The sequence below is a fragment of the Arthrobacter sp. zg.Y820 genome (genome assembly GCF_030125555.1).
Lineage (GTDB): Bacteria > Actinomycetota > Actinomycetes > Actinomycetales > Micrococcaceae > Arthrobacter_B.
Window position 1 is genome coordinate 1 of the sequence record NZ_JASKLX010000015.1, and the last position, 43,043, is coordinate 43,043.

Below are 43,043 nucleotides of genomic sequence, written 5' to 3' on the forward strand. Positions count from 1 at the left end.
ACAATCCGGCTACCCCAAAAGACAACCCCCCCGCGCCGCCCCAACAGATCGGGGGGGCCCCCGCCGTCGTGCATTGATGTTGAGTTAGAACGGGTACTGCCGGGCTTCGCGCTGCAGCGTGACCGTGTGGTCGGTGGTGAATTCGGCAATCGCCCAGTCACCGTTGAAGCGGCCCAGGCCCGAATTCTTCTCGCCGCCGAAGGGCACGTGTGCTTCATCCTGGACCGGGATGTCGTTGACGTGCGTCATGCCGGCCTTGATGCTGCGGGCGAAGAGCACGCCGCGGTCCAGATCGGAGGTGAAGACCGAGCTGGAGAGCCCCAGATCGCTGGCGTTGGCCAGCGACAGTGCATCCTCGGCGTCGGCCGCGCGGGTAATGCCGGCGATCGGACCGAAGATCTCTTCCTGGAAGAGCTCCATGTCCTTGGTGACGTCGGCGAAGACGTACGGCGAAAGAACCTGGCCGTTGACTTCACCCTCGACGAGCAGGCGCGCGCCCTGCTCCCGGGCCAGCTCGATCTTCTTCTGCAGGCCTTCGAGCTGCTTGGCATTGATGATCGGGCCCACCGCATTCTGCGGATCGCGGGGATCGCCGGACTTCAGCGTCGTGGCGTGGGCCGCAAACTTCTCCACGAATTCATCGTAGACGGCGTCTTCGACGATGATCCGGTTCACCGCCATGCAGATCTGTCCCTGATGCAGGAACTTGCCCATGATGGCTGCCTTGACGGCCTGATCCACATCCGCATCGGCGAGGACCACGAACGGACTGTTGCCGCCGAGCTCCAGGGCCACATGCTTCAGCGTGGGGCCGCTGGCGGCCAGCGCGCCTAGGTTCTTGCCCACCGGGGTGGAGCCGGTGAAGGAGATGAAGCCGGGAACCGGATGCTCCACAAAGGCGTCACCGATTTCAGATCCGGCGCCCACGACAACGCTCAGGACACCGGCGGGAAGGCCTGCCTCCTCGAAGATCCGGGCAATCATCAGGCCGCCGGTGACGGGGGTGTCGGAAGCGGGCTTGAGGACGACGGCGTTGCCCAGTGCCAGCGCCGGGGCCACGGAGCGCTGGGAAAGGTGCAGCGGGAAGTTCCAGGGGCTGATGACACCCACGACGCCGAGCGGTCCGCGGTAGACGCGGGACTCCTTGCCCGGAGTGTCGGAGTCCAGGATTTTACCGGACACGCGGTGCGGGAACGTGGCCGATTCCTTGGTGATGGCACGGGCCGAATCGACTTCGATGTTGGCCTTGACCACGGTGCTGCCGGATTCGGCGGCGAGCCAGGCGAGGATCTCCTCGCGGCGCTCATCGAAAATCTCGGCGGCACGTTCAAGGACCGCACGGCGGGCCGAGGGCGTCCGGGCCGCCCACTCCTGCTGAGCTGCGGCTGCGGCGGTGTACGCCTCGTCCAGGTCCTCGCGGGAGGCCTGGCGGATGCTCATCAGCTCGGAGCCGTCAAACGGGCTGGTATCGGTCAGAACCTTCTCGGAACTGCCGTCCCGCCACTGGCCGGCAATGTACTGCTGCGCCGGGATCCAGTCCGTAAGATCCGGGTGCGTCGTTTCAGCCTGCGTTGTCATGTGCTTCTCCTTGATGAAATCTAGGCGTTTGTCCCGGGTTCAACCGGTCTCCGTGCTGATTCATTCCCCGCGGCCCTTCGCGGTCAACCCAAACCCTCTGGACGGCGGAGAAAGAGGAGACCTACGATACAAGACACGGCGGCTCCGCTTCCGGCAGCACCATGTCCTGGCCGATGTACCCAAGGGATGGCATCCAATGTCGACGCTCAAGTACTCCGCAGACGAATCCGGAACGTACGTACCCCCGCGCGTGGTGCCGCTGTCCAAGGGCCGGATTGTCGTCAACTGGATCACCTCGACGGACCACAAGACGATCGGCTACATGTATCTGACCGCGTCGTTCGTGTTCTTCTGCGTGGGCGGAGTCATGGCGCTGATCATCCGCGCCGAACTCTTCGAACCGGGGATGCAGATCCTGCAGACGAAGGAGCAGTACAACCAGCTGTTCACCATGCACGGCACGATCATGCTCCTGATGTTTGCAACGCCGCTGTTCGCCGGATTCGCGAACGTCATCATGCCGCTGCAGATCGGCGCTCCGGATGTCGCGTTCGCGAGGCTGAATGCCCTGGCTTTCTGGTTTTTCCTCTTCGGCAGCACCATTGCGGTTGCCGGCTTCATCACTCCGCAGGGCGCGGCGTCGTTCGGGTGGACGGCCTACGCGCCGTTGTCCAATACAACGTTCTCGCCGGGGGTGGGAGGCGACCTCTGGGTTTTCGGCCTGGCCCTGTCCGGTTTTGGAACGATTCTTGGCGCGGTCAACTTTGTCACCACGATCATTTGCCTGCGGGCCCCGGGAATGACGATGTGGCGGATGCCCATCTTCACCTGGAACACCCTGGTCACTGCCATCCTGATCCTGATGGCCTTCCCGCCCCTGGCCGCGGCGCTGTTCGCCCTTGGAGCGGACCGGCGCTTCGGCGCGGACATCTTCAACCCGGAGCGCGGCGGATCCATCCTCTGGCAGCACCTGTTCTGGTTCTTCGGCCATCCGGAGGTCTACATCATCGCGCTGCCGTTCTTCGGCATCATTTCCGAGGTGCTGCCGGTCTTCAGCCGGAAACCGATCTTCGGGTACAAGGGGCTGGTGTTTGCCACCCTGGCCATTGCGGCTCTCTCCGTGACCGTGTGGGCCCACCACATGTACGTCACCGGCGCCGTCATGCAGTCCTTCTTCGCCCTCATGACCATGCTGATTGCTGTTCCAACCGGGGTGAAGTTCTTCAATTGGATCGGCACCATGTGGCGGGGATCCATTACCTTTGAGACCCCCATGCTCTGGGCCATCGGGTTCCTCATCACGTTCCTTTTCGGCGGACTGACCGGCATCATCCTGGCCTCGCCGCCGCTGGACTACCAGGTCTCCGACACCTACTTCGTGGTGGCCCACTTCCACTACGTGGTCTTCGGAACCGTGGTCTTCGCCATGTTCGCCGGCTTCTATTTCTGGTGGCCGAAGTTCACGGGCAAGATGCTCAACGAGCGGCTGGGCAAGATCCACTTCTGGATGCTGTTCCTCGGCTTCCACGGAACCTTCATGATCCAGCACTGGCTGGGTGTCTCCGGCATGCCGCGGCGGTACGCCGATTATCTGGTGGAGGACAACTTCACGGGCATGAACCAGCTGTCCACCATCGCCTCGATGCTCCTGGGCGTCTCCCTGGTTCCGTTCTTCTGGAACGTGTACATCACCTGGCGGCGCGGCCGCCGAGTTGAAGTGGACGATCCCTGGGGCTTCGGCTGCTCGCTGGAATGGGCCACGTCCTGCCCGCCGCCGCGCCACAACTTCACCTCGCTGCCGCGCATCCGGTCCGAGCGCCCGGCGCTGGACCTGCATCACCCGGAACTGCAGCCGCGGGCCAACAAAGAGACGAGCAACCCGGTTGTGAAGATGTTCGGTGCTGCCGACATGGGCAGCGAAAAGCCCAACGATCCGGATCCCCGCGATTAGAAGCCGGAAGCCGGCAGGTTACTGAAAGACCGGCGCCGCCGGGAGCGAGGCTCCCGGCGGCGCCGGTCTTAGTGTCGAACCGGAGTTACCGGCCGCTGAGGCAGACCAGGTACCGGGCCCATTCCAGGGTGTAGCGCAGCCAGCCCCGGACATCCCACCAGTTCTTCGGCGGCACCGGGGCGGTGCACACCGGAGCCGGCGGCGTGGTTGGCGCCTCCACCGTGACCGGCAGGGTCACTGTGGTGCCCGAGGAATCGGCCGTGAGGACCAGCCGGCCCGAAGCCGCAGCCGATGCCGGGACGGTGACGTTGACCGACGCGGTTCCGGCGGTCACGGCAGAGGTGCCCAGGGGCGTCGCCGTTCCGGCCGCATCCACCCAGCTGACGGCCAGCCCGGTGTTCACCGGGCTTCCCAGTGAGGTCAGATCCAGACCGGACACGGTGAATGATACGGCCGCACCCGGAGCTGCGGCGGCCGGAGCGCCCTGCACCACAACGCCCTGGCGGGCGAAGTCAGGTGAGAGCGGGCTGTTGGCCTCGATGTAACTGATCCACGCGTCACGGTCGACGAGCCCGGAGTCACGGGTGTCGGTGCCTTCGTTGAAGACCGTGAAATTGTCGCCGCCCTGAGCCAGGAAGCTGAACGTGCCCACCCGGTAGGCCCGGGTCGGATCCAGGGCTTCACCGTTGACGGTTACCGTGGAGATCCGGGACCCCGCAGCCTGCGCCGGGTCGAACGTGTAGGTGATGTTGTCCGACAAACCCAATGCCAGGAACGGCCGCGAACTGCCCGCGGGCTGCCACTGCTGTTCGAGCATGGTTTTCAGCTGGGCCCCGGTGAGCGTGGTGGTCCAGAGGTTGTTGACGAACGGCAGCACCGCGTTGGCCTCGGCGTAGGTGATCACGCCGTCGTCGCCGTAGTACAGTTCGGCCCGCAGCCCGCCGGGATTGGTGACGCCGATTTCGGCACCGCCCCGGTCGGCCGTGGACAGGGTGCTGAGCAGGGAATCGGCTACGAGGTTGCCCAGCGTGGATTCGGCGCTGCGGTCATCGCGGGTGGTGCCGGTAAACGCCGTCGTAATGTCCGCGGTCACCGAACCCACCGGCTCGTTGCCGACCTCGGCGGAGTAGGCCAGCGCCGTGTCAACGATTGACTTCACCTCGGCCACCGCGGGATAGGCGGACACGAGGGACGCTGCGCTTTCCGTGGTCCGCGGAACGTTGGTGGCCGTGTAGGACACCACCTCATCGGTGGCCGGGTTGTAATCCAGGTTGATCTGGCCGATGAACTCGCCGTAAGACCCGGTCTGCAGCACGGGACGGGTTTTGCCGTCGCCGCCGGGAACGGGTGCGTCCCAGGCATACTGCTTGTGGGTGTGGCCGGTGTAGATGGCGTCGACCAGCGCACTCGTGCCGTTGACGATCTCGGCAAAGGTTCCGCCGGCGGCCAGTTCCTGCTCCAGCGTGGACTCCTCGAGGCTGCCGCTGCCGGCACCCTCGTGGTATTCGGCGACGATGACGTCGGCCAGGCCGGCGGCCTGAAGCTGCTCGGCCACCCGGTTGACGGCCTCGACCGGATCACCAAAGTCCAGGTCGGCGATGCCGCCGGGGCTGACCAGCGTGGGGGTTTCCTCGGTGATGGCACCGATCACGGCAACCGACACACCGTTCACGTCCAGGATCGTGTATTCGTCCAGGGCGGGAGTGGTGGTGCCCTTGAGGTAGACGTTGGCGCCGAGGTACGGGAAATCGGCGGCCGCAGCAACGCGGTCCGTAAGGTCCGCGAAGCCGGCGTCGAACTCGTGGTTGCCCACCGCAGACGCCTGCAATTCCAGAGCGTTCAGGACATCCAGCGTGGGCTTGTCCTGCTGGACGGAAGACGCGAACAGGGATGCTCCGATGTTGTCGCCGGCGGAGAGGAACAGCGAACTGCCCTCGGGTGCGGCGGCCTTGAGCTGCTCAACGGTTCCGGCGAAGTTCACGGTATTGTCGTCGATCCTGCCGTGGAAGTCGTTGATGTTCAGCAGGTTCAGCTCTTCGGTTTCCGCTCCTGCCGGGCTCAGATCCAAGCCGACGAGGATCGGATCGTGGTCCGAGGACCGGTAGGGGTCCGGCGCGTAGTAGTTGGTGACGTTGGTGTTGAAGCGGCTGTATTCCAGCGCCAACGACTCCACTGAGTTGATGTTCCAGATGTCGGCTCCGGTGACGGCCTCTGCCGCCTCCCCGGAGGCCAGGACGTGGTCGAGCGAGCCGACCAAACCGCTGAACGCGTAGGAGTGCTTGCCGGTGGCCTTGCCCAGGTTCACGTAGCCGGCGTCGGCGAGGACCCTCATCGGGTCTTCGGCGGCGTAGGAGTTGAAGTCCCCGAGCAGGAAGACCTTTTCGGTGCCTGCGGTCTCGGACGCGGTGTCTGCGAAGCTGACCAGCGCCTGGGCCTGGCGGACGCGGTCAGCGTTCCAGCCGCCCTGCCCGGTGTCAGCGTTCTCGCCCGAGTCCGGAGCTGAGCCCTTGGACTTGAAGTGGTTGCTGATGGCCAGGAGGGTTTCGCTGTCCGAACCGCCGGCGGGCTTGAAGGCCTGGGCCAGCGGCTCGCGGGCGTTGGAGAAGATGGCTTCATCGTTGAGGATGACGGACTCGCCCACCGGTTCGGCGGTGGCCGTGCGGAAGATGAACGCGGTGCGGATGACGTCTTCGGCGTCGGGCAGCGCGGCGGGGGAGCGGACGTAATCCCAGGTGCCGGGCGCCTGTTCGTTCAGGGCGGCCGTCAGGTGAGCCAGCGCCTCGTCGCGGTCCTTGCCGAACGCTGCCGAATTTTCCACCTCCATCAGCGAGACGACGTCGGCGCCCAGGGCGTTGATCGCGGCAACGATCTTGGCCTGCTGGCGGTCGAGGTTCTCGGCGTTGGCGGCGCCGCGGGCGTCGCAGCCGCCGCGCACGGTCAGCGGGGCGCCGGCGCGGTCGGTGTAGTAGGTGCAGCCCGCGAGAGTGTCGCCGGTGGTGCTGAAGTAGTTCAACACGTTGAAGGAGGCGAGTTTCAGGTTTCCGCCGACGCTTTCCGGGGCGGCCGTGCGGGTGGCTTCGAACGACGCCGGTGTCGCCTCGGCAGCGTTGGCCGCGGTGAGGGCGGTGAGCGGCTGGAACTTCCAGGCACTGTTGCGGAAGTCCAGGATCACGCCGGTGGTGAAGGCGGCCGCGGCCCCGATCCGCACCGGGTTCTCCGGGGTCAGGTAGGGCAGGGGGATGCCCTGGTTCGCAGCGCTCAGGAAGTTGGTGCTGGCGCCGTCGTCGAGCTTCACGGCGCGTGCCGCGTTGTCGGCGACGACGGCGGCGTGTTCCGGGGTGCCGACGGCGGCCACCGCGGTGGGCTGGACCAGCGGCGAGGTCCCGGCAGCCAGCCCGATTTCCGCGTACTGGTTCAGGGAATAGTTGTCGGTGACGGTAAAGCTGCCCTGCGGAGCCAGGAGCATTCCTTCCAGGGCTTCGCGTTCGACCTCGTTGGCGGGCCAGGTCACGCTGGCGGCCTTGACCTCCTCGGCGGGCTCATCGAGCCGGGTCAGGTTTCCGGCGGCGACCGTGAGCTGGGTCAGGCCGAAGTACTCGCCGACGCTGCCGGTGACTTCCACGTAGTCGCCGGCTGCCACGGATCCAACCGTGTCCGCCGAGTATACGAAGATGCCGTCCGACGCCGTGTGGCCGGCCGGGTCGAGCGTGCCGCCGGTGCCCGGGGTCTGCAGGTAGTAACCGTTGAAGCCGCCGGTGGGATAGACGCCGGTGACCTTGCCCCGGGTGGTGACGGTTTGCCCGATCAGCGGGCTGGCCTCGCCGGGCCCTTGGATCGCGGCGATTGGAATTGCGTCTCCGGGCGGGTTCGCCGGTGTGGTCGGTGAGGGTTCCGGAGTGGGCGTGGGGGTGGGATCCGGCTCGCCGGGAGCCGGGCTGCCGGTGCCCGTGGGCGTGACGTTGGCGCTGAGCGTGAAGTCAGCGGCGTTGTTGTTGGAGTCAGTGAATCCGGTGCGGTTCAGGGACTTGGGGTCGGCGTTGCCGGCCGGTGCTGCTGCGGCTGCGGTTTCGAAGGTGTTGGATGTGCCGTAGCCGAGCAGGTCCACGACGCCGGCGGTGCCGGTGACGGACCCGGCGGGCAGCGGATCCACCCGGGTTGCCTGGCTGGACAGGACGAGGGTGCCGCCCGACCCGCTGAAGCTGGCCCCGACGGTGGCATCGGCGGCCGGCAGCGGTGCGCCGAAGGCGCCGTTGGAGGCTCCGGAAATCAGATAGTAGCCCCCGGCCGGGATGGTTCCGGCGAGGGCTCCAATTCCGGTGGGCGCCGCCGTCGACCCCGCGGAGCGGTACTGCAGGGACCAGCCGTCAAGGCTGACGTCGGTGCCGGTGGGGTTGTACAGCTCAACGAACTTGTTGGTGAACGGGGCGTTGGCGCTGCCGCCGCTCAGGTACGCCTCGTTGATGACGATGCCGGGAACGGCTGCGCCGCCGTCTTCCGCATAGGCCGGCAGCGCCGTCATTGGTGCCGCCAGCAGGCCAGCCGAGAGGGTTGCTCCCAGGGCCGCCTTCCAGGTGAAAGGTCTCATGCCTCATGCTCCTTGGTCAGCTGGTCCCAGCTGACGGTAATGGCCGCCGTGCAGCGGCGGCGAGGGGGTAACGCGAGTGACGCTGGTAATACTATGTGGCGCAGGTTACGAATGGGTGACCGTTTGGTGGCCGGGATGTGCCGGGGGTGGGGCCGAGGAGCAGCGGAAACGCAAAAAGAGCGCATCACTTCAGGGAAGTGATGCGCTCTCAGGGGCAGATTGCACGGACCAAACGGTCCGGACGAAATGCATATTCTCTTGCGGCAAAACCGGATAATACTGCCGGATTTCGCCAATTTGCGGAAGGTAAGGGATTCGAACCCTTGGTACGGGGTTACCGCACACTGGTTTTCAAGACCAGCTCCATCGGCCGCTCGGACAACCTTCCCCACTAGTAGTCTGGCAGAAAGGTGCAATTCACCAAAATCTGATCAACCCCGTGGAGGACAGAATGAGAGCAGTTGTCATCACTACGCCCGGCGGCCCGGACACCCTGCAGGTGCAGGACGTGCCGGTGCCGGTGCCAGGACCCGGGGAAGTGCTCATTGACGTGGCTGCCGCGGGACTCAACCGGGCGGACGTGCTGCAGCGGAAGGGCCACTATCCGGTCCCCGCCGGCGGATCGGAGTATCCCGGCCTGGAGGTGTCCGGCCGGATCGCCGCGATCGGCTCCGGGGTGGAGGGGCTCTCCGTGGGGGCCGACGTCGTCGCCCTGCTGACGGGCGGCGGATACGCCGAGCAGGTCAACGTTCCGGCCGGCCAGGTCCTGCCCGTGCCGGCTGGCGTGGACCTGGTTACCGCAGCGTCCCTGCCCGAAACCGCTGCCACCGTCTTCTCCAACCTGTTCATGGCCGCCGGGGTTACGGAGGGCGACCACGTCCTGATCCACGGCGGAACCGGCGGCATCGGCACGATGGCCATCCAGATGGTGGCCGCGTTCGGCGCCGTGCCGATGGTGACGGCAGGCTCGGACGAAAAGCTGGAACTGGCCCGGTCGCTCGGTGCGCAGGTGCTCATCAACTACAAGGAGGAGGACTTCGTGGCCCGGGTCCGCGAAGCCACCGACGGGCGGGGAGCCGACGTCATCCTGGATGTCATCGGCGCGAAGTATCTGCAGCGCAACCTTGAAGCCCTGGCCGTGTCCGGCCGGCTGGTCATTATCGGCCTGCAGGGCGGCACCAAGGCTGAAATCGATCTCAACCTGGTGATGCGCAAGCGGTTGGCGGTCATCGGCACCACGCTGCGGGCGCGTCCGGCGGAGGAAAAGGCCGCCATCATGCAGGCGGTCCGCAAGTACGTGTGGCCGCTGGTGGAAGCGGGCACGATCCGCCCGCTGGTGGACCGCACCTTCCCGCTCGCGGACGCCGGTGCCGCCCACGAGTACTTTGATTCCGGCCATCACACGGGCAAGATCCTCCTGACGACCTGACCGGCCCGTCGCATGGGGCGCATCACACGCGCACTGCTAACCTCGTGGCAAGAGTGCGGTCTGTTCTGCCTCCCGACCGGTTCCACTGCCGGTCTTTCCGAGTCGTTACCCCAAACAAAGGGAACTCCTTATGAGTGAGAATCGCCGGCGCCGGGCCGCCCCCGGACAGCCCGAGGACAGCGACGTCCTGGTGCAGGATCCCGATCTTCCGCCGGTTGCCGTGGATCCGGAGACCGCGGAAGCCGAAGACCGCCACTGGACCCCGCTGAAGATCGCCATCTGGGCAGGCATTGCCCTGCTGGGCGGGGTCAGTTGGTACATGCTGGCCCTGGTCCGCGGAGAAACCGTCAATGCCATCTGGTTTGTCTTTGCGGCTGTCTGCACCTACTTCATCGCGTACCGCTTCTATTCCAAGTTCATTGAGCGAAAGCTCCTGCGGCCCAACGACCGGCGCGCCACTCCCGCCGAGTACAAGGCCGACGGCAAGGACTACGCCGCCACCGACCGCCGGGTCCTGTACGGGCACCACTTTGCCGCCATCGCCGGTGCCGGTCCGCTGGTCGGACCGGTCCTTGCCGCCCAGATGGGCTACCTTCCCGGCACCATCTGGATCATCATCGGCGTCGTGTTCGCCGGCGCCGTCCAGGACTACCTGGTCATGTTCTTCTCCATGCGCCGCGGCGGACGGTCCCTGGGGCAGATGGCCCGTGAGGAGCTGGGCCGGGTGGGCGGCACTGCCGCCCTGATCGCGACGCTGACCATCATGATCATCATCGTGGCCATCCTGGCGCTGGTCGTCGTGAACGCCCTGGCCGAAAGCCCGTGGGGCGTGTTCTCCGTGGGCATGACCATTCCCATTGCCCTGTTCATGGGCGTCTACCTGCGCTTCCTGCGGCCCGGCAAGGTCACGGAAGTGTCGATCATCGGCTTTGTCCTGCTGCTGCTGGCCATCATCGGCGGCGGCGTCATCGCCGACACCGCACTGGGTGACTTCCTGACCCTGGACAAGACAGTCATCGCCTGGGGCATCATCATTTACGGCTTCATCGCCGCGGTCCTGCCGGTCTGGCTGCTGCTGGCCCCGCGCGACTACCTTTCCACCTTCATGAAGGTGGGGACCATCGTGATGCTGGCCGTTGCGATCATTATCGTGCGCCCGGAAATCACCGTTCCGGCGATCAGCGAGTTCGCGTCCGCCGACAACGGCCCGGTCGTGGCCGGCCCGCTGTTCCCGTTCCTGTTCGTGACGATCGCCTGCGGCGCCCTGTCCGGCTTCCACGCGCTGATCTCCTCCGGCACCACGCCCAAGATGATCGAGAAGGAACGCCAGACCCGCTTCATTGGCTACGGCGGCATGCTGATGGAGTCCTTTGTGGCCATCATGGCCCTGGTGGCGGCCATCTCCATCGACCGCGGCATCTACTTCGCAATGAACTCCTCGGCCGCAGCCACCGGCGGAACCGTGGAGGGCGCCGTCGCGTTCGTCAACAGCCTGGGGCTGGCCGGCGTGAACCTGACGCCGGACATGCTCACCAATATGGCAGCGAACGTGGGCGAGGAATCCATCGTGTCGCGGACCGGCGGCGCGCCCACCCTTGCCGTGGGCCTGGCCCAGATCATGCAGAGCCTGATCGGCGGCTCCTCGATGATGGCGTTCTGGTACCACTTCGCCATCATGTTCGAGGCCCTGTTCATCCTCACCGCCGTGGACGCCGGCACCCGCGTGGCCCGCTTCATGCTGCAGGATTCCATCGGCAACTTCATTCCGAAGTTCCGCGACACCTCCTGGCGGACCGGGGCCTGGATCTGTACGGCCGTCATGGTCGGAGGTTGGGGGTCGATCCTGATCATGGGGGTCACGGACCCGCTGGGCGGGATCAACACCCTGTTCCCGCTGTTCGGCATCGCCAACCAGCTGCTGGCCGCGATTGCGCTCGCCATCTGCCTGGCGATCCTGGCCAAGAAGAACGTCTTCAAGTACATCTGGATCGTGGTGCTGCCGTTGGCCTTCGCCTCGGTGGTGACCATCACCGCCTCCATGTACAAGATCTTCTCTCCCGTACCGGCTGTCGGATACTGGGCCCAGCACAATGCCTTCAAGGGCGCCTTGGAGCGCGGCGAAACCAGCTTCGGCACCGCCAAAACCGTCGAGGCGATGGACGCCGTTGTCCGGAACACCCTCATTCAGGGCACGCTGTCCATCGTGTTCGTGACGCTCGCGATCATCGTGATCATCACCGCGGTGATCGCGAGCATCCGCTCCTACCGCTCCGGCGGTTCTCCAAGCGCCGAAGATCCGGCGGTCGCCTCGCGCACGTTCGCCCCCGCGGGATTCCTGGCCACGCCGGCCGAGAAGGAGATCCAGACGCAGTGGGACGCGCTGCCCGCGGACCGCAAACCGGTGAAAAAGGCGCACCCGTGAGCACGGCGGGCGTCAAGGACGGGCTGCGCGGCTTTGTGCGGTTCTTCCGCGATGTCATGGGCGAGGACGCCTACGGCAAGTACGTCGCCTTCCACGAATCCTCCGCCTGCAGCGCGCCGCTGCTGAGCGAGCGGGAATTCTGGAAGGACAAAATGGACCGCCAGGACTCCAACCCCGAGGGCCGCTGCTGCTAGCGCCCCCGGGACGCCGGGCAAGCACGAACGACGACGGCGGCACCTGCCCGGGTGCCGCCGTCGTCGTTCGTGCGGTGCGAACCTCGGGAGCATGTCGTTTTGTTGCCGGCGGCCCGGGCACGGACGGGGAATGCAGCAAAATAGCGGAAGGCCGGGCTGGAAAGCCGACGTGCCACCGGCAACCAACCGCAACCGTGAGAGCATTAATGCATGACTGAAGAGAACGGATCCGCCGACCGGCCGGATATGGCGCCTGCGCCCGGTTCCGCAGATTCATCACACGCCAAAAATCCCGCCGGCACTTCGGTTGGCCGTCTCGACGAGGCGCCCACCAGCAACCCGCCGGTTGTCGGCCGGGCCGCAGGCAACGGTTCACCGGATTACGCCTCCAGCGGCGGGTCCGGCGGGTCCGGCGGCCCCTCGGGCGGCGGGGAATCGGACATTCCCGCCCGCAGCGGCGAAAACAGTCCGGGTCCGGCGAAGCTGCGCGACCTGGTGGACGAGCCTGCCAAGGTCATGCGGATCGGCACCATGATCAAGCAGCTCCTGGAAGAGGTTCGGAACGCTCCGCTGGATGATGCTGCCCGCAACCGCCTGGCGGAAATCCACGCACGCTCGGTGCGGGAACTCGAGGACGGCCTCGCCCCCGAACTGGTCGACGAACTCCACCGGGTCAATCTCCCGTTCCTTGACGACACCGTCCCCACCGACGCCGAACTGCGGATTGCCCAGGCGCAGATTGTCGGCTGGCTGGAAGGCCTCTTCCGGGGAATCCAAACCGCCATCGCCGCACAGCAGACCGCCAACCAGCAGATGGCGTCCCGGCTGCAGCTGCGCCAGCTGCCGCCCGGCACCGTCCTTGCCCCCGGCATTGTCATCGGCGAGAACGGCGAGCCGCGGCGCGCCGACTCGTCAGCACAATCCCGTTCCGGCTCCGCCCATCCCGAACCGCATGCCGGTCCCGGCCAGTACTTGTAGGACCCATGGCACTTTTTGCAGCCGCCCGGCAGGGGCGGAAAGACGACACTCAGCTCGGCGTCGGTGTGTGGCGACGCGCCCACGACCGCTTCACCCGCGGCCTGGACCGCTACCACCAAATGCTGGAGGGGGTGGAGGACGACGCCATCTACAACGAGCTGGTGACCATCGCCAACGGGCTGGCCGAACTGCTGCCGCGGGTCCGCGACGTGTGCGTCACTGCCCAGCGGCGCCTGCCCAGCAACGGTCAGGACATCCCCGGCGCCCTGATCGCTGTGCACCGGGCGTTGTCCCGCAGCGGCAACTCGCTGGCGGCCACGGCCGAAGCAGCGGCCATGTCCCGGTTGGAGGGTGAACGGTGGGGCTTTGCCTCCGCCGGCCTGGAAAACGTGCACCGGCGTGCGCAGCTCGTCACCGAAGACGTCCTGGAGGCCGAACTCGCCCTGAAGGCTGCCCTCGCGGCGCCGCGGAAATCCTAAAAACTTGTTTCCGAAACGGGAATAAGGTCTGTGCTTTTTCGCGTCCAGCATAGAGCTGTCACGGAAGGCTGATTTCCGCGGGTCGTTTGCAAGGATAGGCGAATGACTACATCACCTCTTGTGACTTTCAACGACGGCAATACCATTCCCCAGCTTGGCTACGGCGTGTGGCAGGTTGAGGATTCGGTGGCGGAAACCGTAGTGGGGCAGGCGTTCGACGCCGGCTACCGCCACATCGACACCGCCAAGATCTACGGCAACGAAGCCGGCGTCGGCCGTGCCATCGCCGCCACCTCGGTTCCCCGCGAAGACATGTTCATCACCACCAAGGTGTGGAACGCCGACCAGGGCTACGAAGAAACCCTGAAGGCCTTCGACGCCTCGATGGAGCGCCTCGGCCTGGAAACCCTGGACCTGTATCTGATCCACTGGCTCCAGCCGAAGCAGAACAAGTACGTGGACACCTGGAAGGCCCTGATCGAATTGCAGAAGCAGGGCCGTGTGAAGTCCATCGGCGTCTGCAACTTCACCGTTGAGGCGCTGCAGGAAATCATCGACGCCACCGGCGTTGTTCCCGTGCTGAACCAGGTGGAGACCCACCCCTACCTGAACCAGTCCGAACTGCGCGCCTTCGAGGCCAAGCACAACATCCTGCACGAGTCCTGGTCCCCGCTGGGCTCCGGCAAGGGCCTGCTGGAAGACCCGAAGCTGGTCGAGATCGCCGCCAAGTACGACGGCGCCACCCCGGCCCAGGTGGTCATCGCCTGGCACCTGGCGCTGGGCAACATCGTGATCCCCAAGTCCGTGACGGAGTCCCGGATTCAGGAAAACTGGGAATCCCTCAACCTCAAGCTCTCGGATGAGGACATCGACGCCATCAACGCGCTCGACAACGGCACCCGCTACGGCGCGGATCCGGCTACTGCCGACTTCGCCTAGACCCCGCGCGGCCTGACGGGCCCGCGAACCGGCAGGAGGTGCTCGTCCCGGGCCGGGCCGAGCACCTCCTGCCGGGTGGCCGCCTGCGGGCAACGAAAAAGCCCCTGGAAATGAAATTTCCAGGGGCTTTTTCTGTGGAGCCTCCTGCCAGAATCGAACTGGCGACCTTCTCATTACGAGTGAGACGCTCTACCAACTGAGCTAAGGAGGCGGGCTTCAGCTGTCCGCTAACGGCCAGAATCCACAAGGAACTACTTTATATGCCGCGGGGCGGATGGTCAAAACGCGGTGTCCGCGCCGGCCCCGCTGATCCTACGAACAGACGGTGTCGTCGGCGGGCACCGTGCCGTCGATGAAGTAGCTGTCCACGGTGTCAGCGATGCACTCGTCGCCGCGGCCATACGCGGTGTGGCCTTCGCCTTCCCAGGTGACCAGGGTCGCCGAATCCAGCTGCTCGGCGAGGGCAACCGACCACTCGTAGGGAGTGGCCGGATCTCCGGTGGTTCCGATGACCAGCATGTCGGCAGCACCGGGAGCCTTGATCTCATGCGGTTCGTTGACCGGAACTGCCGGCCACGCCTCGCAGGTGATGCCGCCGTAGCCCAGGTACTTGCCGATGGTGGGCGAGGCTTCCCGAAGCTCCTTGGCGTCCAGACGCATCTGTTCGTCGTCACTGGTCATCGGATAGTCCAGGCAGTTCACGGCGCTGAACGCCACGGTGGTGTTGGAGCCGTAGCTTCCGTCGGCCTCACGGTCGGCACTGAGATCAGCCAGGTGGAGCATGGGGGAGGGATCTCCCTTCAGCGCGGCTTCGAGGGCCTGCGTCAGCGCGGGCCAGTTCTGGTCGTTGTACAGCGGCACGATGAAGCCGCTGACGAAGGTGGAAACGGTGACCACCCGCCCGTCCTTCGCCGTCATCGGGCTCGCCTCGACGGAGGCGATCAGGGCGCGGATGGTCTCGACGGCCTGCTCCGGCGTACCCGACAGCGGGCAGTCGCCGGAGGTCAGGCAGTCCTCCACATAGGCGCGGATGGCCTTTTCGAAGCCCGCGGCCTGTCCCAAGGTAATGTCCTCGTTGCTCGCTGCCGGGTCGAGTCCGCCGTCGAGCACCATGCGCCCGACATTCTGCGGAAACAGCTCGGCATAGGTCGCGCCCAGGAACGTTCCGTAGGAGAACCCCAGATAGTTCAGCTTGGAATCGCCGGCCACGGCACGCAGGATGTCCATGTCCCGGGCGGCACTGACCGTGTCCACAAAGCCCAGCAGGTCGCCGGAGTTCTCGGCGCATTTGTCGGCCAGCTCCTGCGCGCTGGCCCGGGAGGCCTCCAGGCCTGCCGGGGTGGAGGGGTCCAGGTACTCGGCGCGGGACTCGTCCAGCTCGGCGTCGGTCAGGCATTCCACGGGCGTGGAGCGGCCGACGCCGCGGGGGTCGAAGCCCAGGACGTTGAAGTTCTCGCGCAGCCGCTCGGAGGTCACGAAGTCCACTGACTCGGCGACCACGTCGTAGCCTGATCCGCCGGGGCCGCCGGGATTGAGCAGGACGGTTCCCTGCGCGCTGCCGTCGGACTCCGCCAGGATGACGGCCAGCTCGATGCTCTTCCCGTCCGGATCGGAGTAGTCCATCGGCACCTCCACCGTGGCGCAGCGGAACCCGCCGGCGAAACTGGCTTCGCACTCTCCCCAGCTGACCTCCTGGCCGTAATACGGCAGCAGGTCTTCGGGAACGTCGCCGATCACATCCGCCGCAGCGGCGGTCGGACTGGCAGCCGACGTCGACGGCGCCGGCTCAGCACTGTCGTCCGGTGCGCTGTCTCCGGTGCACGCGGTCATGCCCGCGAGGACGACGACGGCGGACGCTGCAGCCAGCGCGAGACGGGGAAAGCGGCTGGCTGGGGTCATCGTTGCTCCTGATGGGATGGGAGTTTCTGGTGTGCCGGCGAGGAGGACATTCCAATCCGCGCGGTTATAACAGGCTAACCGCCATGGCCTCGATGGCCAGCAGCGGCGCCACGTTGGTGGAGACCAGACGCCGCCGGACCACGTTGATCTCCTCCATGCGCAGCAGGGTCTGCTCCGGCGAGCCGTGCGAGGCATACTCGGTCAGTTCCTGCCGCAGCGATTCGTTGACCAGCTGCGCTCCGCTGCCGAGCTGGAGCATGAGGACGTCCCGGTAGAAGGACAGCAGATCGGTCAGCGCCCGGTCAAAGTAGTCGTTCTTGGACCGTTTGGCCCGTCGCGCCTGGTCCTCCTCCAGCCGCTTCACCTGGCCGCGGATCGACGGCGGAACAGTGCCGGTTTCCGGTGCGCCGAGGGAAGCCAGCAGCGACGCCCTCTCGGCGGCGTCGCGCTGCTCGAAGGAACTGGTGGCCTCGGCTTCGGCCAGGGCCACCAGGTCGGCGGCGGCCTTCATGGCGCCGGAGACGTTGCGCAGGGACAGCGGCAGCCGCACGATGGATGCGCGCCGGCTGCGGGCGCCCTCGTCGGTGGCCAGCCGCTTGGCGATGCCGATGTGGCTCTGCGCGGCCCGGGCCGCCTCGCGGGCAATATCAGGATCAATGCCGTCGCGGCGCACCAAAAGATCCGCCACGTCCTCCACGGGAGGCAGGCGCAGGCTCACTGCACGGCAGCGCGAGCGGATGGTGACCAGGACGTCGCCCGGGCTGGGTGCGCACAGCAGCCAGATGGTGCGGGGCGGCGGCTCTTCGATCGCTTTGAGCAGCACATTGGTGCTGCGTTCCTGCATGCGGTCGGCGTCTTCGACAATGATGACGCGCCAGCGGCCGGTGGAGGGCTTGTCCTGGGCCTTCCGCACCAGCTCCCGGGCCTCCACAATGCTGATGGTCACCTTCTCCGTCGTGACGGACGTGACGTCGGCATGGGACCCCGCCATCGCCGTGCGGCAGGCCTTGCACTCTCCGCAGCCGCGCAGCGCCGGATCCGGGGAATCGCACAACAGGGCAGCGGCGAAGGCCCGGGCCGCATTGGACCGGCCGGAACCCGGCGGGCCGGTGAACAGCCAGGCGTGGTTGGGGGTTGCCTGGGCGGCACCGCGGCGCAGCTGGTCGACCACCGGGGCCTGGCCCTGAAGATCATCCCAGACACTCACGGCAACAGCTCCTGCACCCGGACCAGGATGGCGGCGGCCAGGTCATCCACCGGCCGGGCGGCGTCGAGCACCAGGTAGCGTGCGGGATCGTTTTGGGCCTGTTCCAGGAAGGTGCGGCGGATGCGCAGGTGGAAGGCATCGGGTTCGGATTCCATCCGGTCCTCGGTTGCCTGATTTGCGGTGCGCCGCAGCCTGCCCTGCCCGGGGTCAACATCGAGCAGCACGGTCAGGTCGGGGGCAAAGCCCTCCGTGGCCCAGACGTTCAGCTGCCGGACGTCCTCGGTGCCCAGGGAACGTCCCGACCCCTGATAGGCCACTGAACTGTCGATGAACCGGTCACACACCACCACGTCTCCGCGTTCCACGGCCGGCCGGATCACCTGGGTCACGTGTGCGGCCCGGGAGGCGGCGAAGATCAGGGCCTCGGTGCGCGCGTCGATCTCGCCGTTGCCGTGCTCCAGCACCAGCGAGCGCAGTTGCTCGCCCACCGGGGTGCCGCCGGGTTCGCGGGTGCGGACCACGGACCGGCCGGTCGACTGCAGCGCGGCAGTGAGCTTTTCGGCCTGCGTCGATTTGCCGGCTCCGTCGCCGCCTTCGAAGGTAATGAACAGGCCTGGCCGGCGGGCGGAAGAATTCGAAATACTCACCCGTCTAGCCTACCCAGTTCGGCCGGCGACACATTGGCCCCGCGTTTCGGCAGGGCACTACGCTGAACAGATGAGTCCTGAGCCGAAAAGCCATTCCTCCGCGAATCTCTCCCGCGAGACCGTCGCAGTTTCCGCCGGTCGTCCGGCGCGTGAGCCGGATGCGCCGGTCAACCCGCCGATCGTGCTCTCCTCGACCTTCCACGGCACCGGGACGCCCGCGCCCGGAGACCGTGTGTACGGCCGCTTTTCCAACCCCACCTGGGATCCGTTTGAGGAGGCACTGTCCGAGCTCGAGGGCGCGGCCCTTCCGGCGCTGGTCTACTCCTCGGGACTCGCGGCGGTGGCGGCGGCCCTCTCCCTGGTTCCGGTGGGCGGAACCCTGGTGATGCCCCGGCACAGCTATCAGGGTTCCCTGCTCCTTGCCGCCGGGGAGGCAGCCACCGGCCGGTTTACCGTCCGCACCGTGGATATCGCGGACACCAACGAGGTGGTGGCAGCGCTCAACGGTTCGGACGGTGCCGGGGCCGCCGGGGCGCCCGCCAGCATGCTGTGGATTGAAAGCCCCACGAATCCCATGCTGGAGGTCGCTGAAATCGACGTGCTGGCCCGGGCCGCCCGCGACGTCGGCGCCGTGGTGGTTGCCGACAACACCTTTTCCACACCCCTGGTGACCCGCCCGCTGGAGCTCGGTGCCGACGTCGTCCTCCACTCGGTCACGAAGTACCTCGCCGGGCACTCCGACGTGGTGCTCGGAGCGCTGGCCACCTCCGACGGAGAGCTGCGCGACCGCCTGCACAGCTACCGTTCGCTGCACGGATCCGTGGGCGGCCCGTTCGAGGTATGGCTGGCGCTGCGGGGGCTGCGGACCCTGGCACTTCGGGTGGAGCGCTCGCAGGCCACCGCCGGGATTCTGGCGCAGCGGCTGCTCGAGCATCCAGCGGTGGAAGCGGTCCGGTACCCCGGGCTGCCGGGCGACCCCGGCCATGCGCGGGCAGCCAAGCAGATGGACGGATTCGGATCCATCATCTGCATCGAGGTGGCCGGCGGAGCGGCGGCGGCGGAAGCTGTGGCGGAAAACGTCCGGCTGTGGCTTCCGGCCACCTCACTGGGCGGAGTGGAGTCGCTGATTGAGCGGCGCCGCCGCCAACCCGCAGAGCCCGTGTCGGTGCCGGAAAACCTGCTGCGGCTGTCGGTGGGCATCGAGCACGCCGAAGACCTCTGGTCGGACCTGTCCCAGGCGCTGGCGCGGTAGGCTGAAACCGTGATCTACGTCTTCCTCCTTGAGCCCCTGTTCTACCAAGCCCTGGGCCTGGCCACGCTGGTGATGGCTCTTTGGGCGCTGTCCGATGCGGTCCGGCGCAAGCCTGCCGCGTTCGACGCCGCCGGCAAGCGCACCAAGGGTTTTTGGCTGGGCCTGACGGGAGGAGCGGCGGCAGTGGGAATACTGGGCACGCTCAGTCCCGGATCCCTCCTGCCCTTCACCCTGGCCGGCCTTGTCGCGGCCAGCGTCTACCTGGCCGACGTCAAGCCGTCCATCGGCGGTTCCGGCCGAGGCTCCTCGGGCCCGTACAACCGCTGGTAGCCCCGCGCCAAGGGGGATAGCTGCGTCAGGCAGTGCCCCCGCTTCAGGCAGGCTCGACGGCGTCCCAGGCGACGGTGATTTCCCCCAGGCGCCAGCGGGCCGGACCCGTCAGCAGCGGCCAGCCCGACGCACGCAGGTCAGCACACATGGCGAGCCAGCGCTGCCGGTTGCCGTAGGAGGCCTGCGGAGCCGCCAGCAGCCATGACTGGTCCATGGCCTGCAGGAGGGCATGGATTTTCTCTCCCGGAACGTTGCGGTGAATCAGTGCCTTGGGCAGCCGCTCCGCCACATCCGAAGGCAGCGCGAACGCGCCGAACCGCAGCGAGATGCTCAGCGACAGCGGCCCGGTTGAGTCCAGTTCAACCCACGTGGAGCGCCTGCCGATTTCGTCGCAGGTTCCGTCCACGAAAATGCCTCCGGCAGCGAGCCGGGACCGGACCATGTCCCAATGGGCGCCGTATTCGTCTTCGGAATACTGGCGCAGGACGTTGAACGCGCGGACCATGACCGGCCGCCGTCCGTCCACCGGCAGTTCGAATCCGCCCTGCCGAAACGACAGGCCTTCCCGCTCCAGCGATTTCGCTGAGCGCACCCGCGCCGGATCGATTTCAATGCCCACGACGTCGACATCCGGGCGGATGCGGCCCAGCCGGGTGTGGAGTTCAACGGCGGTGGTGGGGGCGGCGCCGTAACCGAGGTCAATGATGAGCGGGTCCGCGGCGCGCCTCAGCCTCCAGCCCTGCGGACCGGCAAGCCATCGATCCACACGCCGCAACCGGTTCGGGTTTGTAGTGCCCCTGGTCACATTTCCTACGGGTTTTTGCGGCTTTTTCACCAAACAATATTACGGCTCGGCGAACACTTCTCCGGACACTGCCGGCGGCGCCGGCGCCTGTCACGGCCGGGCGGTGACTGGAACGGCGCCGGCGGAGCGCCAGGGGCGGTCACCGGCCTGCCCCGGTCCCGGGTCCTCCGTTACCATGACTTATATGACTTACAAACTGATCCTTCTGCGCCATGGCCAGAGCGAATGGAATGAGAAGAACCTGTTCACCGGCTGGGTGGACGTGGATCTGACGGACCTGGGCCGGGCCGAAGCCCTCCGCGGCGGCGAGCTGCTGGTGGAGGCCGACATCCTGCCTGACATCCTCTACACGTCGCGTCTTCAGCGGGCCATCAACACGGCCAACATCGCCCTGGGTGCTGCTGACCGCATCTGGATCGATGTGAAGCGCAGCTGGCGCCTGAATGAGCGTCACTATGGTGCGCTCCAGGGCAAGGACAAGGCACAGACCCTCGCTGAGTACGGTGAAGAACAGTTCATGCTGTGGCGCCGCTCCTACGACACCCCGCCGCCGCCCCTGCCTGACGACAGCGAGTTTTCCCAGGCCCACGATCCCCGGTATGCGGACCTGGCTTCGGACGAGCTGCCCCGCACCGAGTGCCTCAAGGATGTTCTCGAGCGCTTCCTGCCCTACTGGGAGTCCGACATCTCACAGGACATCAAGGCCGGCAAGACGGTCATGATCGCCGCCCACGGCAACTCGCTGCGCGCCCTGGTCAAGCACCTGGACGGCATCAGCGACACGGACATCGCGGCCGTCAACATTCCCACCGGCATTCCGCTGGTTTATGAACTGGACGAGAACCTGAAGCCGGTCAAGGCCGGCGGCACCTACCTGGATCCGGAAGCCGCAGCCGCCTCCATCCAGGCCGTGGCCAACCAGGGCAAGAAGAAGTAAGCTCCCGCACCGGTAAGCACAGCAAAGACTAAGGGCGGCCCCGCGGGGCCGCCCTTAGTCTTTGAAACTCTTTGCTGAACGTGCTGGCGGAACCTAGCGGCTGGACTCCGACATCGGCTGCCACTCGCCGGTGACCAAATAGTTCACCTTGCGCGTCACGGAGACGCCGTGGTCGGCGAAGCGTTCAAAGTAGCGGCTGGCCAGGGTCAGGTCCACGGTGCTGACCGCCGACACCTGCCAATCGGGTGCGGCCACGGCCTTGAAAACACTGGCATGGAGCTCATTGATCCGGGAGTTGCAGGCGTAGATTTCAACGCTCAGGTCCAGATTCCGTGTTTCCAGAAGCTCGGTGAGCAGCTCGGAAATGCGGATGTCCAGGCGGGCCATCTCGCTGAAGGTTTCCACCATGGGATCCGGAACCACGTGCTCGGGGTAGCGGAGGCGGGCCAGCTGGGCGATGTGCCGGGCGAGGTCACCCATCCGTTCCAGCGATGCACTCATCCGCAGGGATCCAACAATCATGCGCAGGTCACTGGCGACCGGCCCCTGCAGGGCGAGGACGTCGATGGCGCGTTCGTCGAGGTCATTCTGGAGGAAATCAATCCGGGCATCGGCGGCGATGACATCCTGCGCCAGCTCGGTGTCAGCACCTTCGAAGGCGAGGGTGGCTTTCTGCATCGCTTCGGTGACGAGCTCGGAAATCTGGGTCAGCTCTTCGCCAATCTGATGAAGCTCGGCTTGGAAAACCTTACGCACTTCGGGTCCTTTCACTTATGCAGCACTCGTCCAACGTCCCTGCAGCTGCTTGTCACGGCCGCATTGGCAGGATTTCAGTTGAGGGTTAACCGTTGGGCATCTTCAGATGAACGTTAGTTTAACGCAGGGACTTATGCCACCGCGGGTCCTCCCGGGTCTCGCCGGTCAGCCTAAGCTAGGAGAGTGAATCCTGTATTGCTGGGCTTGGTTGCCGGGATCCTCGGCCTGGCCGTGGGAGTGTCCGGTGTGCTCGCGTATGTGGCCAGCCGGCATCAGCGCCGGGAGCTGGCCGCCGAAGACGACCCGGCCATCCCTGACGGAGCCGCCGAGGTGCTGGCCGTCATCGGGCGCGCCTACATTGTGGTTGACGCGGTCGACGGCGTGATCCGGGCCAGTCCCGGCGCCTACGCCTTCGGCCTGGTCCGCGGGCACACGCTGGTTCCGCCCGAGCTGCTGGAGATGACGGGCCGCGTTCGCCGCGACGGCGTCATCGAAGAGCGGCAACTGGAGCTGCAGCGCGGCCCGCTGGGCCAGGGCAGCACCATTCTGCAGGTCAGGGTGGCCACCGTGGGGGAGGAATACATCCTCATCCTGGCGGACGACCGCACCGAAATCGCGCGCACCGAGGAAGTCCGCAACGACTTTGTTGCCAACGTGTCGCACGAGCTGAAGACCCCCGTCGGCGCCATCTCACTGCTCGCCGAAGCCCTGGACGACGCTGCCGGAGATGAGGAGGCGGTGCGCCGCTTTGCCGCCAGAATGAGCAAGGAGTCTGCTCGGCTCACGGCCCTGGTGCAGGACATCATCGAACTGTCGCGCCTGCAGAGCACCGACATGGTGGACCGGGCCCGCGAGGTGGACATCAACCAGCTTGTCGCCGACGCCGTCGAAGCCAACCGGCTGCCCGCCGAGAACCGGAACACCACCGTCGTCGTCGGCGGCTCCGTTGAAGGGTCCGTCTACGGGGACGCGAAGATGCTCACCACTGCCTTCCGCAACCTGATCGACAACGCGATCCGCTACGCGCCCGCCGGCAGTCGGGTGGGCGTGGGGCTGCGCTCCCGGGACGGCATGGCGCAGGTGGCCGTCACCGATCAGGGGCCGGGAATCCACCCCGAAGACCAGGAGCGGATCTTCGAACGCTTCTACCGCATCGACAGCGCACGGTCCCGGCACACCGGCGGAACCGGCCTGGGACTGAGCATCGTCAAACATGTGGTGTCCAATCACGGCGGCGAAATAAACCTCTGGTCCCAGCCGGGGCAGGGGTCAACGTTCACCGTGCGGCTGCCGGAAATGGAGTCCGCAGAGACGCCTCCGGCCCGGTTGCAGGACCGCGCCCCGGCAGGGCCCAGATCCAGCAGGGTGTCTCCGCCGGCCGGCGGAGACATACACGAACAAGGAGTCAGCGCTTGAGCAGCATCCTGATTGTCGAAGACGAGGAATCCTTCAGCGATCCTCTGTCCTACCTGCTGGGACGGGAGGGCTTCGACGTCCGCGTGGTGGACAACGGCGCCGACGCCGTCATCGAGTTCGACCGGCACGGCGCAGACCTAATCCTGCTGGACCTGATGCTGCCGGGCCAGCCGGGCACCGAGGTCTGTCGGCAGATCCGCCAGCGCTCCGACGTTCCGGTCATTATGCTGACTGCCCTGGACGGGGAGATCGACAAGGTGGTGGGCCTGGAAATCGGCGCCGACGACTACGTCACCAAGCCGTACAGCTCACGGGAGCTGCTGGCCCGGATCCGGGCTGTTCTTCGGCGTCGCAGCGACGGCGGCGACCTCACGGGGCCCACCGTGGAGGCCGGGCCGGTGCGCATGGACCTGGACCGGCATGTTGTGACCGTCAACGGCGTCGACACCCCGCTGCCCCTGAAGGAGTTCGAGCTGCTGGAGATGCTCCTGCGCAACTCCGGCCGCGTTATGACCCGCGGCCAGCTGATCGAACGGATCTGGGGCGCCGACTACGTGGGTGACACGAAAACCCTCGACGTGCACGTCAAACGCCTGCGCGGAAAGATCGAGCCGGATCCGTCCCTGCCCCGGTACCTGGTGACAGTGCGCGGTCTGGGGTACAAATTTGAAACCTGATCCTGAAACTCACGCATAAGTTCTTCGGCCCACAGGAATGCGGCCCCGAGGAATGCGGCCCACAGAAAGAGGGACCCGGCTGAGCCGGGTCCCTCTACCTGAGTTCGCTGCGGTGATGCGGGCTTCGCGCCGCGCCACCGGCCTGGGCCGGTTAGTGCGACGCGGCCGGTTCCGTCGCCACGCCCGTGTCGGCGCCGGTGTCCTGCTCAGTGTCAGCCTGGTCCGACGGAAGCATGGTGGCCATGTCCGACGGCGTTCCGGCCGGCGTCGGCAGGTACTCGCGGTAGGACTCAAGGGTGCCGTCAACAACGGGAACGTCCAGGTCCACGGTCTCCGTGCCGTTGCTGGCGTCCGCCCGCAGGCCCGTGCCGGGCAGCGTGTCGACGTTGGGAACCGTTACCTCGGAGGAGGGAGTGTCCTCGAAGACCACTTTGTCTCCGGCGCCGATGTTCCACGTCAGCGTGGTTCCGCCCAGGGCCAGTGAAAAGTCCACGGCTTCGGGAGAAGCGTTCACCACGGTGCCGAGCAGACGGCCGGCTTCGCCGTCGCCGTTGCTGACCACCAGGATGTTCCGCAGCTCAACTTCACCGACATTTTCGACGATGCCGTCCGAAGGCGAGTACTCGCGTACCGTTGCCTGCTCGTTCACTGCGCTGCAGCTGGAGACTCCCAGTACGGCCAGCGCAATTACACCGGCGGCAGCAGCTCGCTGCGCACGGTTCTTGGGTGTGAATCTCACAGCACAAAACTCCTGGGGTGTTGCGGTCTCGCGACCTGCGGCTATCTTTTGTGCCTAGCCTATCGGCAAAGAGCCAAAATGTTGGATTTTCATGCCCCCGCGGAGGTATGTGAAAGACACCTCCGCAGAGACATCGCCGCAGGTGGGAATGCGGACCGAGGGCCGAATACTACCTACGCGGGTCACGATCCGGTACCTGACCTGCGAAAACTCTTCTCGGCGTGTCGCGCCCATGGTAAACTGGAGGCTGGGAAAGGGGAAAGTCCACATGGTTTTTGAGGTTGGCGAAACAGTTGTTTATCCTCACCACGGTGCCGCGAAGATCGAAGAGATCAAGATGCGGACCATCAAGGGCGAAGAGAAGATGTATCTCAAGCTTAAGGTGGCACAGGGTGATCTGACCATAGAAGTACCGGCTGAGAACGTCGATCTCGTTGGAGTGCGCGACGTAGTGGGCAAGGAAGGCTTGGAGCACGTGTTTGATGTGCTGCGTGCCGAGCTCACCGAAGAGCCCACCAACTGGTCCCGCCGGTACAAGGCAAACCTGGAGAAGCTTGCGTCCGGTGACGTGGTGAAGGTGGCCGAGGTTGTGCGTGACCTCTGGCGCCGCGACCACGACCGCGGCCTTTCTGCAGGAGAAAAGCGCATGCTCGCAAAAGCCCGCCAGATCCTGATTTCGGAACTGGCACTGGCTGAAAAGACGGACGAAGACCAGGCCGCAGTTGTCCTGGACAAAGTTCTGGCAAGCTAACCGCACGGCGTCATCGAACAAAGCAGCACCACGGCACGCTGCCGGTCCTTCGGGGCCGGCATTTTGTCTTTAAGCAGCCTGCTTTTAACCGGCGCTTTCGCCGGGCACTAGGCTGAAGGGGTGTCTTCAACAGTTTCCCGCGAGCAGCGGATCGGCGTCATCCTCGTAGCAGGCGGATCGGGGCAGCGGCTGGGCTACGGCATCCCCAAGGCCCAGGTGCCGCTGGCCGGCGCCGCCCTCCTTACCCACGCCCTCCGCGGAATCGAGGCCTCCGGGATCGCCGCAGCGATCAGCGTTGCCGTGCCGGCAGGTGACACCGTCATGCGGTCCCTGTGCCGAGATGCCGGGGCCACCGGCACCCTGACCGTGGTCGACGGCGGTGCCACCCGCGCCGATTCCGTCCGGGCCGCCCTGCAGGCCCTTCCTCCGGACCTCGACGCGGTCCTGGTCCATGACGCGGCACGGGCGCTGACGCCGCCGGAGGTCTTCCGGCGGGTGGCTGCCGCGCTGGCGGCCGGCGCCGCCGCTGTCATCCCCGCTGTGGCCGTGACCGACACGGTAAAGACCACGGCAGCCACTGCCCCCGAACAGGCCGGCATGGCCGCGCGCGTGGTCACCGGCACCCCCGACCGCTCCACGCTCCGCGCCGTGCAGACGCCGCAGGGTTTCGACGCCGCCCTGCTGCGCCGCGCCCATCACGCTGCCCGGGAATTCGACGAAGCCCGCGCCGCAGCCGTGACCGACGACGCGATGCTGGCCGAATCACTGGGAACACCGGTGTACGTCGTTGAGGGGTCAGAGCTTTCGCTGAAGATCACCACCCCGCTCGACCTCCTGCTGGCCGAAGCGGTGCTGGCCCGCAATTCCGACAACTCCAAGGACTGACTGATGGCAGCTGTGAACCTTCCCCGCACCGGCGTCGGCGTTGACGTTCACGCCTTCGCGCCCGACGACGCCCCGCGCCCGCTGTGGGTGGCAGGAGTCCTTTGGGACGGCGAGCGCGGCCTGGCCGGCCACTCCGACGGCGACCCGGTGGCCCACGCCGCGGCCGACGCACTGTTCTCCGCAGCCGGACTCGGTGACCTGGGCACCCACTTCGGCACCGACCGGCCCGAATATGCCGGCGCCTCGGGCACCACCCTGTTGGCGGAAGCGGCACGGATCGTCCGCGGTGCGGGATTCGAGATCGGCAACATTGCTGTCCAGCTGATCGGCAACCGGCCCAAGTTCGCGCCGCGCCGCGCCGAAGCCGAAGCAATCCTGAGCGGAGCGGCCCAAGCCCCGGTCAGCGTCTCGGCCACCACCACCGACGGCCTCGGCTTCACCGGCCGCGGCGAGGGCATCGCCGCGGTGGCAACCGCCGTCGTCGTGCGGGTCGAGGGTACCTTTGCGTCATAGAAGGCCCGGCGCGGCTCGGAAGGCGCGATAGCCTAGAGCGGTGAGCTTGAGATTCTATGACACCGCAACTGCGCAGGTCCGCGACTTCGTTCCCCTGAAGGAGGGCGAGGTGAGCCTGTACTACTGCGGCGCCACCGTCCAGGGCATGCCGCACGTGGGCCACATCCGCTCCGCCATTGTGTTCGACCAGCTCACCCGGTGGCTGCAGTGGCGCGGCTTCCGCGTCACCACGGTCCGGAACGTCACCGACATCGACGACAAGATCCTGGCCAAGGCCGCGGACTCGGTGGGCGCCGAATCGTCGGCCGGCGTTGTTCCCGACGAGCCGTGGTGGGCGCTGGCCTACCGCTTTGAGCAGGAATTCGCAGCAGCCTACGACACCCTCGGCGTGCAGCGGCCCACCTACGAGCCCCGCGCCACCGGCCACATTCCGGAAATGCACACGCTCATCAGCCGCCTCATCGACGCCGGCCACGCCTACCCCGCGCTGGACGAGTCCGGCGACGTCTACTTCGATGTCCGGTCCTGGAACAAGTACGGCTCACTGACCCGGCAGAACATTGACGACATGCAGGCAGCGCCCGACGCCGGCCCCCGCGGCAAGCGCGACCCGCGCGACTTTGCGCTGTGGAAGGGCCACAAGGAGGGCGAGCCCGAAACCGCGGCATGGGACAGCCCCTGGGGCAAGGGCCGCCCGGGCTGGCATCTGGAGTGCTCGGCCATGGTCACGAAGTACCTCGGCCCGCAGTTCGACATCCACGGCGGGGGCCTGGACCTGCGCTTCCCGCACCACGAGAACGAGATGGCGCAGTCGCAGGCGGCCGGCGACGGTTTCGCCAATTTCTGGATGCACAACGGCATGGTCACCTTCGAGGGCGAGAAGATGTCCAAATCCATCGGCAACACGGTCAGCCCCGCGGAAATGCTCCGCGAGGCCTCACCGCGAGTGGTGCGCTATTACCTGGGCCAGGCCCACTACCGGTCCGTGCTGGACTACCGGCCCACCTCCCTGCAGGAAGCCGCGGCCGCCGTCGAGCGCATCGACACCTTCATCAGCAAGGCCCGGGCCAGGGTTCACGGCACCGGCGACTCCGGCTTCGTCCCGAGCAGCGGTTCCATGCCGGCGGCCTTCGCCGAGGCGATGGACGATGACCTCAATGTGCCGCAGGCCCTCGCCGTCCTGCACGAAACGGTCCGCGCCGGCAACACGGCACTTGCCGAGGGAAATGTTGCAGCGGCCCGGGAGGCCCTGCACGCGGTGCTCACCATGACCGCGGCACTGGGACTCGACGCCGTGCAGCAGCCCGCACGCTCCGCCGGGCCCGAGCACCGGGCGCTGGACACCTTGATCCAGGCGCAGCTGGAAGAGCGGCGCGCCGCCCGCGCCGCGAAGGACTGGGCCCGCGCCGACGCCATCCGGGATTCACTGGCCGCGGCCGGCATCACAGTGGAGGACACCCCGGACGGGGCCAGCTGGACCCTGGCCGCGGGCTGAACGGAGATCCGGAACCAGGCCCCGGTTAGGGCCTGATTTAGCTTTGGGAGTACACTCCCAACGCGTGTGCAGCGGCGGCCCGGGAGCCTGCGTAAACTAGAAGTAATGCTTTCTTCTAGGTTTAAGGTGTAATCGATGGCCAACAACGGACGTCCCGGCGCAATGCGTAAAGCCAAAAAGGGCCCCAGCGGGGGCACCGGTGGATTGGGCCGCAAGGCTCTTGAGGGTAAAGGACCCACACCCAAGGCTGAAGAGCGCCCCTACCACAAGGCATTCAAGAACAAGCAGCTTGCCGAGCGCTCGGCAGCCAAGCGCGGCGGCGACACCCGCGCAGCCGGTGGCCGCAGCGGCACCAACGTCCGCGGCAAGGTGGCTGAGGAAGTCGTCACCGGCCGCAACTCCGTCGTGGAGGCACTGCGCGCCGGCATCCCCGCCAAGGCCCTGCATGTGGCCGTGCGGATCGACATGGACGACCGCGTCCGCGAATCCCTGAAGATGGCGGCCGACCGCGGCCTGCCCGTCATGGAGACCCACAAGCCCGAGCTGGACCGCATGACCAACGAGGCCGTGCACCAGGGCCTTGTCCTGCAGATCCCGCCGTATGACTACGCCGATCCCATGGACCTGGCCCAGGAAACCATCGAGGCTTGGAGGAAGGGGCACATCCGCAACGCCCCGCTGTTCGTGGCGCTGGACGGCATCACCGACCCGCGCAACCTCGGCGCGATCATCCGCTCCGCATCAGCGTTCAGCGCGCACGGCGTCATCGTGCCGGAACGCCGGGCCGTGGGCATGACCGCCTCCGCCTGGAAGACCAGCGCAGGCGCAGCCGTCCGCGTGCCGGTCGCCCGCGCCGGCAACCTGAACAGTGCGTTGAAGGCCTTCAAGAAAATGGGCATCTTCGTGCTCGGCCTGGATGGCGACGGCGACGTGTCGCTGCCGAACATTGTCCTGGCCAAGGATCCGATCTGCATCGTTGTGGGTTCCGAAGGCAAGGGCCTGTCCCGCCTGGTCCGCGAAAACTGCGACCAGATCGTGTCCATTCCCATCGATTCGGCCATGGAATCGCTGAATGCTTCCATGGCGGTGGGCATCAGCCTGTACGAGATTTCACGGCAGCGTTCCGCCTAAACCGCAGCGGAGCAGTCCGAGAGGCAGCATGGCAGACCTGACCAGTATTCCGCAGGGCCAAGCCGCCGCGCGGCGCGCTTCCCGGCCGTTCCCCTTGGGCGTGAGGACTTCGGTTCCCGGCGTCGATGAAGTGCCGGGAACCGTTAACGTCTCCGTCTATGCGCCGGGGCTTGCCGGCGTCGACGTCTATTTCGAGAAGGCTCCGGGGATCTGGACCTCGGAGCCCCTGGGCGAGTATGTCGCGGGCATCCACCACGGGCGCGTCACGGGCCTGTCCCATGGCGGCCGCTACGGGTTCTGGCCGCAGGGGAAGGAGGTGCCCGGGGAGCCGGGCACCTTCCAGCTGCTGCTGGATCCGTACGGGCGCGGCATTGACGAGATTCCGGTCTCCGGCGACGTGCCGCTGTACTTCTCCGTGCACGTCGACTCCGCTTTTGACTGGGGTTCCTCGCGGCAACCGCACATTCCCTGGCGCGACACCGTCATCTACGAGGCGCACGTCCGCGGACAGACCATGCTCCATCCCGGGATCCCCGAGGAGCTTCGGGGCACGTACGCGGGCTTTGGGCATCCGGTCATGGTGGACTACCTCCAGCGGCTGGGGATTACCTCCGTGGAGCTGCTGCCGGTCCACTTCCACACCGATGAGGAGCACCTGCGGAAGCTGGGACTGGGCAACTACTGGGGCTACAACACCCTGGGCTTCTTCGCGCCGCACGCCGGGTACGCCACCCGGGCCGCGCAGGCCGCCGGCGCCAAGGCCGTGCAGGACGAGTTCAAGGGCATGGTCAAGTCCCTGCACGAGGGCGGCCTCGAGGTTCTCCTGGACGTGGTGTACAACCACACGGCCGAAGGAACCCGGGACCAGCCGCCGCTGAGCTGGCGGGGGCTCGGCGACGAACGCTACTACCGCCACGACGGCGAAGGACGTTACGTCGATACCACCGGCTGCGGCAACACCCTGGACTTCAGTGAGCCGCGGGTCATTCAAATGGCCCTGGACTCGCTGCGCCACTGGGTGCAGGAGTACCAGGTGGACGGTTTCCGGTTCGATTTGGCTCCTGCGCTCTGCCGCGGCGCCGACGGCGCGTTTGACCGGCGGCACCCCTTCCTCATCGCTCTGGCGGCGGACCCCGCGCTGAACGAAATCAAGTTGATTGCCGAACCCTGGGACATTGGGCCGGACGGCTGGCAGACCGGCAACTTCCCGCCGGGCTGGGCTGACTGGAACGACCGGTTCCGGGATACCACCAGGGACTTCTGGCTGCGGGACCAGGCGGCACTGGCAGCCGGCGGCACGGGCGGCTCCGTGGCCCGGATTGCCGGATCGTTGGCCGGTTCCGCCGACCTTTTCGCCGGCTCCGGCCGCACCGCGCTGTCCTCGATTAACCTGGTTACCGCCCACGACGGGTTTACCCTCGCGGACCTCACGGCGTATGAACACAAGCACAACGAGGCCAACGGCGAAGGAAACCGGGACGGAAACAGCGAAAACCGCAGCTACAACCACGGAGCAGAGGGCCCGGCAGCCGACGAACAGATAGCTGTCCGGCGTGCCCAGACCGCACGGAACCTCATGGCCACGCTGCTGATGTCCCTGGGCGTTCCGATGATTACTGCCGGCGACGAGCTGGGACGCACCCAGCAGGGCAACAACAACGCGTACTGCCAGGACGGCCCCCTCACCTGGCTGCACTGGGACCTGGACCCGGAGGCGGAGCGGATGCTGGAGTTCACGCGCACGCTCCTGCGCCTGCGGCAGTATTTCCTGGCCTCCCAGCCGTACCGGTTCCCCGCCGACTCGCGGGGAACCTCGCTGCTCTGGTTCGACGCAGACGGGCAGCCCATGGCGCAGGACAAGTGGCAGGATCCCGGCACCCGGGTGGTCCAGCTGCTGGTCGGCTCGCCTGCCGGGGAGCTCAACGGCCTGTTTGTGCTGAACGGGTCGCTGGAAGACACGGACATCGTCCTGCCGGATGCGCAGGCGCTGCGCGGCTCGGGCGCCGTCCGCGACGAAGACCACTCGTACGAATTGCTGCTCAGCACTGCCGCCGACGCGCAGGCGCGCACCGGTGGACAGCGCCGCGGCGGCGAGAAGGACGTCCTCCCCGCCAACTCCGTCAGCCTCTACCGCGCCTAGGCGTTGGCCACCAGGCCCAGCTCGGCCTTGGAAGCCAGGCCCGGGTGCACCGGGAGGACCCGTACGGTGTAGCCGAAGGGGCCGGCGTGCTCAATGCCGATGGTGCCCGAAAAGAGGTGCCGCCCGGACCCCAGATCCTCCGCCTGGTCCAGTTCCGTGGTGCGGGGGTCGCTGAGCTGGTCGTTTTCCAGCGCCTTGCCGTAGGCCACTTCCACGCTGACGTCCTCCGGGCGCAGGGACCCCAGGGACACGTAGGCCTGCACCGTGAGCTGGTCGCCGATCTGCGGATCGTCGGTGATGCCGATCGAATCCACATGCTCCACCGAAACCCCGGACCAGCCGTCGCGGATCCGGGTGATCCAGGCGGCCAGGTCCTTGGCCGCGGCGAAGTTGTCAGCGGACGCGGCGCGCCCGGACTGCCCGGCCGGGCGGTACAACCGGTTCACATATTCGCGCAGCATGCGGTTCGCCGATACTGCGGGCCCGAGGTCGGCGAGCGTGTGCTTGACCATTTCGAGCCACTCACTCGGCAGGGCCCCGGACGGGGCGTCGGACGGGCCCGCGGCGCCGGCGGAGGCGGGGGGTTCCTTGCCGTAGAACAGGGGCGTGACGGAATTCTCCAACAGGTCATAGAGCGCCGAGGCTTCCAGATCATCGCGCTGGTCCGGGTCGTACATCTCCCGGGTGTACGCACCCTTGGTGGGATTCGCCGAGGGGATGGCCCAACCGTTGTCGCCGTCGAACATTTCGTCCCACCAGCCGTCCAGGACGGAAAGGTTCAGGCCGCCGTTGATCGCTGACTTCATGCCGGAGGTGCCGGAGGCCTCCAGCGGCCGCAGCGGATTATTCAGCCAGACGTCACAGCCCGGGAACAGGGTGCGGGCCATGGCGATGTCGTAGTTGGGTAGGAACACGATCCGGTGCCGCACCTCGGGATCGTCAGTGAACCGGACGAGGTCCTGGATCATCCGCTTCCCCTGTTCATCGGCAGGATGCGACTTGCCCGCGACCACCACTTGGATGGGATGCGTGGGATGCAGCAGCAGCGCCTTCAGCCGGACGGGATCCCGCAGCATCAGGGTCAGGCGCTTGTAGGTGGGGACGCGGCGGGCAAATCCAATGGTCAGGACGTCGGGGTCCAGGACGTTCTCGGTCCACGCCAGCTCGGGGTTAGTGGCCCCGCGCTTGCGCCATGCGGACCGCACCCGCCGCCGGACGTCGGTTATCAGGTTCGAGCGCAGGCGCCGGCGCAGATCCCACAGGTCCTGGTCGCTGATCTCGTAGGCGCGGCTCCAGTCGCGGTCGTGGACCGTTTCCACGCCGAACTTTTCCCTGGCCAGCTTGGTCAGCTCGGGATCCACCCAGGACGGCACGTGCACGCCGTTGGTGACGGACGTGATCGGAACCTCCGCGACGTCGAACCCCGGCCACAGGCCGGAGAACATGTCCCGGGAAACTTCTCCGTGAAGCTTGGCCACGCCGTTGGCCCGCTGCGCCAGGCGCAGCCCCATTACCGCCATGTTGAACTTGGCCGGGTCTCCGCCCGAGTACGTTTCGGCTCCCAGCCCCAGCACCTTGTCCGTGGGCACTGACTGCGCGAGGCCGGCGCTGAAGAAATGCCGGATCTGGGCCTGGTCAAAGCGGTCGATGCCGGCCGGAACGGGTGTGTGGGTGGTGAACACGGTGTTGGAGCGGCTGACCGTCAGGGCTTCCTCCCAGCCCATGCCGTTGTCCATGAGTTCCCGGATCCGCTCGACGCCCAGGAATCCGGCGTGGCCCTCGTTGGTGTGGAAAACTTCCGGTGCGGGGCTTCCGGACAGCCGTTCATGCACCCGCAGCGCCTTGATTCCGCCCATGCCCAGCAGCAATTCCTGCTGCAGCCGGTGATCGCCGCCGCCGCCGTACAGCCGGTCGGTGATGCCGCGGGCGGCGTCGTCATTTCCGGTCACATCCGAATCCAGCAGCAGCAGGGGAACGCGTCCGACGTCGGCCCGCCAGATCTGCGCGGAAAGCCGCCGGTTGTTGGGCAGGGGAAGGCTCACGCGGGCCGGCGTGCCGTCTTCTTCACGGAGCAGGGTCAGCGGCAGGCCGTTGGGGTCCAGGACGGGGTACGTCTCGAGCTGCCACCCGTCGCGGGACAGCGCCTGCTTGAAGTATCCGGCCTGGTAGAGCAGCCCGACGGCGACCAGCGGCACACCCAGATCCGAAGCGGCTTTCAAGTGGTCGCCGGCGAGGATGCCCAGACCGCCGGAATACTGCGGCAGCACGGCGCTGATGCCGTATTCCGGGGAGAAGTAGGCGATGGACCTGGGGGCGTCGTCACCGAGGGTCTGATACCAGCGGGGATCATCCAGATAGGTGTCAAGATCGGCGCCAAGGGCTTGGATCCGTTCCACCATGCCGGCGTCGCTCGCCATTCGCTCCAGGCTGGCGCGGCTGACGGAACCGAGGAACTTAACCGGATCCCGGCCGCTCGCCTGCCAGGCAGCGGGATCCAGGTCGGCGAAAAGCCGCGTGGTGGGCTCATGCCAAGACCACCGCAGGTTAGAGGCCAGCTTGCTCAGCGGGGCAATGCTGTCGGGGAGGACTGTCCGGACGGTAAACCTTCGAATTGCCTTCACCCGGATTACGGTAGCGCAAACCCCAGGCCAAAAGGGATGCTTGAGCGAAAGAAACAGCGAAATGACATCCAGGCCCGCAAGCTCCGCAGGGGCCGCGGAATAAACGCAATACACTGCACCACCGGCGCAAAAACACCGGAAAGTACGTTGGCTTAGCAATCTGCCCCGATTATCGCTAACGTCTAGTCTGTGACCAGTTCCAGTGCGATGCCATCCAAAGACCTGTCCGCCGAGGAACTCCGGTTCGGCCGGATTCCCATCATCAATGTGACCCCGGTGGTGGAATGCGGCCGCATCCCGGCCAAAGCCATTCCCGGAGAAGACCTCGTAGTAGGGGCCACGGTGTTCCGTGAGGGCCACGACCTTGTGGGAGTCAGCGCCGTCCTCTATGACCCCGAAGGCCGGGAAGTGCAACGGGTCCGCTTGGATCCCGTGGGAATCGGCCTGGACCGCTGGGGCGGCTTGCTGCGGCCGGAAAGCACCGGCGACTGGAGTTTCGCCGTCGAAGGCTGGGCCGATCTGTACGGCACCTGGCACCACAATGCCGAAGTGAAGATCAACGCCGGCGTGGACGTGGAACTGATGCTCGCCGAAGGCGCGGCACTTTTTGAGTCAGCTGCAGCGCAGCGCGGGTCAGGCGACGGACGCAGTGAAGGCGACGCCGCAGTGCTGGCCGCCGCCGGCGCGGCGCTCGCAGACTCCACGCTGCCCGTTGAGGAACGTTTTGCCGCTGCCGCAACCGATGCCGTGCTGGCCGCCCTGAGCCGGGAACCGCTCCGGGACCTGGTGACGAGCAGCCCGCGCTATCCCATCCGAGTGGAACGCGAGCTGGCCGGGCGCGGCGCCTGGTACGAGTTCTTTCCCCGCTCCGAAGGCGCCATCCAGGACCCCGCCACCCGCGAGTGGACCTCGGGGACGTTCCGGACGGCGGCGCGCAGCCTGGAACGGGTTGCCGGCATGGGCTTCGACGTCATCTACCTGCCTCCGGTCCATCCCATCGGCACCACCCACCGGAAGGGGCCGAACAACACCCTGGTCGCCGGGCCGCTGGATCCGGGCTCGCCCTGGGCCATCGGCTCGCCTGAAGGCGGGCACGACGCCATCCACCCTGATCTGGGCACCTTCGCCGACTTCGATGCCTTCGTGGACACCGCACGCGAGCTCAACCTCGAAGTGGCCATTGACCTGGCGCTGCAGGCCTCCCCGGACCACCCGTGGGTCAGCAGCCATCCGGAGTGGTTCACCACACGCGTGGACGGCTCGATCGCGTACGCCGAGAACCCGCCGAAGAAGTATCAGGACATCTATCCGCTGAACTTCGACAACGATTACACCGGGCTGTCGGAGGAAATACTCCGCATCGTGCTGATGTGGATCGGGCACGGAGTCAAGATCTTCCGCGTCGACAACCCGCACACCAAACCGCTGAAGTTCTGGGAGTGGTTGATCAAGTCGGTCAACGACAAGCATCCTGACGTGATTTTCCTGGCCGAGGCCTTCACCCGCCCGGCGGTCATGCACGCCCTGGGCATGGCCGGCTTCCAGCAGTCCTACACGTACTTCACCTGGCGCAACACCCGCCAGGAACTGGAGGAGTACTTCACCGAGGTCTCGTCGGAAACGGCGGCATTCTTCCGGCCGAACTTCTTCGTGAACACCCCTGACATCCTGACCGAGTTCCTGCAGTACGGCGGACCCGGCGCATTCAAGATCCGCGCCGTTCTGGCCTCCACCGCCAGCCCGCTGTGGGGAATGTACGCCGGCTATGAGCTGTACGAACACGTGGCCCGCCCCGGCGCCGAGGAGTACATCGACAATGAGAAGTTCGAGTACAAGCAGCGGGACTTCGCCGGCGCCATCGCCGAGGGTCGCAGCCTGGTTCCCTACATCACGCGGCTCAATGATATCCGCCGCTTCCACCCGGCGCTCGGGGACCTGCAGAACCTGACAGTGCATTCCAGCACCGACGAAGCCACAGTGGTCTATTCCAAACACAAACAGGTCCGCCCCGCGGACCCGTCGAGTCGGGATACCCTGATCATCGTAGTCAACACCGACCCCCACAGCGCCCGGGAATGCACGGTCTCCCTGGACCTGGCAGCCCTGCACCTGAACCCTGAAGACTTCAACGAGGACGGCACGTTCTGGGTGGATGACCTCATCAGCGGTCAAAGCTGGCGCTGGGGAGCCGAAAACTATGTCCGGCTTGACGCCCATTTCGAGCCCGCCCACATCCTGTCAATCCGGAGGAACTCCTAGTGCCCAACCCGTTTCAGCTGCACGCACCCGGTCTCACCAATGACCCGCATTGGTACCGCAAGGCGGTTTTCTACGAGGTGCTGGTCCGCGGCTTCTCGGACGCCAACGGAGACGGCTCCGGCGATTTCACCGGCCTGATCGACAAGCTTGACTACCTGCAGTGGCTGGGCGTGGACTGCCTCTGGCTGCCTCCGTTCTTCAAGTCGCCGCTGCGCGACGGCGGCTATGACATCTCCGACTACTACGACGTCCTGGACGAGTTCGGCACCATCAGCGACTTCAAGCGGCTGGTGGCAGAAGCCCACGCCCGCGGCGTCCGGGTCATCATCGACCTGCCGCTGAACCACACCTCCGACAAGCATCCCTGGTTCGAGGAGTCCCGCAATGACCCGGAAGGCCCGTACGGGGACTTCTACGTCTGGTCGGACACCGACCAGAAGTACGAAGACGCACGGATCATCTTCGTGGACACCGAAGAGTCCAACTGGGCCTTCGACCCTGTGCGGCGCCAGTTCTACTGGCACCGGTTCTTCAGCCACCAGCCGGACCTGAACTTCGAGAACCCCAAGGTCGTGGAGGCGATTTTCGACGTCGTCCGGTTCTGGCTCGACCAGGGCATCGACGGTTTCCGCGCCGATGCGATCCCGTACCTGTTTGAAGAAGACGGCACCAACTGCGAGAACCTGCCGGCCACCCACCGGTTCCTCAAGGACCTGCGCACAATGGTGGACGAGAACTACCCCGGCCGCGTGATCGTCGCCGAGGCCAACCAGATGCCGCACGAAGTCGTGGAGTACTTCGGCGACGAAACCGGAGCGGAATGCCACATGGCCTTCCACTTCCCGATCATGCCCCGCCTGTTCTACGCGCTGCGCGACCAGAAGGCCGCCCCCATTGTGCAGACGATGGAGGAAACCCCGGCGATTCCGGCAGGGGCCCAGTGGGGCACCTTCCTGCGCAACCATGACGAGCTGACGCTGGAGATGGTGACCAACGAGGAACGCCAGGCGATGCTCGGCTGGTATGCCCCGGATTCGCGCATGCGGGCCAACATCGGTATCCGCCGCCGGCTGGCTCCGCTGCTGGACAACTCGCGGTCGGAAATCGAACTCATCCACGCACTGCTGCTCTCGCTGCCGGGAAGTCCCTTCCTGTACTACGGTGACGAGCTGGGCATGGGCGACAACATCTGGCTCGAGGACCGTGATTCGTCCCGCACGCCCATGCAGTGGAACCCCGACCGCAACGCCGGATTCTCCACCGCCGACCCCGGCAAGCTGTACCTGCCGGTGGTGCAGTCGCTGGTTTACCACTACAACCACGTGAACGTTGAAGCGCAGCTGGCCAGCTCCAGCTCGCTCCTGCACTGGATCCGGCAGATGATCATGGTGCGCCGGACGCATCCCGCGTTCGGTTTGGGCTCCTACCGGAACGTTCCCACCGAAGCCGAATCGGTGCTGGCGTTCCTGCGCGAGCTGCCGGCGGACAACCCCGAGGGCGAGGTCGGGGAAGTCATGTTCTGCATCTTCAACCTGTCCCAGCACCCCGTTTCCGCCACGGTAAGCCTGCCGGAATTTGCCGGCCGGGGCCTGCGCGACGCGTTCGGCGGAACTCCGTTCCCCGCCTTCGGCGCAGACGGTTCGGTAACCCTGACCCTGGGCAGCCACGACTTCTACTGGCTGCGGCTGCGTTCGCCGAAATCCAACATGTCCTCGCCCGCAACTGAAGCGATTCCCCTGATTCCCATTTCGGAGGCAGTGAAAAAATGACCAAGCTGACGCCGTCCCTGCCTGAACTGCTGACAGCGTGGCTTCCGGAGCAGCGCTGGTTCCCTGCGAAGGGCCGGGACGTCACCCTGGACCGGGTGGGCGGCATCCGGCTGGAAGATCCCGCCGGCCTGGTGGAGCTGGAGGTTCACCTCATTGCCGTCAGCTCGGGCCAGCGCACCGACATCGTCAGTGTTCCCGTCAGTTATCACGGCGCACCGGTTCCGGAGCTGGCCGCCTCCCTGCTGGGGCGGGCGCAGCACCAGGAACTCGGGGAGCGCTGGCTGTACGACGGCGCCGCCGACCCGGTGTTCGTGACTGCATGGCTGGAGCTGATGCGCACCCAGTCGGCGACCGTCGACGGGCACACGCACGGCGTCGCGCTGGGCGGCTTTGAACAGTGGCCGCCGTTTGCGGAAACCGTTCCCGCCAAGTTGATGAAGGGCGAGCAGTCGAACACCTCGGTGGTGGTTCCCGTCGAACCCAGCCAACTGATCGTGAAGTTCTACCGCGTCCTGGCCGCGGGCGTGAGCCCGGACGTCGAGGTCAGCGCGAAACTGACGGCCGCGGGCTCCCGCGATGTGCCGGCCACCCTGGGCTGGGTCACCGGCAGCTGGCGCGATCCGCTGGCGGACGACGGCGATACCTGGGTCACCGGGCACCTGAGCGTGCTGCGGGAGTTCATTCCCAACAGTGAAGACGCCTGGCGCACCGCCTCCGCGGCTGCGCTGAATACGTCCGATTTCACCGCCGAGGCGGAAGAACTCGGAGCGGTGACCGGCCGGATTCACCGCCAGTTGGCGCAGGCCTTCGGCAGCCAGCCGCCCAGCGCCGCAGAGCGCTCCGAGTTCCTGGAGTCCCTGGGCAACCGCATCCGGTGGGCCTGGAAGGAAGCCCGGAGCTACGTGGGGGAGTACGACGAACCGTTGGAGTATCTGCTCCGGCAGATCGCCGGTCTCGAGACACTGCCCAACCTCCAGCGCATCCATGCCGATTACCATCTGGGCCAGGTCCTGAAATCCGGCAGCCACGGCTGGATGGTCCTGGATTTCGAGGGCGAGCCGCTGCGGCCGGCCGAGGAGCGCAGCGTCCCGGACGTTCCCCTGCGTGACGTGGTGGGCATGCTCCGTTCCATCGACTACGCCGCCGGTGTATCGCTCGTTGAGGGCGCCGCTGCGGACGACGGGGGCGCTGCGTCCGGGTCCCGCAAGCAGCAGCGCCGAGACCTCGAGGCCGCGCGCTGGGCTGCGACGGCCTCTGAGGCGTTCCTGCGCGGTTATGAGAAGGAAACCGGCACGCAGATCAACCGCAGCGATCCGCTGTACCTGGCCCTTTGGCTCGACAAGGCCCTCTACGAAGTTGTTTATGAAATCCGCAACCGTCCCGATTGGATCCGTGTGCCCGTTGCTGCCGTGCGGCAGATTCTCGAACAGGCACGCAAGCAGGCCTACGGGACGAGCAGGCAGGAAGAAGATTCAGTGAATAAGACCCCGCAGCCCGATCCCGAGACGAACCCCACCACGGACCCCGTCTCGCCCGCGCGCCCCGATGCTGCGGAGGGAACCACGGAACCCGTGTTGCCCGCCCAGCCGGATGGCGCCGTCGTTCCCGCTGCCGCAAGTGCGGCGCCGGCACACCGTAACCCGCTGCCCGTCCCGTCAGATGTCCTGCAGGCGGTTTCCGAAGGCCGGTATTACCAGCCGCATGCGATTCTTGGCGCCCATCTCGACGACCAGGGCCTGGTAACCATCCGTACCCTGCGCCCGCTCGCCAAGGCGGTCACTGCCGTGACACCCGCGGGGCGGATCCGGCTGGAACACGAACACAACGGCATTTGGGTGGGCACGCTTCCCGCGGAACGGCCCGGCCAGGTTCCCGACTACCGGCTCGAAGTCACGTATGAAGGACTGGAACCCCAGCTCTTCGACGACCCCTACCGATTCCTGCCTTCCTTGGGAGAAATCGACCTGCACCTCATTGGTGAGGGCCGGCACGAGAAGCTGTGGACGGTGCTCGGTGCCAACCTGCACCATTACAAGTCGATTCTCGGCAACATCGACGGCGTCAGTTTCGCGGTGTGGGCGCCAAACGCCCAGGCAGTGCGTGTCAAGGGCGATTTCAATGGCTGGGACGGGACGATTAATGCGATGCGTTCACTCGGCGGATCCGGTGTCTGGGAGATTTTCATTCCCGACGTCCGCCCCGGTGCCCGGTACAAGTACGAAATCCTTGGCAGCGACGGGATCTGGCGGGAAAAGGCCGACCCCATGGCGCAGGGCACGGAAACGCCGCCGCTGACCGGTTCACGGGTCGTTGAGTCCACTTACGTTTTCCAGGACAGCGAGTGGATGGAAGCCCGCGCAGCCCGCGACCCCCACAACGCGCCGATGAGCGTTTACGAAGTTCATTTGGGGTCCTGGCGCCTGGGCCTGGACTACCGCCAGTTGGCTGACCAGCTGACGGAGTACGTGACGTGGCAGGGATTCACCCACGTGGAGTTCATGCCCGTGGCCGAGCATCCGTTCGGCGGGTCCTGGGGCTACCAGATCACTTCCTATTTCGCTCCGACCGCTCGGTTCGGGCACCCGGACGATTTCCGCTACCTGGTGGACAAACTGCATCAGGCCGGCATCGGAGTCATCCTGGACTGGGTCCCCGGCCACTTCCCCAAGGACGAATGGGCGCTGGCGAAATTCGACGGCCAGACGCTCTACGAGCACGGCGACCCGTTCCGCGGAGAGCAGCCCGACTGGGGAACGCTGGTCTTCGACTTCGGCCGCCGCGAGGTGCGCAACTTCCTCGTGGCCAACGCGATCTACTGGCTGGAGGAGTTCCACATAGACGGGCTCCGGGTGGATGCCGTGGCGTCCATGCTCTACCTGGACTACTCGCGGCCGGAAGGCCAGTGGAGCCCCAACATTTACGGTGGGCGGGAAAACCTCGAGGCCATTTCCTTCCTCCAGGAAGTCAATGCCACCGCCTACCGCAGGGTGCCCGGCATCGTCATGATCGCCGAGGAATCCACTGCATTCCCGGGAGTGACTCAGCCCACCAGCAGCGGCGGACTCGGCTTTGGTTTGAAATGGAACATGGGCTGGATGCACGACACCTTGGAGTACATGTCCGAGGACCCCATCAACCGGATGTATCACCACGCCAAGCTCACGTTCTCCCTGGTCTACGCCTACACGGAGAACTTCCTGCTGCCGATCAGCCACGACGAGGTTGTGCACGGCAAGGGCTCCCTGCTGCGCAAGATGCCCGGCGACCGCTGGCAGCAGCTGGCCAACCTGCGCGCCTACCTGGCCTTCCAGTGGGCGCATCCGGGCAAGCAGCTGATCTTCATGGGGACCGAATTCGGCCAGGAAGCCGAATGGTCCGAGCAGTACGGCCTGGACTGGTACCTGACGGATACGCCGCAGCATAAGGGCGTGCAGCTGCTCGTGCGGCAGCTCAACGAGATTTACCGGAACACTCCGGCCCTGTTTGACCGCGACAACGAGCCGGCAGGGTTCCAGTGGATCAACGAGAACGACGGCGCCCTCAACGCGCTGTCATTCATCCGGTACGACCACCAGGGCAACCCGCTGGTGTGCATCGCGAACTTCGCCGGCACTCCGCACGAGAACTTCCGGCTCGGCCTGCCCTGGGCCGGCGAATGGGTGGAGGCGCTCAACACTGACGCCGCGGAATTTGGCGGCTCAGGGGTTGGAAACATGGGAGTGGTGACCGCCGTGGAAGGCGCCTGCAACGGGCAGCCCGCCTCCGCCACACTGACCGTTCCTCCCTTGGGCGTGCTGTATCTGAAGCCGAAGGGCGTCTAACCGAGCGCCGAACCTACGGCTGGCCACGCGCCGGTCATCAGCTCCGCAGCGGAGCGCGATCCTCGCCGGCCCCCGAACAACCTTCGGGGGCCGGCGGGGGTGTCCCCGAAATCGTGCTAGAGTTAATACCCGCGCTGATCGAGGCAACGAGAACAGCTGAGCGTCACGGAGCTTAGGCTTCACCCGGTTCGCCGGACGGACGAACAGCCGTTTTGACAGCTGCAGATCAGGGCGGTAAGATTGAAAAGTTGCTCCGGAGCGACGCAGAGCGGAAGGTCCCCTGGATCTGAGCCTGCCGGTGCCGGAAGCAGTCTGTTGTTTGAGAACTCAATAGTGTGCCAAGTTTATTGATACCAATTATTTTAATTGGTTGAACTGGTTCTTCCGCCCACCCCGTGGGTTGGGAGGACTTTTTTAGCTGGTTTCGAATTTAGTGCA

Annotated in this window: 30 protein-coding genes and 2 tRNA genes; 21 read left to right on the forward strand and 11 right to left on the reverse strand. The window is 66.2% G+C overall.

What is annotated here, in order from left to right; genetic code table 11:
* Positions 1 to 84: 84 nt before the first annotated feature.
* A complete protein-coding gene (locus QNN99_RS16180; RefSeq protein ID WP_229968012.1) occupies positions 85 to 1,578 on the reverse strand; it encodes an aldehyde dehydrogenase family protein in 1,494 nt (497 codons plus the stop codon).
* A gap of 196 nt (positions 1,579 to 1,774) precedes the next feature.
* On the opposite strand from QNN99_RS16180, the gene ctaD reads away from it, so the two are divergent.
* A complete protein-coding gene (ctaD, locus tag QNN99_RS16185; RefSeq protein WP_229968015.1) occupies positions 1,775 to 3,529 on the forward strand; it encodes an aa3-type cytochrome oxidase subunit I in 1,755 nt (584 codons plus the stop codon).
* An 85-nt stretch (positions 3,530 to 3,614) separates the two neighbouring features.
* Here ctaD and QNN99_RS16190 read toward each other — a convergent pair whose 3' ends face one another.
* Positions 3,615 to 8,114: an ExeM/NucH family extracellular endonuclease gene (locus QNN99_RS16190; protein WP_229968017.1), complete on the reverse strand. Its 4,500-nt coding sequence runs from the start codon at positions 8,112 to 8,114 to the stop codon at positions 3,615 to 3,617.
* A 300-nt stretch (positions 8,115 to 8,414) separates the two neighbouring features.
* Positions 8,415 to 8,502 (reverse strand) — tRNA-Ser (locus QNN99_RS16195).
* 63 nt (positions 8,503 to 8,565) lie between these two features.
* Between QNN99_RS16195 and QNN99_RS16200 the strand changes: the two genes are divergently transcribed.
* The 6 genes from QNN99_RS16200 (at position 8,566) to QNN99_RS16225 (ending at position 14,555) form a co-directional block, all read left to right on the forward strand.
* On the forward strand, positions 8,566 to 9,543 hold the full coding sequence (locus QNN99_RS16200) for an NAD(P)H-quinone oxidoreductase (protein ID WP_229968019.1): 978 nt from the start codon (positions 8,566 to 8,568) through the stop codon (positions 9,541 to 9,543).
* Between the two features lie 130 nt (positions 9,544 to 9,673).
* On the forward strand, positions 9,674 to 11,965 hold the full coding sequence (locus tag QNN99_RS16205; protein ID WP_229968021.1) for a carbon starvation CstA family protein: 2,292 nt from the start codon (positions 9,674 to 9,676) through the stop codon (positions 11,963 to 11,965).
* On the forward strand, positions 11,962 to 12,159 hold the full coding sequence (locus QNN99_RS16210; protein WP_284016125.1) for a YbdD/YjiX family protein: 198 nt from the start codon (positions 11,962 to 11,964) through the stop codon (positions 12,157 to 12,159). The genes QNN99_RS16205 and QNN99_RS16210 overlap by 4 nt, the downstream gene beginning before the upstream one ends.
* A gap of 210 nt (positions 12,160 to 12,369) precedes the next feature.
* The gene (locus tag QNN99_RS16215) at positions 12,370 to 13,137 is read left to right on the forward strand and encodes a bacterial proteasome activator family protein (protein ID WP_229968023.1); all 768 of its coding nucleotides are present in this window, start codon (positions 12,370 to 12,372) and stop codon (positions 13,135 to 13,137) included.
* 5 nt (positions 13,138 to 13,142) lie between these two features.
* Positions 13,143 to 13,616, forward strand: coding sequence for a hypothetical protein (locus QNN99_RS16220; protein ID WP_229968025.1), 474 nt, complete (start codon positions 13,143 to 13,145; stop codon positions 13,614 to 13,616).
* A gap of 102 nt (positions 13,617 to 13,718) precedes the next feature.
* Complete coding sequence (locus QNN99_RS16225) at positions 13,719 to 14,555, forward strand: aldo/keto reductase (protein ID WP_229968027.1); 837 nt, start codon at positions 13,719 to 13,721, stop codon at positions 14,553 to 14,555.
* A gap of 135 nt (positions 14,556 to 14,690) precedes the next feature.
* Here QNN99_RS16225 and QNN99_RS16230 read toward each other — a convergent pair.
* The 4 genes from QNN99_RS16230 to tmk all read right to left on the reverse strand — a co-directional run bounded on the left by QNN99_RS16230 (position 14,691) and on the right by tmk (position 18,302).
* Positions 14,691 to 14,766 (reverse strand) — tRNA-Thr (locus QNN99_RS16230).
* A 101-nt stretch (positions 14,767 to 14,867) separates the two neighbouring features.
* Positions 14,868 to 16,454, reverse strand: a complete 1,587-nt coding sequence (locus QNN99_RS16235; protein WP_229968029.1) for an alpha/beta hydrolase — start codon at positions 16,452 to 16,454, stop codon at positions 14,868 to 14,870.
* Positions 16,455 to 16,518: 64 nt separating this feature from the next.
* Positions 16,519 to 17,661: a DNA polymerase III subunit delta' gene (locus QNN99_RS16240; protein ID WP_229968031.1), complete on the reverse strand. Its 1,143-nt coding sequence runs from the start codon at positions 17,659 to 17,661 to the stop codon at positions 16,519 to 16,521.
* Positions 17,658 to 18,302: a dTMP kinase gene (gene tmk / locus QNN99_RS16245; RefSeq protein ID WP_229968066.1), complete on the reverse strand. Its 645-nt coding sequence runs from the start codon at positions 18,300 to 18,302 to the stop codon at positions 17,658 to 17,660. Before tmk ends, QNN99_RS16240 begins: the two co-directional genes overlap by 4 nt.
* 76 nt (positions 18,303 to 18,378) lie before the next feature.
* Between tmk and QNN99_RS16250 the strand changes: the two genes are divergently transcribed.
* Together QNN99_RS16250 and QNN99_RS16255 are read left to right on the forward strand one after the other, a co-directional pair.
* Complete coding sequence (locus QNN99_RS16250; RefSeq protein WP_229968033.1) at positions 18,379 to 19,560, forward strand: trans-sulfuration enzyme family protein; 1,182 nt, start codon at positions 18,379 to 18,381, stop codon at positions 19,558 to 19,560.
* Between the two features lie 9 nt (positions 19,561 to 19,569).
* Positions 19,570 to 19,890: a DUF2516 family protein gene (locus QNN99_RS16255; RefSeq protein ID WP_229968034.1), complete on the forward strand. Its 321-nt coding sequence runs from the start codon at positions 19,570 to 19,572 to the stop codon at positions 19,888 to 19,890.
* Positions 19,891 to 19,933: 43 nt separating this feature from the next.
* Here QNN99_RS16255 and QNN99_RS16260 read toward each other — a convergent pair whose 3' ends face one another.
* The gene (locus QNN99_RS16260) at positions 19,934 to 20,656 is read right to left on the reverse strand and encodes a class I SAM-dependent methyltransferase (protein ID WP_229968036.1); all 723 of its coding nucleotides are present in this window, start codon (positions 20,654 to 20,656) and stop codon (positions 19,934 to 19,936) included.
* A gap of 223 nt (positions 20,657 to 20,879) precedes the next feature.
* Between QNN99_RS16260 and QNN99_RS16265 the strand changes: the two genes are divergently transcribed.
* Positions 20,880 to 21,632: a phosphoglyceromutase gene (locus tag QNN99_RS16265; protein WP_229968038.1), complete on the forward strand. Its 753-nt coding sequence runs from the start codon at positions 20,880 to 20,882 to the stop codon at positions 21,630 to 21,632.
* A 93-nt stretch (positions 21,633 to 21,725) separates the two neighbouring features.
* Here QNN99_RS16265 and phoU read toward each other — a convergent pair whose 3' ends face one another.
* Positions 21,726 to 22,388 (reverse strand): phosphate signaling complex protein PhoU, encoded by a 663-nt coding sequence (gene phoU, locus QNN99_RS16270; protein ID WP_229968040.1) that lies wholly within the window; start codon positions 22,386 to 22,388, stop codon positions 21,726 to 21,728.
* A gap of 183 nt (positions 22,389 to 22,571) precedes the next feature.
* Between phoU and QNN99_RS16275 the strand changes: the two genes are divergently transcribed.
* Both QNN99_RS16275 and QNN99_RS16280 read left to right on the forward strand, forming a co-directional pair.
* On the forward strand, positions 22,572 to 23,804 hold the full coding sequence (locus tag QNN99_RS16275; protein ID WP_229968042.1) for a sensor histidine kinase: 1,233 nt from the start codon (positions 22,572 to 22,574) through the stop codon (positions 23,802 to 23,804).
* Positions 23,801 to 24,481: a winged helix-turn-helix domain-containing protein gene (locus tag QNN99_RS16280; protein ID WP_229968045.1), complete on the forward strand. Its 681-nt coding sequence runs from the start codon at positions 23,801 to 23,803 to the stop codon at positions 24,479 to 24,481. Before QNN99_RS16275 ends, QNN99_RS16280 begins: the two co-directional genes overlap by 4 nt.
* A 151-nt stretch (positions 24,482 to 24,632) precedes the next feature.
* On the opposite strand, the gene QNN99_RS16285 is transcribed toward QNN99_RS16280, so the two are convergent.
* Complete coding sequence (locus QNN99_RS16285; protein ID WP_229968046.1) at positions 24,633 to 25,220, reverse strand: hypothetical protein; 588 nt, start codon at positions 25,218 to 25,220, stop codon at positions 24,633 to 24,635.
* A 268-nt stretch (positions 25,221 to 25,488) separates the two neighbouring features.
* Between QNN99_RS16285 and QNN99_RS16290 the strand changes: the two genes are divergently transcribed.
* From QNN99_RS16290 to glgX, 6 genes are all read left to right on the forward strand, one after another.
* Positions 25,489 to 25,971, forward strand: a complete 483-nt coding sequence (locus QNN99_RS16290; RefSeq protein WP_104055910.1) for a CarD family transcriptional regulator — start codon at positions 25,489 to 25,491, stop codon at positions 25,969 to 25,971.
* Between the two features lie 120 nt (positions 25,972 to 26,091).
* The gene (gene ispD / locus QNN99_RS16295; RefSeq protein WP_229968048.1) at positions 26,092 to 26,856 is read left to right on the forward strand and encodes a 2-C-methyl-D-erythritol 4-phosphate cytidylyltransferase; all 765 of its coding nucleotides are present in this window, start codon (positions 26,092 to 26,094) and stop codon (positions 26,854 to 26,856) included.
* A gap of 3 nt (positions 26,857 to 26,859) precedes the next feature.
* The gene (gene ispF / locus QNN99_RS16300) at positions 26,860 to 27,369 is read left to right on the forward strand and encodes a 2-C-methyl-D-erythritol 2,4-cyclodiphosphate synthase (RefSeq protein WP_229968050.1); all 510 of its coding nucleotides are present in this window, start codon (positions 26,860 to 26,862) and stop codon (positions 27,367 to 27,369) included.
* 40 nt (positions 27,370 to 27,409) lie between these two features.
* Entirely contained in the window at positions 27,410 to 28,864 is a 1,455-nt protein-coding gene (gene cysS / locus QNN99_RS16305) for a cysteine--tRNA ligase (RefSeq protein WP_229968052.1), read from the forward strand.
* 135 nt (positions 28,865 to 28,999) lie between these two features.
* The gene (gene rlmB / locus QNN99_RS16310; protein ID WP_229968054.1) at positions 29,000 to 29,995 is read left to right on the forward strand and encodes a 23S rRNA (guanosine(2251)-2'-O)-methyltransferase RlmB; all 996 of its coding nucleotides are present in this window, start codon (positions 29,000 to 29,002) and stop codon (positions 29,993 to 29,995) included.
* 28 nt (positions 29,996 to 30,023) lie between these two features.
* A complete protein-coding gene (glgX, locus tag QNN99_RS16315; protein WP_229968056.1) occupies positions 30,024 to 32,135 on the forward strand; it encodes a glycogen debranching protein GlgX in 2,112 nt (703 codons plus the stop codon).
* Here the strand turns inward: glgX and glgP are convergent.
* Positions 32,132 to 34,756: an alpha-glucan family phosphorylase gene (gene glgP, locus QNN99_RS16320; protein ID WP_229968058.1), complete on the reverse strand. Its 2,625-nt coding sequence runs from the start codon at positions 34,754 to 34,756 to the stop codon at positions 32,132 to 32,134. The genes glgX and glgP overlap by 4 nt on opposite strands.
* Positions 34,757 to 34,963: 207 nt before the next feature.
* Between glgP and QNN99_RS16325 the strand changes: the two genes are divergently transcribed.
* Genes QNN99_RS16325 through glgB form a run of 3 tightly spaced genes read left to right on the forward strand, consistent with a single transcriptional unit; the run spans position 34,964 to position 42,605 of the window.
* On the forward strand, positions 34,964 to 37,015 hold the full coding sequence (locus QNN99_RS16325; protein WP_229968068.1) for an alpha-1,4-glucan--maltose-1-phosphate maltosyltransferase: 2,052 nt from the start codon (positions 34,964 to 34,966) through the stop codon (positions 37,013 to 37,015).
* Positions 37,015 to 38,784: a maltose alpha-D-glucosyltransferase gene (gene treS, locus QNN99_RS16330; protein WP_229968060.1), complete on the forward strand. Its 1,770-nt coding sequence runs from the start codon at positions 37,015 to 37,017 to the stop codon at positions 38,782 to 38,784. The genes QNN99_RS16325 and treS overlap by 1 nt, the downstream gene beginning before the upstream one ends.
* The gene (gene glgB, locus QNN99_RS16335; RefSeq protein WP_229968062.1) at positions 38,781 to 42,605 is read left to right on the forward strand and encodes a 1,4-alpha-glucan branching protein GlgB; all 3,825 of its coding nucleotides are present in this window, start codon (positions 38,781 to 38,783) and stop codon (positions 42,603 to 42,605) included. The genes treS and glgB overlap by 4 nt, the downstream gene beginning before the upstream one ends.
* The last annotated feature ends 438 nt before the right edge of the window (positions 42,606 to 43,043 follow it).

Bases quoted from the DNA above. Each gene is read 5' to 3' on its own strand.
- QNN99_RS16180 (WP_229968012.1), bottom strand. From the start codon at position 1,578: ATGACAACGCAGGCTGAAACGACGCACCCGGATCTTACGGACTGGATC.
- ctaD (WP_229968015.1), top strand. From the start codon at position 1,775: ATGTCGACGCTCAAGTACTCCGCAGACGAATCCGGAACGTACGTACCC.
- QNN99_RS16190 (WP_229968017.1), bottom strand. From the start codon at position 8,114: ATGAGACCTTTCACCTGGAAGGCGGCCCTGGGAGCAACCCTCTCGGCT.
- QNN99_RS16200 (WP_229968019.1), top strand. From the start codon at position 8,566: ATGAGAGCAGTTGTCATCACTACGCCCGGCGGCCCGGACACCCTGCAG.
- QNN99_RS16205 (WP_229968021.1), top strand. From the start codon at position 9,674: ATGAGTGAGAATCGCCGGCGCCGGGCCGCCCCCGGACAGCCCGAGGAC.
- QNN99_RS16215 (WP_229968023.1), top strand. From the start codon at position 12,370: ATGACTGAAGAGAACGGATCCGCCGACCGGCCGGATATGGCGCCTGCG.
- QNN99_RS16220 (WP_229968025.1), top strand. From the start codon at position 13,143: ATGGCACTTTTTGCAGCCGCCCGGCAGGGGCGGAAAGACGACACTCAG.
- QNN99_RS16225 (WP_229968027.1), top strand. From the start codon at position 13,719: ATGACTACATCACCTCTTGTGACTTTCAACGACGGCAATACCATTCCC.
- QNN99_RS16235 (WP_229968029.1), bottom strand. From the start codon at position 16,454: ATGACCCCAGCCAGCCGCTTTCCCCGTCTCGCGCTGGCTGCAGCGTCC.
- QNN99_RS16250 (WP_229968033.1), top strand. From the start codon at position 18,379: ATGAGTCCTGAGCCGAAAAGCCATTCCTCCGCGAATCTCTCCCGCGAG.
- QNN99_RS16265 (WP_229968038.1), top strand. From the start codon at position 20,880: ATGACTTACAAACTGATCCTTCTGCGCCATGGCCAGAGCGAATGGAAT.
- QNN99_RS16290 (WP_104055910.1), top strand. From the start codon at position 25,489: ATGGTTTTTGAGGTTGGCGAAACAGTTGTTTATCCTCACCACGGTGCC.
- ispF (WP_229968050.1), top strand. From the start codon at position 26,860: ATGGCAGCTGTGAACCTTCCCCGCACCGGCGTCGGCGTTGACGTTCAC.
- rlmB (WP_229968054.1), top strand. From the start codon at position 29,000: ATGGCCAACAACGGACGTCCCGGCGCAATGCGTAAAGCCAAAAAGGGC.
- glgX (WP_229968056.1), top strand. From the start codon at position 30,024: ATGGCAGACCTGACCAGTATTCCGCAGGGCCAAGCCGCCGCGCGGCGC.
- QNN99_RS16325 (WP_229968068.1), top strand. From the start codon at position 34,964: ATGCCATCCAAAGACCTGTCCGCCGAGGAACTCCGGTTCGGCCGGATT.
- glgB (WP_229968062.1), top strand. From the start codon at position 38,781: ATGACCAAGCTGACGCCGTCCCTGCCTGAACTGCTGACAGCGTGGCTT.